44 protein-coding genes and 1 tRNA gene are annotated in these 42493 nt (G+C 57.9%); 30 read left to right on the top strand and 15 right to left on the bottom strand.

From position 1 onward, the window contains the following. Positions 1–137 precede the first annotated feature (137 nt). Both HMPREF2912_RS13430 and HMPREF2912_RS12385 read left to right on the top strand, forming a co-directional pair. Entirely contained in the window at positions 138–365 is a 228-nt protein-coding gene (locus tag HMPREF2912_RS13430; protein ID WP_083304457.1) for an HNH/ENDO VII family nuclease, read from the top strand. Then, positions 362–778, top strand: coding sequence for a hypothetical protein (locus tag HMPREF2912_RS12385; protein ID WP_070524775.1), 417 nt, complete (start codon positions 362–364; stop codon positions 776–778). Before HMPREF2912_RS13430 ends, HMPREF2912_RS12385 begins: the two co-directional genes overlap by 4 nt. 195 nt (positions 779–973) lie before the next feature. Here the strand turns inward: HMPREF2912_RS12385 and HMPREF2912_RS12935 are convergent, their stop codons facing one another. Beyond that, positions 974–1294: a hypothetical protein gene (locus HMPREF2912_RS12935; RefSeq protein WP_141746426.1), complete on the bottom strand. Its 321-nt coding sequence runs from the start codon at positions 1292–1294 to the stop codon at positions 974–976. A gap of 224 nt (positions 1295–1518) precedes the next feature. On the opposite strand from HMPREF2912_RS12935, the gene HMPREF2912_RS12375 reads away from it, so the two are divergent. The 16 genes from HMPREF2912_RS12375 (at position 1519) to der (ending at position 17773) form a co-directional block, all read left to right on the top strand. Beyond that, complete coding sequence (locus tag HMPREF2912_RS12375; protein WP_070524779.1) at positions 1519–2457, top strand: tetratricopeptide repeat protein; 939 nt, start codon at positions 1519–1521, stop codon at positions 2455–2457. Then, positions 2457–3440 carry an HAD-IIA family hydrolase gene (locus tag HMPREF2912_RS12370; RefSeq protein WP_070524845.1) on the top strand — a complete coding sequence of 328 codons (984 nt, stop codon included), beginning with the start codon at positions 2457–2459 and terminating at the stop codon, positions 3438–3440. Before HMPREF2912_RS12375 ends, HMPREF2912_RS12370 begins: the two co-directional genes overlap by 1 nt. Positions 3441–3631: 191 nt before the next feature. Beyond that, complete coding sequence (locus HMPREF2912_RS12365) at positions 3632–4441, top strand: TlyA family RNA methyltransferase (RefSeq protein ID WP_070524781.1); 810 nt, start codon at positions 3632–3634, stop codon at positions 4439–4441. After that, positions 4438–5349, top strand: a complete 912-nt coding sequence (locus tag HMPREF2912_RS12360; protein WP_070524783.1) for an NAD kinase — start codon at positions 4438–4440, stop codon at positions 5347–5349. The genes HMPREF2912_RS12365 and HMPREF2912_RS12360 overlap by 4 nt, the downstream gene beginning before the upstream one ends. A 38-nt stretch (positions 5350–5387) precedes the next feature. After that, positions 5388–7064, top strand: coding sequence for a DNA repair protein RecN (gene recN, locus HMPREF2912_RS12355; protein ID WP_070524786.1), 1677 nt, complete (start codon positions 5388–5390; stop codon positions 7062–7064). Between the two features lie 26 nt (positions 7065–7090). Then, positions 7091–8275, top strand: coding sequence for a putative cytokinetic ring protein SteA (gene steA, locus HMPREF2912_RS12350; protein ID WP_070524788.1), 1185 nt, complete (start codon positions 7091–7093; stop codon positions 8273–8275). Beyond that, positions 8275–9234 (top strand): copper transporter, encoded by a 960-nt coding sequence (locus tag HMPREF2912_RS12345; RefSeq protein WP_070524790.1) that lies wholly within the window; start codon positions 8275–8277, stop codon positions 9232–9234. The genes steA and HMPREF2912_RS12345 overlap by 1 nt, the downstream gene beginning before the upstream one ends. Next, a complete protein-coding gene (locus tag HMPREF2912_RS12340) occupies positions 9235–9873 on the top strand; it encodes an NUDIX domain-containing protein (RefSeq protein WP_070524793.1) in 639 nt (212 codons plus the stop codon). It begins immediately after the preceding gene. Between the two features lie 41 nt (positions 9874–9914). Beyond that, complete coding sequence (xerD, locus tag HMPREF2912_RS12335) at positions 9915–10793, top strand: site-specific tyrosine recombinase XerD (protein ID WP_070524847.1); 879 nt, start codon at positions 9915–9917, stop codon at positions 10791–10793. Positions 10794–10839: 46 nt separating this feature from the next. Further along, positions 10840–11970: a hypothetical protein gene (locus tag HMPREF2912_RS12330; protein WP_070524795.1), complete on the top strand. Its 1131-nt coding sequence runs from the start codon at positions 10840–10842 to the stop codon at positions 11968–11970. A 165-nt stretch (positions 11971–12135) separates the two neighbouring features. Then, on the top strand, positions 12136–13014 hold the full coding sequence (locus tag HMPREF2912_RS12930; RefSeq protein WP_180952111.1) for a ParA family protein: 879 nt from the start codon (positions 12136–12138) through the stop codon (positions 13012–13014). Between the two features lie 9 nt (positions 13015–13023). Next, positions 13024–13821 (top strand): segregation and condensation protein A, encoded by a 798-nt coding sequence (locus HMPREF2912_RS12925; RefSeq protein ID WP_070532543.1) that lies wholly within the window; start codon positions 13024–13026, stop codon positions 13819–13821. Positions 13822–13837: 16 nt separating this feature from the next. Next, a complete protein-coding gene (gene scpB, locus HMPREF2912_RS12315; RefSeq protein WP_070524800.1) occupies positions 13838–14452 on the top strand; it encodes an SMC-Scp complex subunit ScpB in 615 nt (204 codons plus the stop codon). Between the two features lie 87 nt (positions 14453–14539). Next, a complete protein-coding gene (locus HMPREF2912_RS12310) occupies positions 14540–15457 on the top strand; it encodes a pseudouridine synthase (protein ID WP_070524802.1) in 918 nt (305 codons plus the stop codon). After that, positions 15457–16158, top strand: a complete 702-nt coding sequence (gene cmk / locus HMPREF2912_RS12305) for a (d)CMP kinase (RefSeq protein ID WP_070524805.1) — start codon at positions 15457–15459, stop codon at positions 16156–16158. Before HMPREF2912_RS12310 ends, cmk begins: the two co-directional genes overlap by 1 nt. A gap of 1 nt (position 16159) precedes the next feature. Then, entirely contained in the window at positions 16160–17773 is a 1614-nt protein-coding gene (gene der, locus HMPREF2912_RS12300; protein ID WP_070596372.1) for a ribosome biogenesis GTPase Der, read from the top strand. Between the two features lie 38 nt (positions 17774–17811). On the opposite strand, the gene HMPREF2912_RS12295 is transcribed toward der, so the two are convergent. From HMPREF2912_RS12295 to HMPREF2912_RS13295, 6 genes are all read right to left on the bottom strand, one after another. Then, on the bottom strand, positions 17812–18420 hold the full coding sequence (locus HMPREF2912_RS12295) for a response regulator transcription factor (protein WP_070684360.1): 609 nt from the start codon (positions 18418–18420) through the stop codon (positions 17812–17814). After that, complete coding sequence (locus HMPREF2912_RS12290; RefSeq protein WP_070524812.1) at positions 18417–19529, bottom strand: sensor histidine kinase; 1113 nt, start codon at positions 19527–19529, stop codon at positions 18417–18419. The genes HMPREF2912_RS12295 and HMPREF2912_RS12290 overlap by 4 nt, the downstream gene beginning before the upstream one ends. Beyond that, complete coding sequence (locus tag HMPREF2912_RS12285; protein ID WP_070596378.1) at positions 19526–20323, bottom strand: ABC-2 transporter permease; 798 nt, start codon at positions 20321–20323, stop codon at positions 19526–19528. The genes HMPREF2912_RS12290 and HMPREF2912_RS12285 overlap by 4 nt, the downstream gene beginning before the upstream one ends. Before the next feature lie 11 nt (positions 20324–20334). Next, positions 20335–21273: an ABC transporter ATP-binding protein gene (locus HMPREF2912_RS12280; RefSeq protein ID WP_070524816.1), complete on the bottom strand. Its 939-nt coding sequence runs from the start codon at positions 21271–21273 to the stop codon at positions 20335–20337. An 88-nt stretch (positions 21274–21361) separates the two neighbouring features. Next, positions 21362–22204, bottom strand: a complete 843-nt coding sequence (locus tag HMPREF2912_RS12785; protein ID WP_070708408.1) for a class I SAM-dependent methyltransferase — start codon at positions 22202–22204, stop codon at positions 21362–21364. Positions 22205–22217: 13 nt separating this feature from the next. Continuing rightward, positions 22218–22421 carry a hypothetical protein gene (locus tag HMPREF2912_RS13295; RefSeq protein WP_154737134.1) on the bottom strand — a complete coding sequence of 68 codons (204 nt, stop codon included), beginning with the start codon at positions 22419–22421 and terminating at the stop codon, positions 22218–22220. Between the two features lie 94 nt (positions 22422–22515). Between HMPREF2912_RS13295 and HMPREF2912_RS12270 the strand changes: the two genes are divergently transcribed. Beyond that, positions 22516–23298, top strand: a complete 783-nt coding sequence (locus HMPREF2912_RS12270) for a CE1 family esterase (protein ID WP_227486307.1) — start codon at positions 22516–22518, stop codon at positions 23296–23298. An 18-nt stretch (positions 23299–23316) separates the two neighbouring features. Here HMPREF2912_RS12270 and HMPREF2912_RS12265 read toward each other — a convergent pair whose 3' ends face one another. Continuing rightward, positions 23317–24615, bottom strand: coding sequence for a site-specific DNA-methyltransferase (locus HMPREF2912_RS12265; RefSeq protein ID WP_083304458.1), 1299 nt, complete (start codon positions 24613–24615; stop codon positions 23317–23319). Between the two features lie 472 nt (positions 24616–25087). Here HMPREF2912_RS12265 and HMPREF2912_RS12260 point away from each other — a divergent pair, with 472 nt between their 5' ends. The 5 genes from HMPREF2912_RS12260 to HMPREF2912_RS12245 all read left to right on the top strand — a co-directional run bounded on the left by HMPREF2912_RS12260 (position 25088) and on the right by HMPREF2912_RS12245 (position 30421). Further along, on the top strand, positions 25088–25267 hold the full coding sequence (locus HMPREF2912_RS12260) for an antitoxin (protein WP_070524820.1): 180 nt from the start codon (positions 25088–25090) through the stop codon (positions 25265–25267). Positions 25268–25545: 278 nt separating this feature from the next. After that, a complete protein-coding gene (locus tag HMPREF2912_RS12255; RefSeq protein WP_070524822.1) occupies positions 25546–26955 on the top strand; it encodes a TetR/AcrR family transcriptional regulator in 1410 nt (469 codons plus the stop codon). 416 nt (positions 26956–27371) lie between these two features. Then, complete coding sequence (locus tag HMPREF2912_RS12250) at positions 27372–28919, top strand: hypothetical protein (RefSeq protein ID WP_246816555.1); 1548 nt, start codon at positions 27372–27374, stop codon at positions 28917–28919. Between the two features lie 152 nt (positions 28920–29071). Beyond that, positions 29072–29203, top strand: a complete 132-nt coding sequence (locus tag HMPREF2912_RS13340; RefSeq protein ID WP_256374294.1) for a hypothetical protein — start codon at positions 29072–29074, stop codon at positions 29201–29203. 117 nt (positions 29204–29320) lie between these two features. Further along, positions 29321–30421: a hypothetical protein gene (locus tag HMPREF2912_RS12245; protein ID WP_148139426.1), complete on the top strand. Its 1101-nt coding sequence runs from the start codon at positions 29321–29323 to the stop codon at positions 30419–30421. Positions 30422–30499: 78 nt separating this feature from the next. On the opposite strand, the gene HMPREF2912_RS12240 is transcribed toward HMPREF2912_RS12245, so the two are convergent. From HMPREF2912_RS12240 to HMPREF2912_RS12230, 3 genes are all read right to left on the bottom strand, one after another. Next, a tRNA-Pro gene (locus HMPREF2912_RS12240) sits at positions 30500–30573 on the bottom strand. A gap of 87 nt (positions 30574–30660) precedes the next feature. After that, positions 30661–31059 carry a YchJ family protein gene (locus HMPREF2912_RS12235; protein ID WP_070624605.1) on the bottom strand — a complete coding sequence of 133 codons (399 nt, stop codon included), beginning with the start codon at positions 31057–31059 and terminating at the stop codon, positions 30661–30663. Positions 31060–31065: 6 nt separating this feature from the next. Continuing rightward, positions 31066–32244 carry a bifunctional alpha/beta hydrolase/OsmC family protein gene (locus HMPREF2912_RS12230; RefSeq protein WP_154737139.1) on the bottom strand — a complete coding sequence of 393 codons (1179 nt, stop codon included), beginning with the start codon at positions 32242–32244 and terminating at the stop codon, positions 31066–31068. Positions 32245–32340: 96 nt separating this feature from the next. Between HMPREF2912_RS12230 and secA2 the strand changes: the two genes are divergently transcribed. The 5 genes from secA2 to HMPREF2912_RS12205 all read left to right on the top strand — a co-directional run bounded on the left by secA2 (position 32341) and on the right by HMPREF2912_RS12205 (position 37569). After that, the gene (secA2, locus tag HMPREF2912_RS12225) at positions 32341–34632 is read left to right on the top strand and encodes an accessory Sec system translocase SecA2 (protein WP_070596385.1); all 2292 of its coding nucleotides are present in this window, start codon (positions 32341–32343) and stop codon (positions 34630–34632) included. An 87-nt stretch (positions 34633–34719) separates the two neighbouring features. Then, positions 34720–35151, top strand: coding sequence for an oxoglutarate dehydrogenase inhibitor Odhl (odhI, locus tag HMPREF2912_RS12220; protein WP_010186533.1), 432 nt, complete (start codon positions 34720–34722; stop codon positions 35149–35151). A gap of 106 nt (positions 35152–35257) precedes the next feature. After that, entirely contained in the window at positions 35258–36013 is a 756-nt protein-coding gene (locus HMPREF2912_RS12215; protein ID WP_070524832.1) for a transcriptional regulator FtsR, read from the top strand. A gap of 101 nt (positions 36014–36114) precedes the next feature. Beyond that, positions 36115–36708 (top strand): bifunctional nuclease family protein, encoded by a 594-nt coding sequence (locus HMPREF2912_RS12210; protein ID WP_070524859.1) that lies wholly within the window; start codon positions 36115–36117, stop codon positions 36706–36708. A 300-nt stretch (positions 36709–37008) separates the two neighbouring features. Further along, a complete protein-coding gene (locus HMPREF2912_RS12205; RefSeq protein ID WP_198530989.1) occupies positions 37009–37569 on the top strand; it encodes a MerR family transcriptional regulator in 561 nt (186 codons plus the stop codon). Positions 37570–37677: 108 nt separating this feature from the next. Here HMPREF2912_RS12205 and HMPREF2912_RS12200 read toward each other — a convergent pair whose 3' ends face one another. The 3 genes from HMPREF2912_RS12200 to HMPREF2912_RS12190 are packed head-to-tail and all read right to left on the bottom strand — an operon-like array spanning position 37678 to position 40717. Then, a complete protein-coding gene (locus tag HMPREF2912_RS12200) occupies positions 37678–38520 on the bottom strand; it encodes a vWA domain-containing protein (protein WP_070524836.1) in 843 nt (280 codons plus the stop codon). Between the two features lie 56 nt (positions 38521–38576). Further along, the gene (locus tag HMPREF2912_RS12195) at positions 38577–39431 is read right to left on the bottom strand and encodes a 3-methyladenine DNA glycosylase (protein WP_070524839.1); all 855 of its coding nucleotides are present in this window, start codon (positions 39429–39431) and stop codon (positions 38577–38579) included. Next, positions 39428–40717, bottom strand: coding sequence for a DEAD/DEAH box helicase (locus tag HMPREF2912_RS12190; RefSeq protein WP_070524840.1), 1290 nt, complete (start codon positions 40715–40717; stop codon positions 39428–39430). Before HMPREF2912_RS12190 ends, HMPREF2912_RS12195 begins: the two co-directional genes overlap by 4 nt. 115 nt (positions 40718–40832) lie before the next feature. Here HMPREF2912_RS12190 and HMPREF2912_RS12185 point away from each other — a divergent pair, with 115 nt between their 5' ends. Continuing rightward, positions 40833–41627, top strand: coding sequence for a hypothetical protein (locus tag HMPREF2912_RS12185; RefSeq protein ID WP_232755706.1), 795 nt, complete (start codon positions 40833–40835; stop codon positions 41625–41627). A gap of 231 nt (positions 41628–41858) precedes the next feature. Here the strand turns inward: HMPREF2912_RS12185 and HMPREF2912_RS12180 are convergent. Continuing rightward, positions 41859–42493: HNH endonuclease signature motif containing protein (locus HMPREF2912_RS12180; protein WP_148139425.1), on the bottom strand; the 635-nt coding region annotated here is incomplete at its 5' end.

The following is a 42493-nucleotide window of genomic DNA, read 5'->3' as shown; positions in this document are numbered from 1 at the left end:
CCCCCGACGTGTCTACTTTCCGGGGGCCAGGCCCCTGGTAGACAGGTATTCAATCCGCACAAAGAGGTGTGCCTTCCCCGGGAAGTTGGTGGTGGAATTGGCAACAATGTCGATTTAATGAGGCATGGCGCGCCCCTATGGGGATAGATCGAAACCCGGTGAATTTGCACCATATCGGCCAAGATGATCGAACAGCTGTAGTAGAAATTACAAAACAGATGCACACAGAAAACGCTAAAGTTCTCCCTTTATTCCACAGAATGAATGGGAGCGGGTTTCCAACAGATGTAACCCTTGACGCCCGCGCATCCTTTAGGGAGTGGAGACACACATACTGGAAAGAAAAGGCATTGGACTACCTATGACCGGTCAGAAAAAACTCTCAGATAAGCTACTCTCATACTTGTACGGCCACGGACTAAGTAAAAGTGAACTGTCTCAGCTGAAGTCGGTGGCTCCATCTTGGATTCCCGAACAATACTTCCAATTCTGGAAGCATTACACGGCCTTTTCTCCGCCATCGTTAGTTTTCTTCACACCTGCCCCATACGGAGTCTATGAAAACGCCTTCGAAGGGTTTCTAGAAGATTTCCGGTCAGTCGATCTTGTCGATTCAAAACGCTTCTTCCCAGTAGCCTATGATGACGGTTTTGTCTGGGGCGTCTTCGAACAGAAGCCCAATGGGTCGGTTATATGTGGAATGTACGATTTTCAAGAAAAGGACTACGTTGAAGGCCCCTTCAAGACATTCGAGGAGTGGGTTCACAGCTACGGATAAACAGGCTTTGCGAGCCCGGCTCAACTGGATGAATTAACGACGTACTAAATGATCGGAAAGTGGCACAGACGGCACTCCTGGTGCGGCCTTCTAACCGCCAATGACTTCGAAGCACTCACATCAGCTACACCAACCCAAGCAGCATAGCTAACCCCCGACGTGTCTACTTTCCGGGGGTCAGGCCCGTTCACGTGTCTAATTCGCCTCGCCTGGAACAATGGTTGGATTGACTTCTACCCTGTGTTCTTGGGCAGTTTCTTCTGTAGTGAAGGGCACCCCCGAACAGGAAAGAAGCACTACCTGTATGCGACGAAGGGTCTTGTTCTCGCTCCAAATGGCGATTCCCGTTGCATTGAAGTGTGCGTCGAAGGAGTTAGCCCAAACCGGATGGGTATGCAGGGCGTAGCCCTGGCCCGGGATGCCGAAAGGATTCGTCTTAACGCCATGCGCAACAACGGTTGGACCTTTTGGGCAGTCGTCCGTGGTATGCCATTGGAGCACGGAAGCGTAGAGCATGGACTTAGCTCTTCGCAGGTGGCTGCGGGATTAGAGTGCGTGCGTGATGAGTGGCGTTTGGATGAGGTTGCCTGGCCGCCGAATAGTGTGTAGTCGCCAAACTGGGGCCGTAGGTTGTGGGGGACTTCACTAGCAGATGGTTCGTATTGCCGTTTCTGGGGCCGTGACCTGTAGACTGGTTCGGTACATACGGACACGTCTACCGCAGAAAGTGCATGGCTTTAATGTCTGAATCCAACTCCCGTAACCACGGCCGTGGCCGCGAAGGTTCCGCAGAAGGCAACCGTGGGCACTACGGCTCTGGGGGCCGCAAGTTTGAGAAGCACGGCGGCGCAGCGGGGCGTCGAGAAGAGCGTCGCGGTGATCGCCGAGACGACCGCCGAGGTGGCCGCGCAGGCGCTAAACCTCGCCGCAACGACCGCAATGGCCATGGCAGCGGCAAAAACAAGGTCTCGCACCCACAGCGTTCAGGCTACCGTGAGGAGCGCATCAATCGTCGTATGACAGATCCAGACCTGCCATCTGATATCGACATTACGGATCTTGATCCTTCGGTACTTCAGGATCTTTCGTCGCTCTCCAAGGAAAACTCCGAAGCCGTTGCTAAACACCTCATCATGGCGGCAACGTGGCTTGAGGACGACCCCCAACTATCGCTACGCCATGCACGTGCTGCCAAAGACCGTGCCGGACGTGTATCAGTCGTCCGTGAAATGAACGGAATCGCTGCATATAGGGCTGGAGAGTGGAAGGAAGCCCTTGCGGAGCTGCGTGCAGCGCGCCGCATTTCCGGTGGCCCTGGGCTGCTCGCCGTCATGGCTGATTGCGAGCGAGGCCTCGGGCGCCCAGAAAAGGCTGTTGATTTGTGGCGCGGCGAGGAGGCCAAGGAACTCGCGGCGGAGGACGCGATCGAGTTGGCTATCGTTGCTGCAGGGGCGCGATTGGACATGGGGCAGGCAGATTCCGCCGTAGTTACCATCCAACGCGCAAAGCCTTCTAAGGATTCCACGGGATTCTCGGCATGCCGCCTTTCCTACGCCTATGCCAATGCTTTGTTGGAGGCTGGCCGCAAGGAAGAGGCCCGGGAGTGGTTCCAGCACGCGATTGACATCGATGAAGGAGACTGGACCGACGCTGCAGAGCGTCTGGCCGAGTGCAAATAATGAGTATTCTCAAAACCCATGATTCATTGCTCCTCGATCTCGACGGAACAGTATGGGAGGGCGGACAGGCTCTCCAGTGTGTCGTCGACGTGGTGAATTCCTGCGGTATTCCTGCAGTTTATGTCACGAACAATGCATCCCGAAGCCCCCAAACCGTAGCCGGTATGCTCGGCGAGATCGGCTTGGAGACGGATGCGCAACACGTTGTTACCTCTGCGCAAGCCGTAGTCAAGATCGCTCGTGAGGAACTTCCGGCAGGCGCGAAAGTCCTCGTCATCGGCGCGGACTCATTCCGTTCACTGGCGCGTGAGGCGGGTTTCGATGTTGTACACAGTGCCGACGATAAGCCCGCCGCGGTCCTGCAAGGTATGGACAAGTCGGTGGGCTGGGAGCAGCTCTCCGAAGGCGCGTTGGCAATTAATCACGGCGCAAAGTTCTTTGCCTCCAACCTGGATACGTCTCTTCCGACGGAGCGCGGAATGGCTGTGGGCAACGGCTCGCTAGTCGCAGCTATCGTTTCAACTACCGGCGTAGAACCTATTTCGGCAGGTAAGCCGGAACCCGCTATGTTCACTCAAGCAGCTAAGCTCGTGGGCTCGACGAAGCCTCTAGCTGTAGGGGACCGCCTTGACACGGACATTGTTGGCGGCAACAACGCTGCAATGGATACCTTCCACGTCCTTACAGGAGTGTCCCGGGAGCTTGCTCTGATTGAAGCTACTGCGGAGGAACGCCCTGATTTCATTGGTGCAGGATTCCACGAGCTCTCCTTATCGGCCGCACAGGCGCGCCCAGGTTCCCAGGGAGGCTTCCGGGCACGGTTTGACGGCTACGACATTGTTCTTCAAGGCGGGAACGAGAAATCGACGTCGATCGAGGCGCTGCGCACTGTCCTCGAAGTTGCCTGGGCCGGTGCTGAGCCGCCTCGCTACATTCAGCCACGGAGTGAAGCCGCGGAGAGGGTTGTGTCTACATGGCGGTAAAGCCTCATGACCCGCGCGCGGTTTTGGCTCCCGAGAAGCTGGATGCGTCGCTCGCGGAGATTCTCAATGAACCAGCTGAGAGCCTTGAACAAGAACTTGTTCAGCTGGATCGCGCTCATACTGTGCTGCGGGATGCGCTCCAAGACAATTAGCGCTGACCGTCGAGGATTCTAAGGGAAGAGGAGCTTTTCATGCCACCGCAACGCCGCCGTCTCGACGCGGAGCTAGTGCGCCGAAAGATTGCGCGCTCACGGGAACAAGCCGTTGAGATGATCAAGGCCGGCCGCGTGACCGTCGGGGGCTTCAAGGCGATGAAGCCCGCGACGGTGGTTGAGCCCGAGGTATCTATCAAGGTTGAGGCCAGCGAGGGGGATGATTGGGCTTCGCGTGGCGCGCACAAGCTCCTTGGCGCTCTCGAGGCTTTCGACGTCGATCTTAGGGGAAAGCGTGTGTTGGACGCGGGGGCGTCGACTGGCGGCTTTACCGATGTGTGCCTGCGCCGCGGTGCCGCGGAGGTGCTATCTGTCGATGTGGGCTACGGGCAGTTGTTGTGGCGTTTGCAGAATGACGAACGGGTTACGGTGCTCGACCGCACTAACATTCGCCACCTGACACTTGAGCACACGAATGGTCCCTGCGACGCCATGGTTGGTGACCTATCGTTTATTTCCCTGAAGCTTGTACTGCCAGCGATTGCATCGTGCATGGCTGATGGCGCGTGGCTATTGCCCATGGTCAAACCACAGTTTGAGGTGGGCAAAGACCGGATAGGGTCCGGTGGTGTGGTGCGCTCTCCTGAGCTACGGGCGGAAGTAACCAAGGATGTCGCTATCTTCGCTCAGGGGCTCGGGCTCAGCGTGAAAGGCGTGGCAGCATCGCCGTTACCTGGACCAAGCGGCAATGTTGAGTACTTCCTTTGGTTGGTCAAGGATGGATTGTCCACCCCGGAAGATAGGCTTGATGCAATGATCGAGACGGCTATCAAGGAAGGACCCCAGTGAGCAGTAGTGTCGCCGCGGAGGGCACCAACCGCCGCGAAATTCTTCTTGTTCCGCACGCGAGCCGCGCGGATAATCTTGCCGCTACGCATCGCGCGGCGGAGCTGCTCCAGGAGGCAGGCATCAAGGTGCGCGTGTGCGCAGCGGATACCGTCCTTCCGGGCCTGCAGCATGTTCGGCATACGCCAGCTGCTGCCGAAGGTTGTGAATTGGTGCTGGTTCTTGGTGGCGATGGCACATTTTTGCGCGCGGCAGATATGGCGCGCGCCGTCGATGTTCCCGTGCTTGGAATAAACCTGGGCCACGTCGGCTTCCTGGCCGAGTGGGAAGCGGAGTCGCTCGACCGCGCGTTGGTGCGAGTTATCGAGCAATCCTATGAGGTCGAAGATCGGCTTACTATCGACGTCACCGTGTTCGATGCTGACGGGAAACTGCGTGAGCGTAGCTGGGCGCTCAATGAGGCGTCGATTGAGAATCTCAACCGCTCGGGGGTGCTGGACGCCATCCTCGAGGTGGATGGGCGCCCGGTATCTGCTTTTGGTTGCGATGGCGTGCTCATCTCCACTCCGACTGGATCCACGGCCTATGCCTTCTCCGCCGGCGGGCCAGTTCTGTGGCCTTCTCTTGATGCCATCCTGGTTGTGCCAAACAACGCGCATGCCTTGTTTACCAAACCGCTCGTGGTGTCTCCGGATTCGCAAGTCGCGGTGGAATCGGCGTCGGCGACGACTCCGGCTGTGGTTATCCTTGACGGCTTCCGGGAAGTCTCGATGCCTCCAGGTTCGCGCGCGGAGGTCGTTCGTGGTGAAAGGCCGGTGCGCTGGGTACGTCTAGATCAGCAGCCATTCACTGATCGTCTGGTGTCCAAGCTGCGCCTCCCCGTGGAAGGTTGGCGCGGGCCGCGTCACTAGGTTGTTTAGTGCGTATTCAGGAAGGAAGATAGCTCACCGTGCTCGTTGATATCAGCATCTCTGACCTCGGCGTGATTGAAAGCTCCGCAGCGGAACTATCGCCAGGACTCACCGTGCTCACCGGCGAAACCGGCGCTGGTAAGACCATGGTGGTAACCGGCCTACGCCTTCTCGCCGGCGGTCGCGCGGATGCATCACGTGTGCGCGATGGCGCCGCGAAAGCAGCCGTAGAAGGGCATTTTTCTTCCAGTTCTCTTGCCGTAGCGAAGGTAGTCGAAGAATCAGGCGGTGAGCCAGATGAAAACGGCGAGTTCATTGCCTCCCGCACGGTGTCGGCGGCGGGACGCTCACGCGCCTACTTGGGTGGGCGTTCAGTGCCAGCGGCGACATTGGGGGAGTTCGCCTCCCACCTGATTACTGTGCACGGTCAGAACGACCAGCTGCGTTTGCTATCTGCCGATCAACAATTGGCAGCGATCGATCGCTTTGAACCTGCGATTGACAAGGTTCGCACCGCATATACCGATGCGTTTAGCCACTGGCGCGCGTTGGCTAAGGACTATCAGCGTCGTACGGAATCACGGCGCGAGATGGCGCAGGAAGTTGACAGGTTGCAGTTCGCTATTAAGGAAATTTCCGAGCTCGATCCGCAACCAGGCGAAGATGCCGAACTCGTGACCCTTATTAAGCGCTTGCAAGATGTTGATGCTTTGCGTGAGGGCGCAGCCACCGCTCTCAGCGCTCTGGATGGGGGCGAAGGATTTGGGGATGAGGACACCGCCGTCAATCTTGTCGGCGCCGCCGAATCAGCACTCGCTGGGGCAAGTGATACCGAGCTCGCTCGCCTAGGGGAGCGCGTTAGCGAAGTCACCGCGCAATTGACCGATATCGCTGCCGAGCTCACGACGTATTTGAGCGATCTACCCGCCGATCCCAACCTCCTCGAGGAATCCCTACAGCGCCAACAGGAGCTCAAGCGGCTTACCCGCAAATATGCTGCTGATATCGATGGAGTCTTGGCCTGGCGGGATGCCGCTGAGGCCAAACTCGCTACGTTGGATACCTCTACCGAGGCCCTCGAGGCCTTAAAGAAGGAGGTAATGGAGGCCGAAAAGACGATGGTGTCCAAAGCCGAAAAGCTCACTGCCGCTCGCACCAAGGCCGCGAAGAAGCTCGGGGCTCAGGTTACCGAGGAAATTCATGGTCTGGCCATGCCGAACTCCATCTTGACGGCCGTCGTCAAGAAAACGAAGTACTCCAAGTCCGGCGCGGATGAGGTCGAATTTCAACTCAACGGTAAGCCCCTGGCTTCTGCGGCCTCGGGCGGTGAGCTCTCGCGCGTCATGCTGGCCATGGAGGTAGTTTTGGCCAGCGGCGACGGGACCACCTTGGTCTTCGACGAGGTGGATGCCGGCGTCGGTGGCCGCGCGGCGGTGGAGATTGGGCGTCGTCTAGCGCGGCTGTCCACCACCAACCAGGTCATTTGTGTCACCCACCTGCCGCAAGTGGCCGCCTATGCGGACTCACACTTGCACGTGTCGAAGGAGAAATTCACGTCGGGTGTTGCGGATCTGGCCGCCGAGGAGCGCGTTGAGGAGCTCGCGCGTATGCTCGCTGGCCTCGATGACACCGAGACGGGCCGCGCGCATGCACAAGAGCTCTTCGATAGGGCTCAAGCAGAAGTCGAGACTTTCCGCGCGCCTTCCACACCTTGAGCCCCTAACAGGGGAAACTGTCAGACATGAGTCTGTTTTCCCGTAATACCGATCTGCCTGGAGAACACGGCGCGCTGCGTGATTGCACCCCGGGTGGCAAGGGCATGAAGAAGTTTAGCGCTGGTGACTTCGCAGTCATCAACGCCGCCAATATCTCCCGCCAAGAGGCCCAGACCCTCGTGGATATGAAGCCGGCCGCCGTGATCAACGTCGCGGAGTTCTCCACTGGTTCTATCCCGAATTATGGACCCCACATGCTTCTCGACGCCGATGTCACCCTCATCGAGGGCGTAGGCCAAGATTTTGTGGACAATTTCAAGGATGGAAAGAAGGCGCGTCTGACCGAAGACGGCGCCATTTTTGCGGGCGATACCCAGCTTTCTTCGGGAACGGTGGTTACCCGCGACCGGGCGGAGAAGAATTTTGCTTCTGCCCAGCAGGAACTCATCGATCATATGGAGGCATATTTCGGTAACTCCATTGAGTTCATTCATTCTGAAGGTCCGCTGCTCATCGATGGCCTGGGTGTTCCCGATGCAGGGTCCGTCATGGCCGGGCGCAAAGTTCTCGTGGTCTCGCCCACTGAGGAACACCGCAAGAAGCTGACGCTCCTGCGCAACTTTATCCGCGAGTATGAACCCATCATTATCGGCGTGGATGCTGCCGCGGACACCCTGGTCGAGCTGGGGTACCAGCCTCACTTCATCGTGGGTAACCCCTCCGAGGTGAGCTCGGAAACCCTGCGCAGCGGTGCCCAGGTTATTCTCCCCGCCGAACCGGACGGTACTGCTGACGGGCTCGAGCGCATTCAGGATTTGGGGATTGGTGCGATGACCTTCCCTGCCGCTACGGATTCAGCTACCGATCTCGCGCTGTTGCTTGCGGACTACCACGAGGCTCAGATGATTGTTCAGGTTGGCGGATCCCTCGACCTCGACGACATCTTTGCTAACGAGCCGAATGCTACGCCCGCGGCTTTGCTGTGCCACATGAAGGCGGGCACGCGCCTGGTGGATGCGGACGCTGTTATCAACCTTTATTCCGCGCCAAATTCCGGAGCTATGGGATGGCTGTGGGCGCTGCTTGGCATCCTCGTAGCACTTGCCGTCGTTATTTTGATCGTCGGCTTGGGCGGCGATGAATCCTTCCTCCAGAACCTGATCGATACCTGGAATAACTTCGCGTTAAGCGTGCAGGAGTGGTTTAAGTAATGATGTCGCCTAAGTCCCTCATTATCACCGGCCTCGGTTTCGGCGCAGCCCTTGGCATTGCGTTGGGCACGCTGGTGATTGCTCCAAACATGGATTCCGGATCGGGTCCCGGGGGTGAATCGACCAGTGAGGTGCGCGAGAAATACGGAAAGCTGGTTCTTGACAACAACATCGCGGAGGCCCAGCTAGACTCTGCTGATTCCGTTATGGGAGATCTCGGCCGATACGTGGTGGATGGTTCCTTGGCGCAGCGCCCGGTCATGGTTGTGAGTATGCCCGATGCCGACGACGCCGACGTCAAGGCCGTCAAGGATTTGCTGGGTTCTGCAGATTCCACCGATGCAGGAAGCATCAAGCTGACTGAGAAGTTTGTAGCCCAAGAATCCGCGGACAAGCTTTTGTCCCTCGTTACCACCACGTTGCCGGCGGGAGCGAAGCTCGATAAAAAGAAGATTGATGCCGGCACACATGCTGGTCAGGCACTTGCGGCGGGGTTGATGATGGATGCTGAGACCACCGAACCGCTTGCATCAGTTGATGATCGCGCGACCCTTTTGCGGGCTCTGCGCGATGCCGGCTACATCGACTACAAGGATGGCACTATTCTTCCTGCTCAGGCCGTGGTCGTCGTGGGCGGAGGCATGACCCCGGGAGAGGAAGACGACAGTGCTGCTGCGAAGTACGCCATTGATACGACGGTCAACTTCCTAGAAGGTTTTGATTCGGTGGATACCGCGATGGTTTATGCCGGGCGCGTGGAATCCGCCGGTGACGACGGCGTCTTGGATAAACTCCGAGCCGACAAGACGAAGATCAGCACCGTGGACTCCATTGATCACCCGGTGTCCCAGATGGCCAGTGTTTTAGCCGTGAAGGAACAACTCGATGGTGGCCACGGTGTGTATGGTTCTGCGGCGAATGCTGACAGCGCAGCGCCGGCGCTGCCGAAGGATCTCTAGATGTCACACCATTTTCGTACGGTGGGAACCGAGCTGCTTGTCGACGCCCCCATCATCGCCGTCCGCCGCGATGATGTCGTCATGCCGGGGGAGGTTATTGCTCAGCGAGAAGTTGTCGAGCACCTTGGTGCTGTGGCCGTTGTGGCGTTGGATGAGAACAACCGTATCGCCATGGTGGAGCAGTACCGGCATAGCGTCGGTAAGCGTCTGTGGGAGCTGCCGGCCGGCTTGCTCGATGTGAAGGGCGAAGACGAGCTAGGCGGCGCGCAACGCGAGCTCCAGGAAGAGGCCGGCCTGGTCGCCGAGGAATGGGCAGTGTTGACTGATCTGGTGACCTCCCCGGGATTCTGCGAGGAAGCCGTGCGCGTGTTCTTGGCGCGAGGCCTGTCGAGCGTGCCCAAACTCAACGCCGAAGGCGACGAGGAAGCTGACATGGGCTTTGCATGGGTTCCCCTTGCGGAGGCTGTCGAGCGCATCCTGGTGGGGGAGATTGTGAACTCCATTGCGGTGGCAGGAATCCTTGCGGCATTTGTCTGCGTGCGTGGGGATGCCACCCCGCGCTCAGTTGACTCTCCTTTCGAGCTGCGCCCGGAATCGATCGCGCACCGGCGCCCGGGTCCGGATCTTAAGCAGCTGTGACGCCCTCTAACCCCGCCGCAGCCGCCGGACAAGCTTGGTTGATGCACCTCATGGTGGAAAAAGGTGCCTCGAAGAATACGGTAAGTAATTACCGTCGAGACATTAACCGTTACGTTAATTGGCTTGCGGAATCTGGGATCACGGATTTGCGCCACGTAACCCGCTCGCACGTGGAGAACTACCTCGTTTACTTGCGTAAGAATCTTGCGCAGTCCTCTGCTAGTCGCGCTTTGGTTGTCGCTCGAGGGTTGCATAAGTTTGCCCTGGCCGAGGGGATGATTGAGGAAGACGTCGCGGCGGAGGTTTCCCCACCCAAGCGGGCGCAACCGCTGCCGGAGACTCTCAGCGTGGAGGATGTGGAGGCACTCCTCGATGCCATCCCTAGCGGAGATACTGCAACGCCCATTGATATCCGAGATCGCGCTCTATTGGAGATGCTGTATGGTACGGGCGCACGTATCTCCGAAATCATCGCGCTAAATGTGGACGATGTGACGGGTGAGGGGAGTGCTTCAGTTCGTGACATTGTGTTGTTGAGCGGCAAGGGCGATAAGCAACGGCTAGTTCCGCTGGGTTCACATGCGGTGACAGCGGTGGAGAACTACCTCGTGCGTGCCCGCCCTGTGCTGGCTACGGGAGCCTCTCACGCCCTGTTCCTCAATACTCGGGGCAAGTCTTTATCGCGGCAAAGCGCCTGGGCCGTGATCAAGACCGCAGCGCAGCGCGCCCACCTAAGTACTAAAATCTCTCCGCATACACTGCGTCACTCATTTGCCACCCATCTGCTCGAGGGCGGGGCTGATGTGCGTACCGTACAGGAGCTCTTGGGGCATTCTTCCGTGACGACGACACAGATTTATACCCACGTCACTGCGGATTCACTCCGCGAAGTGTGGCGCACTGCCCATCCACGCGCTTAAGAGCGCCTAGAATCGTCACGACTTCAACCTAATGAAAAGGATATTTATGGCTTCAACCACTTCTTTGTCCCAAACCTATCGAGCGGTTGCGCTAGCTTCCGTGCTCTCCGTAGGTTCCCTTTCCGGCGTCGCGTCGGACATCGTGAGCGCAACTGGGGTGCTGCCAGGGTTCGGTACGGCCGCCGCCTCTGCACAAGACGCCACCATTCCGGTGCCGGCTGGTCAGACGACGACCGTTTCGCTGCCAGTTCCTGTCGACGTCAACGTGGCCTCCGATGGTTGGAACGTCACTGCTTCTGGCGGCAGCGCTACGGTGACCGCACCACCCGCGGGAGGACAAATCAGTGTGCCGGTGACCTACCAAGGCGTGACCATGACCATCGTGCTCGTGGCCGACGCCGACGTTACTGCCGATGATCTCAACGACGCAGCTGAGAACGGGGATCCGGGCCAGCTCGGCGGTGAGCAGCAGGACCACGAGAACCCGGACAATCCCGGGGGCAACGGGGGACCGGCGGGGAGCGAGAACTCCGATGACAGCGCAGGTGGTGGTGAGCAGAACGGAGGACAGCATCCCGCCGATGGCTCGGCGTCCGCTGCGGATGGCTCTGCTCAAGGCCACGTGCCTCCTCCGCGAACAGGCCGCGGGTGGGAAGGAATTGATGATTCGAATACTTCCTATGTGAACCTGGAATCCACGATTGACGGCCAAACAATCACTGCCAAGCTTGGGCTCAAACAGGCTCTCGACCTGTACAACCGCTTCAAGCACCTTGAGGATGACGGAGTCACGCTGCGCTACCTCAACGCGGAAGGCGAGTTCGTAGAGGGGGTCAAACGGGAGATCGACAAAGGCTCGCGCACCATGACCCTGACCTACCCAGAGGGGGCGGAGCCGGACAATCCTTTCATCATGCAATTCGTGAACAAGGACACTCAGTCCGCTGAGCTGGTAGTGACGCTTACCGATCCAACCCGTGAGAGCGCGAGTGAGGTGCCTGCGGAGCAGCAGCTGGATTCTGATGCAGCTGACAAGGCCGGGGGAGAGGAACAAGGAGACTCGGGGCTTGGAGTTGGCGCACTTGCAGCAGGTATCGCGGGCCTCGGAGTTATCGCGCTCATCGTGTGGCTCGCGCTTAAGGGACGCCGGTCGAAGGGAGCACAGGAGGACGCCTAATCTAGGCCATGGACTTTATTCACCGGTTTTCCTTAGCTATAATCGCGGCGCAGGCACCCACGGGGTACCCTATAATCACAAGGATGTAAGAATGCGGCGCCGCGTGTTGCTGCAAAGCCGAAGCGGAAAGACCGCAAAGGGGCCGTACAGGTCAAGGAAGCAGGTGTGACTGTGAGCGACGAGGGACTGTTTGAGGCCTCGGAAGCACAGGTCGGGTTAACCGGCCGCCCACTGCGGGAGCTTCCGGAACCGGAGCCATTGGAAAAGCATGGTCCCGCCACGATTATTTCCATGTGTAACCAGAAGGGTGGCGTCGGAAAAACCACGTCCACCATTAACATGGGCGCGTGTTTGGCGGAGCTGGGGCGTAAAGTCCTCCTCGTTGACTTGGACCCGCAGGGTGCTCTTTCGGCCGGCCTAGGCCTGACCCACGACCAGATCCAGGACACCATTTATGACGTCATGCTTGATAGCGAAGTCTCAGTGCATTCCGCTATCGTGCACACCGGTGTGGCCGGGCTCGACCTCGTCCCCGCCAACATCGACCTCTCCGCCGCTGAGATCCAGATGGTCAATGAAGTTGGCCGCGAACATACCCTGGCTCGTGCCCTTCGCCCGGTACGCAAGGACTATGACTTCATCATCATTGACTGCCAGCCTTCACTGGGCTTGCTCACGGTCAATGCTTTGGCCTGCTCGCAGGGAGTTATCATCCCCATGGAGTGCGAGTTCTTTTCCCTGCGCGGCCTCGCGCTGTTGACCGATACCGTGGAGAAAGTAGCGGACCGCATTAACTTCGATCTCGAGGTCATGGGAATTCTGGTTACCATGTTTGATCGCCGCACCCGCCACGCCCGGGAGGTCATGGACCGCGTGGTGGAGTATTTCGGGGACAAGGTCTTTGACACGGTGATTACACGTACTGTTCGTTTCCCAGAGACGTCGGTAGCCGGCGAGCCCATTACTACCTGGGCTCCCAGCTCCCAGGCAGCCAAGCAGTACCGCGACCTGGCTAAAGAGGTCATCGAGCGAGCTAACGGCTAGTCGCTCATTATGACCCAACCGGAGATTACCGGCTTTCGCATCGCCCTGGGCAATTTTGAGGGCCCTTTCGACTTGCTGCTGCAGCTGATTCAGGCGAAGAAGCTGGACGTTACGGAGGTGGCGCTGTCTGAAGTTACCGATGAGTTCGTGGCCTATACGCGTGCTTTAGGGGCAACCGCGGATTTGGATGAAACCACGGAGTTCCTTCTTATCGCCGCAACACTTCTGGATTTGAAGGCCGCTCGATTATTGCCGCGTGGCGAAGTCGATGACTTTGAAGATCTTGAGCTCCTGGAGACTCGCGATCTCCTCTTTGCACGCCTTCTGCAGTACAAGGCTTATAAGCAGGTTGCCGACCAGTTCGCGCAATGGCAGCGCGCGGCCCAGCGGCGTTATCCGCGTGCGGTGGCGATGGAGGAGCGCTTTAGCAACCTTCTTCCGCCAGTCAAGATTGGGCATACTCCAGCCACGTTCGCCGAACTCGCAGCTGGTGTCTTCCGGCCCAAACCCCCGGAAGAGGTTGCCACAGGCCATATTCACCAGGTTGCTGTCTCCGTGCCGGAGCAAGCCGGAAAGATCCTCACGACGCTCAAGATGCTGGGCACAGGGCAATGGATGAGTTTCGAAGCCTTAACCAGGGACTGCACCATCTCTATGGAGGTCGTCGGACGTTTCCTGGCGTTGCTGGAGCTCTACAAGGCCAAAGCGGTTGATGCTTCCCAACCAGAGTCTTTGGGGCCACTTGAATTGTCCTGGACCGGGCTCGACGTGGACCCGGCCGTCGTCGCGGCGGCAAACTGGGATTAGGGTAGGCTACCGAGTCATGGACGATACGTCATCCTTGGCCCCCAGCGACCTCGTAGCCCCGAGCCGACAGGGAGCTTTGCCTCTTATTTCACAGTTGCGCTCACGCCTGGAGTCCATCCTCCTCGTTATTGATTCCCCAGCCAGCGTGGAGGAGCTGGCCCGTGTACTGGATGCGGAGGTCACCGTCGTCAGTGATACTCTGCGTGCACTAGAGCGCGAGCTGAGCGAGCGCGGCTCCGGCATCGATCTGCGTGAGACACCGGAGGGCTGGCGCTTTTATACGCGTAAAGAGAACGCAGATGCCGTCGAGCAGTTTGTTCTCGATGGCACCCAAACCAAGCTTTCCCGCGCGGCATTGGAGACCTTGGCAGTTATCGCATACCGCCAACCGGTCACCCGAGCCCAAGTCGCTGGCGTACGCGGCGTCAACGTCGACGGAGTAGTTCGTACGCTCATGTTGCGGGGGCTCATCCGGGAGATAGAGAGCCCAGAGCCCTCAGCTGGCAACGCACATCACTATGAGACTACTGAGCTTTTCCTAGAGCTACTCGGTATTGATTCCCTCGAGCGCCTCCCGGATCTCGCTCCGCTGCTGCCAGACATCGAGCAGATCGACGAGGACTACTCATAAAGGCGCTGTCTGCGGTAGGATTGCGGCCGGACATCGGCGCGTTTCCGCGCGCCGCAAATTGAAGAACTATTGAGAGGACACATTCCCGTGACTCCACCCGCTCGCCGCGATGGCACACCGGAAAAGAAAAAGCGTGACAGCGACATGATCGTGTCGAACGCTAAGCCGGCCCGCCATCAGCATGTAAAGAAGAAGGCCACCGCAGAATCTATCGCCCGAGACTTGGGCGCGGACTGGCTGGTAGACGGTAAAAATAAGAAGGGCTCCCAGAACCAAGGCGAGCGCCTGCAAAAGGTCTTGGCAAAGGCCGGCGTTGCTTCGCGCCGCCATGCAGAGATCCTCATCGATGAGGGCCGCGTTGAGGTCAACGGCCAGGTCATCATCAAGCAGGGCACTCGTGTTAACCCCAACACGGACGTGATTCGCGTCGATGGCACACGCATCAACGTCAACGAGGAGACCCAATACTTCGTGCTCAACAAACCGCGCGGTATGCAGTCCACGATGTCGGATGACATGGGCCGTCCTTGCGTGGGAGATGTCGTGGCTGATCGCGTGGTAGCAGGCCAGCGCTTGTTCCATGTCGGACGCCTCGATGCGGATACCGAGGGCCTTCTCTTATTGACTAACGACGGCGAACTTGCCAACCGTCTCATGCATCCCAAGTATGAGGTGACCAAAACATACCTCGCGACTGTCCTTGGTGAAGCAGATAAGAAGCTCGTTCGTCAGCTGCGCGAAGGCATCGAATTGGACGATGGTCTTGCGCAGGCGGACTATGTGCAGATTGTGGACAAGAACCAGGGCTATTCGCTGGTGCGCGTCGAGTTGCACGAAGGCCGGAAGCACATCGTGCGCCGCATGCTTAAAGAAGCCGGGTATCCGGTCCAGCGTCTCGTGCGCACCAAACTCCACACGGTGCAGTTGGGTGATATGAAGCCCGGCTCCTTGCGTGCACTGAACTCCAACGAACTGACCAGCCTGTACAAGGCGGTGGGGATGTAATGATTTCAAATATGCCCAATCAAGGCCTCATTCTGGCTGTTGACGGTCCCTCCGGAACCGGTAAGTCCACGACGTGCCGAGCACTGGCCAAGAAGCTTGACGCCAAGTACGTCGATACCGGTGCAATGTACCGCGTGGCAACGCTTGCTGTGCTGCGCGCGGGTGTGGACCCAGCGGATACTGAGGCGGTGATTTCCACGACTGCTGACCTGCCTCTCGAGGTGTCTGATGATCCAGATTCCACCATGGTCGTCTTTGATGGCGAGGATGTCTCCCGCGTCATCCGAGAAGATGAGGTCACCCGCAATGTCTCGGCAGTTTCCGCCATTCCGGAAGTACGCCAAAACCTCGTTGAACTGCAACGTAAGCTTGCCGCCCAGGCTCACCGCGCGATAGTTGAAGGGCGCGATATCGGCACGGTTGTTCTTGCCGATGCCCCCGCGAAGGCTTTCATGACGGCTAGCGCCGAGGTCCGAGCACAGCGCCGTCATGACCAAAACCTGGCTGCCGGCATTGATTCGGATTTTGACTCCGTGCTTGCCGCCGTCGAACGGCGCGACGCCGCCGACTCTTCCCGCGCTACATCGCCGCTGCGCCCGGCGGAGGACGCGGTACTCGTTGATACGTCCGAGATGACCCGAGATGAGGTCCTTGACGCTCTCATTGCCGTCGTCAAAGAATCGGCTGCACAGGAGGCCTGACATGACTAATGAACCGCAGAATCCGGATGTAGATCCGGCGCAGCAGCCGGAAGACTTTGAGACGGAATTTCACTATCCGGCCGGAAAACTTGAAGAAGAGGTCGTACGCGATCCGCACGGCGGCTGGGCTCCGAAGGATTTCGACTCTGAAGACTTTGACTATGAATTCGACGAGTCTGAATTCAGCGAGGCCGATTTTGGTGAGGATGAGACCGAATTCGACGATGAGGCTCCGCTGAGCGAGGAAGAATGGGAAGCCCTATCCCACGCCTTTGGTGTCGGTGAAGGCCATACGGAGGAAAACCTGTGCACGGTGGCCGTAGTGGGCCGCCCGAACGTGGGCAAGTCTTCTCTGGTGAATCGCTTCCTTGGGCGCCGTGAAGCTGTTGTAGAGGACCACCCGGGCGTCACCCGTGACCGCGTGTCTTATGTAGCGGAGTGGAATGGCCAGCGCTTCTTTGTTCAGGACACCGGAGGTTGGGACCCGAACGTCAAGGGAATCCATGCCGCCATCGCCCGCCAGGCAGAGCAGGCGATGGAAACTGCCGACGTCATCGTATTCGTGGTGGACACCAAGGTGGGCATCACTGAGACCGATGCGGTTATGGCTCGGAAATTGCAGCGCTCCGAGGTCCCAGTCATCCTGGTATCCAACAAGTTTGATTCGGAAACCATGTATGCAGACATGGCCGAGTTCTACGCGCTTGGTTTGGGCGATCCGTGGCCAGTATCCGCTCAGCATGGTCGGGGCGGTGCCGACGTCCTCGATGAGATTCTCCGTTTGTTCCCTGCAGAACCGCGTCATTCCTCGATTACCTCCGGTCCTCGCCGCGTGGCGTTGGTGGGCAAGCCGAACGTGGGCAAGTCCTCCTTGCTGAACAAGCTGACGGCGGAGGAGCGCTCCGTGGTAGACAATGCTGCAGGCACCACGGTCGACCCAGTTGATTCCCTGGTGCAGCTAGACCAACGTTTGTGGAAGTTCATTGATACCGCAGGTCTGCGCAAGAAGGTTAAAAACGCGCAGGGCCACGAGTACTACGCCTCCTTGCGCACGCGCGGCGTGATTGATGCGGCCGAGGTGTGCGTCATGCTTATCGACGCTTCCCAAGAAGTCTCGGAGCAAGACCAACGCGTCCTCAACATGATTCTCGAGGCCGGAAAAGCCTTGGTTATTGCCTTTAACAAGTGGGACCTTGTGGATGAGGATCGCCGCTACTACCTAGAGCGCGAAATTGATGAGAACCTGCGCCACCTGCCGTGGGTGACCCGTGTGAATATCTCTGCTGAGACCGGGCGCGCCCTGCAAAAGCTTGAGCCCGCCATGATCGAGGCCCTAGAAAGCTGGGATCAGCGCGTGTCCACCGGTCAGCTCAACAATTGGATGCGTGACGCGATTGCCGCGAATCCACCGCCGATGAATAATAACCGCCTGCCGCGAGTGCTCTTTGCCACTCAGGCGTCGACGCAACCACCGACCATCGTGCTGTTTACAACCGGCTTCTTGGACGCTGGCTATCGTCGCTACCTAGAGCGTAAATTCCGTGAGCGTTTCGGTTTCCACGGCTCGCCCGTGCGCATCGCGGTGCGCGTGCGCGAGCGCCGCCAACGCCGATAGCTCCGCTAGCGGGCTGAAGGCGGAACCACGAAGAGGCCTCAAATCCACCCGTTTGCTTCGGCCCGCCGAGCAGCCTCGAAGCGATTTCCAGCCCGCGTCTTCGCCATGATGGCGGAGACGTGGTTGCGCACGGTCCCGCCGCTGAGGTGAAGTTGCGAAGCGATATCAGCGGAGCCGAGTCCACGGACTAACAGGCGGCATACCTCGATTTCTCGTTCGCTCAGTGGGTTGTCGGGGGCGAAGAGAATGTCCTGAGCAAGCTGCGGATCGATAACGCGCAAACCCGAATGGACACGGCGGATGGCATCAGCGAGTTCATCGGGAGGGGTGTCTTTGACGAGAAAGCCATCTATACCTGCTTCGAGAGCGCGTTTGACGTAACCGGACCGTCCAAATGTGGTGACGATAAGGCTCCGGCAGTCGGTGCTGGCGATACTCTTGGCAGCATCGATGCCGTTCATACCAGGCATCTCAATGTCGAGTAAAGCCACGTCAACGCTGTGCTTAGCGACGAGCTCCGCGACCTCTGTCCCAGAGGCACAGCCTGCAACGACTTCAATGTCCGGCTCGGTATTAAGGAGCGCGGTCAGCGCGCCGCGAACTAGAGACTGGTCCTCGGCAATGAGCACCCGGATGGCGTTCGTCAAAACTGCTTAACCTCCTGCGTATCAGGTCCTTTGAGCGTCACGCGGACTGTGGTCAAACCGCCGGCGCGCTCGATTGTGACCTCACCGCCGGCGGCTTCTGCCCGGCGGCGAAGACCTGCGAGGCCCGTGAGACCGGAAGCAAGTGCACGCGTAGCGTCTTCTGTGAAGCCACAGCCGTTGTCCATAACCTTGAGGGAGTTCTCCGTGAGTAGTACCCAGCATTCGGTAGCCCCAGAATGTCGCACGACGTTGGTGCTAAGCTCCCGTAACGCCCAGGAGAACAGATCTTCATGAGACTGTGGGTGCGTGAGGGTATCCGGAAGGTGAGTTTGTATTCCGGCGGTTTCGAGGATTCGGCGCGCAGCGTGAATCTCGCCGGCAAAGGTGGGGTTCTTCATACGAGTAACAGTCGAGCGGACTTCGGCGAGTGACATCCTTGACAGGGCGCTGATCTCCTCGAGCTCGGCAGCTGCCTTGGCGGGGTCGTGTTCGATGAGCCGACGGGCTACTTCGGATTTGAGGTTGATAGCAGTAAGCGAGTGGCCGAGAAGGTCATGGATATCGGAGGCAATATCTTCGCGTTGATGCGCCAGATCCAAATCATGGCGAAGAGCTGTCTCAGTGTCCTCGCGCTGGGACAACGCTCCGAGGACCAAGATGAGCAGCGGCCAGCCGAAGAGGATGATCGCGAGGTCCATAAAGCGAGGATTCTCGTAGATCCATGCGGGGATACCAGCAAGTATGCCGGTGAGCATAATAACCGTCGCGGCAGTCCTGAACGGTTGTGTATATGCTACGAGCGCTCCGAGATATGGGACGAAGGCGACAGCCCAGGCACCATATCCCGGAATAGATGCTAGGGCGAGTAGCGCGAGGATAACCCACCGAAGGGTGACGCGTTGATCCAAGGTCCAGCCGCGCGGAAAGAAGTCGACAGAACCAAAGGAGAGAAAATAGGCCACACAGAAAAGCACAGTGATGGCCACAGCCCAGGTCCGCTGAGCAGGCGTATAAGTGGGAAGGAACAAGACCTGGAGAAGGACAAGCAGGAGAAAGATCAACCAAATAGCTGCGAAAGCGGCATTGCGAACCTTGAAGCTACTCATCATGCTCGGTTCTTGTCGCGCTTGTGAAGAATCAGGCACAACCCGACGAAAACCATTGTCCATACAGCGATATTAACCCATGCGTACCATAGCGGGTCTTCAATAAAGAGCTGCTCGCTATTGATCATTTGGGCGCCTTCAGACAAAGGCCCACGCGAAAGAGCCTGTGCGCCGTACATCGGAGTGAATCGTCCGACCACGAGTAGCGATTCTTTTAGCGGCATGAAAACATTTCCGGCGAAGGCGAGAATGACAATAGTGGATGTCGTGATAGAGACGGTGTTTTCTGAGGGAAAGAGCATGGCACAGGCCATGCCGTAGAAGCCGAAGGGGATAGCGCAGGCGACGGTAGCAAGAAATGCTAATGCCCACTGGGTCGGTTGCATGCTTGCTGCGGTGAGTGCACCGGTAATGAAGACAGCGGCGATCGGTAAGATCGCGCGGACCGCGATATTGAGGAAATTGGAAATCCCTAGCTGGGAAGAGCGCAGGGGAGTGAGCGCCAATTGCCGGCCCCATCCTGCACGGTTTTCTGCAACCATGGAGCCGGCGGCGCCAACAGCACCTGTAGCACCGGCATAGAGCGCCATGCCGATCATCACCAGGGCAGCAACATTTCCGCCGTTAAACTCGACTTGGCCGTATTCTTGCATGGCGCCGAAGAGAATATAGAAGATGATTGGAAGGCCAACGCTGAAAAAGAGCGTAGGCAGGTCGCGACGTAGCCGCTTTAAGTCGTGGGCAGCGTAGTTGAGGGTGGTGCGAAGAGTAGGGTGCGCAGCGGTGTGGGGGCTCATGTGAAATCTCCTTATCGCGTGGTGTTACTGGATGTAGCGTTGTAGAGCTCGAGGAAGGAATCCTCCAAGCTGTGTCCTGTGATAGTGATGTCGCGAGCAGTGGTTTCGTTAAGCAGGTAGCGTGCCACCGCATCAGAGTCTCGAGCAGTGATGACCAGCCCCGTGTCTGTTTGCTCTTGGTGGATAGCTCCGGGAAGTAGGTTGGCCGTCAGCACATGTGGTACCTCGCCGGGAAAGGTGGCCCGGACGATGCGGGTGGAGTTGGAGTTGCGGATCTCTTCTGTCGAGCCATCGGCTTGAATGTGGCCCTTGTTGAGCATGATGATGCGCTGGGCAAAGGTCTCGGCTTCTTCTAGGTAATGGGTGGTGAGCACGATGGTGCGGCCGGCATCTGCCTCTTCGCGCATAGTTTCCCAGAAGTGGTGTCGGGCACCGGCGTCCATCCCCGTAGTTGGCTCGTCGAGAAGCAGCACTTGCGGATCTCCTAAGAGAGCCAGTCCGAAGCGAAGGCGTTGTTGCTCACCACCGGAACATTTGCTCACGCGGCGCGACAGGATATCTCCTAGATTTGCGCGCTCGATGATGTCGTCAAACGCACGGTGAGATGGGAAGGCCGCGCCGAGGAGCTCGAGGGTTTCCTTGACGGTGATGTTAGGAAGAAGGCCGCCGGATTGCATGACGGCTCCTATGCGTCCGCTTTTAATAGCGGTCTGTGGGCTTTCTCCGAGCACCTGGATAGTGCCGGATGTCGGTGTTGTCAGGCCCAGGATGAGATCAATAAGCGTCGTTTTTCCGGCGCCGTTCGTTCCCAGCAGGCCAACGATTTCGCCCCGATGAATGGAAAGGGAGACGTCGTGAAGCGCTTGTACAGGATTGGGCGAGGCCGCATTAAAAACCTTGCTGACGCCATTGACGTCAATGACTGGTAGGAGAGTGCGTGTTGTGCTCATATCTTCACGCTATGGTGGGCAGATATGTGCAGCGTAGACGTGGTGTCACCAATTAGACGTGACAGTTGTCATGGTTGGGGCGGGCTGGCTACTCGCCAGCGCGGGCCAATAAGAACGCATCCGTCCGATAAGGAATGCGAAGGACTTGGCCGGGGCGAAAGCCCATGTGTTCGAAGAGGTACCAGTTGAGGTTATGTGTCATGCGTTCATGGATCTTTTGGCCATTGCGAAGCCAATATGAGCGAGTATGCATAAGAGCATGAAGGCCTTCGGGGCTCAGCTCGTGTTCCCACGTCAAGCGGAGCTCTTGGCGAAGCGTCCATGGTTCACAAAAAGCGGGATAGAACCCGGGACGGTGGACATCTCCGGAATGCATGATGCGGGAAAGACGCAGGACCCACGGGTCCGCATTGACGTCCAGAGTGTTCCACACCAAGAGGACTTTTCCGTTGGGGCGGAGAACCCGGTCAAATTCTGCACAGGCTCGTTGGACGTCAACCCAATGCCAGGTCTGCGCGCAGGTGAGGGCGTCGAGGGAGGCGTCGGCAAGCGCAGTGTTCTCGGCAGTTGCACGCCAGCACGGCACCCCGAGGCGGTTTAGGACTCGGGTCATGTCAGGGGATGGATCGCTGGCGTAGACAACGGGGTTGCTTAGTGATTCAGTGAGCTTTCCGGTGCCTGCGCCAACATCGAGGACAGTCCGCGCGGAGGCAATGAGCCGTGATACCTCCTGCGGGTAACCAGGACGCACGTCATGATAGGCGTCGGCGCCGTGACTGAATGATTGGGCAGAACGAAGACGCTGCTGAACTGTGTTGAAGCTCGGTGCCTCTTTCCCCGAAGCCGGGCGATAGCTGGGGTAATGCTCGGGAACCGGGAAAGGGGATGAGGCGCTGGGGGAATCAGTTGATTCGGAAGGAGTTGGGCTCATGATGCTCCTAAATCTACCGCGGTGCTGCAGGTTCGTGGATGTCGGTGGGATGTTTTAAGGTGGACGAGGATATTTTCCCGAGGGCGAGCGTGGCGAGGCAAATGATGAGTGAAGATTCTGCAGCATGGCTGCGGTGTTCGCGCACGCTGGCTGGGATCATCTCAACCGCAGCTTGCGTCATGGCGCTGGTCTCGTGCAGCTCGCCTGAAGAAGACACGACTACTTCTCCATCAACAGCAGAGTGGAGAAGTGACCTCGGTTTTCCCGTCGCCCCTATGCTCGTTGGCCCCGACCCCGGGCACACGAAAAAAATGAAGTTGGCCTCCGGACGTAGTTTTCTCCTCCACGTGCCCGAAAACTACACTGCAGATCGATCCTGGCCGGTCCTGTTGTCCTTCCACGGTTATACAGATTCTCCGGAAAACATGGAGCAATACAGCCAGTTTGATGCGGCTGACGCCATAGTCGCCTACCCTGCAGGGGAAAATGCGGCGTGGGCTCCGGCACCTTATGCTGCTACCAGCGCGGAAGAAGACCTAGAATTCGTGCGAGCAATCGTGGACAGCCTGCGCGCGACTTATGAGGTAGACGATAACGCTATCTTCGCTGCGGGCCTGTCCAATGGAGGAGGATTCGCGGCATTCTTAGCCTGCCGTATGCCGGGGACGTTTCGTTCGGTAGCTACTGTATCGGCGGCTTATTACGAAGGCATCCATACGGATTGCTCAGACAAGCCTGTTGGCCGTTTGGATATTCACGGTACAAAAGACCCCGTTGTCAACTATGAGGGCGGCGTGCGGCACGAGACTGCTTATGCTTCGGTCGCAGAAGTGCTCGGGCAGCATCAGCGTCGTAACAAGTGTCGTGGCGACGTTGAGTCCGTACGTCTCACAAACGGTGCCACCAGAGAGACATGGACTGCCTGCCAAGCACCGCTGCAGCACATTCGCATCGAAGGCGGATCCCACGTGTGGCCTGGTGGAAACAACGCTACGAAAACTGAGGTGGGTAAAGGTTTTGCCACCGACGCGGTACTAGACTTCTTCGGTATCCCCGGCCGGCCTGCAGACACCGAGGAACACGGAGTGGCCTAGGATTGATTCCTTCGTGGACTACTCGCTCAGCGTGTAGTGATTAAAGGGGATGCCGAGGGAGCGAACCCGCGCTAAGCAGATATCTGCCACCGTTTTATAACCAGCTTGGTGCGCGGCACTGGTGGTTTCCGTGGGGGCCGGAATCTGTACGAGGTGAAAGGAGCGTTGGCCGCCATCCTCGCGATTGAGCTCGACGACGGCCTGCGCGGTGGTGCCAGAGCCAGCAAAAAAGTCGAGGACTACCGCGTTGGGGCCGCCGGCGATTGCGATGAGGTGCTTGATAAGCCGCACTGGTTTGGGAAAATCGAATACGCCTTTAACACCGAGTGCCTCTTCAGCGTCACGACGGCCTGTACGGGTTACACCGAATCGTTCCCCGTCCAGTATGGAGCGTGGGCGCGCACCCTTCTTTTCATAGTTTTTGGTATAGACAAAGCCGCGTCTGAAAACCAGGTCGTCATAGTGCTTATCAACTTTGTCCCGCCCCCAACGCCAGCGCGCGACCTTCGACTTCCCGTCGGGTTGATGAGGCCAGTATTTATCACCATTCGGACCGACGATGGGAAAGTCGAGGCTTGGTAGATAACCCAAGGTCTTGGAATCTAGGCGAACGAGGGAATAGTTACCCTTCTCATCGCGATGGTTGTAGCGGGTCGATGTCTGCGCCCCTAGATCAACATTGAACCCGGAGTTTTCCGGAGATTTAGCGTAGCAAAGGACATATTCGTGCTCTTGGACGGCATATCTTGAATCATTCTTTCCAGTACCGCCTTTTTTCCAAATGAGCTGGCTTGCAAAGCAATCCTCGCCGAAAACCTCGTTGAGGAGTAGGCGTACATGGGCACATTCTGATTCGCCGATCGAAACCACGATGAATCCTGTGTCTGCGAGTACTTCACGCGCAAGGATCAGTCGCGGAAGCATCATAGAAAGCCATTCGGCATGCCATTGACCAAAGTGCTCTGAGCGCATTTCTCGCCGTTGGCGGAAGTTGTCGCGATAAACAAAATCCTTGCCGGTGTTATACGGCGGGTCGATATAGATGACGTCGGCCTTCATACCGCGGGCAACAAAGCTCTTGAGCGCGGATAGATTATCGGCGACGGTGACTGAATTGGTGGTGGAATCCGAGCCGCTTATCAACGTTTGCCTCCCCGCAGCTTGAGAGGCAGCAAGCGCAGCGGCAGCATTCTTTCCGGGCCACACTAAGCCAAAGGCTGAGTCATCGTTTGTGGGTATTTCTAGCCCATGAGAGGGCGTCGAAGAATCAGGTTGTGTAGCGGGTCGGGGAGTTGGCTCAGAATGAGGGGAAGGCATTGTGGGCAGGTTTGTACTTTGGCGATTGATCTACGGACGAGGGTATGTGCGTTAATTATTGCGCAAAGAACTGAGCGCGGAGCGCAGCCAAAGAAGTGTGTCCTAGAGTGCACAGCAATGCTAACGAAAGCGCGCCTGCTTTTACCAAGTTGTTGAACGAAAAGGGGTAGGTGGAGGGGGTAAACGGATGCGCCGACCCTGAGAATTCTTAGAGTGCTGCTTTGGGTGGGAACGGTACGTCTCATAACTAGGGTGATTAATAACTCGTGTGGCGAAGACTCTGGTGCGTCGGTACGGTGGAGTCTCGTGATGGCTCGCAACGTGAATGCCGCGGTCGATAGTGCACTTGTTCGTAGTGTGCGGAGCCGATCGATGGGGTTCACGCCTACTGATCGGTTGTAGCCGCAGGCGTATTGACACGTTGGTAGCTAGCACGGTTAGAAACAGTAAAAGCAACGAAAGGATTGTAGGAATGGGTATTTTTGACAAGGCAAAGGACGCGCTGAACTCCGATAAGGGCGAGCAGGTTTCGGACAGCGCACTGGACAAGGGCGCTGATCTTGCTAAGGGTAAGCTCGGCGAAGATAAGGCCGATAAGATTGACTCTGCTCGCGACCAGCTCGATGATCGTATCGGTAACGAGGGCGCTTAAGTCCTAAAAATTGAGGGCGGAGGCAGTGTGCCTGGTACCCTGACGTCGCAGGAGTAAGAACCCACTGCCTCTGAAATGCCACGCTAGGCTCGCTCTATAAGTCCTGTCCACGATGTGGGCAGGACTGTATAAGTTTTGTAGCAATGTATATGTTGGTTTCGGCTGGGACATAATATGGGCGAGTTGATAGAGAAAAGGAATCTGAGAGAAACCTTTAAATCCTCCTATGTTGTGTTTATGAATATAAAATCGGTCATTTCCTAGGTAGGCTGAACACTGTGAATACTTCAGTAGGTGTGGAACAAAGTAGCCAGCCCTTTAAGCAGCTTCTGATTGAGCAAGCTGGCCGGGTCATTGCTAAGGCGGGCATCGATGAAGTGCGCCTTCGGGAGGTTGCTGACCAGGTTGATGTGCCTCTTGCGGAAGCTCAGGCACTTTTTGCTTCCGAAGCGGAACTCGTCGAGGCAACTAAGCACTCTCTCAATGATGCACTGACGTCAACTATTGATGTGCACCTACAAGGATTGCCCGAAAATGCGACCGCGGTAGATAAGCTTCGTGCTACCGCGCTGTCCTACTTTTCTTTTGCGGTCGAGGACCCATCCTCTTTTGCGGCTTTTACTGCTGTCTACGCTTCTCCCCGCACGGGATTGACGGCTGAGGACTTTGCTAGCCGTGATGGAGAGGCTGACACCTGCCCCATTATGCGTATTCTTTTTGACCTGACTAAAGACGCTATTAAAGAATCCGGCGGCACGGAGCTCGATGCCTATGGGACGCTGCTCTCCGCTCTGTCGATATTCTCCCACCTACACGGCGTTACACAGCTTGCAGCCGAAGGGATTCTGCGCTACCTCTCGCCAGCGGCGAAAAAGCAAACCTTTAGTGCTGTCATGGATACGCTGAGCGTTGGTCTTTATCCCTTTTTTAGGGGCGAGCGTATCAAGCGCGCCGAACCTTGCGGCCTGGCAGGGGAGCAGCCTGAAACACTCCTAATCAGTGCAGAAAACTTTCCGCGGGGGACTGAAGAAGAGCAGCGGAGAGCTCTGCTCCGAGGTGCCGTTGAGGAGGCTCTAGACCACGGCGTGACTGGCTTGCATATCGGTGGCGCCGCAAAACGAGCAGGACTTAGCGTCCAAGAGGCTGAACACCTTATTGAAAGCGACCAAGAGCTGGCGAGTTTCTTGGAGCGCTATTTGGACAAAATCAACTATGAGTTCATTTACCGTCAGGTAGCCGCGTTGCCGCAGGACGCTAGCGCAGTGTCGAAGATTAAAGCTACGGGCTATGGATATGTCTCGCATGCTTTGCATGACCCGCAAGGATTTGAGGCGCTCATTAAGATCGCATCCGGCCCGATCGTGCCCATGTCGTTTGAGGATGACTTCCTGCCAAACGCGAATAAAGCGGTCGAGCTTCAACGTGATTTCAGCGAGTTCGGCCGAGCCTTTGGGTTCATTATGTCTCTCGTACGCGAGGCTATCGATGAGGTGGACGGGCCGCGCACTCCATGGGTTCTTTTTACATTAGTGATTTCAGTGTGGGCTGGCGCCCACGGTCTTGCCATGCTGAGCACCAACGGGCCATTGCGTGGGTATAATTCCGATTTTATTTTTGGAATTCTGACTCAGTATATGGATATCGAACTCGGCGGCATCATGCGAAGCCTCAATGGCATGGCAGGCTAGTTCAGTGAAATGAGCGTGCGGGATGCTCAACTGAGAGTGATTCGCATCATATTCCTCCCCACTTTCTTAGAGTGAAAGTGGGGATTCTTTTGTCAATATCTGAGGGTGGCTGCACCTTGTCGGGGTGGTGTGGACGTGGGCTTTGGCTGGGCGCATTCATTGCGTGAAGGGGGTAGAAATCGGTCTGGAGCGACTAATGTTTATGGCGTGAACTGCAAAGATGTCGATGGCCGGTGTCTCTGAATGGGGGTAGCAAGTAGTTGCTCAAGTGTAGAAAATATACTCTGCAGGTTGTATGGTGGCCACGTCCGAACTTTAATCGCAAGCCTTATAAGGCTAAGCGGGTTTTCACTTCAGTTTAAGAAAGACTAACTATGCGCCCTACTCGCTCTCGCATTGTCGCCACTGTAGCGGCAGTGGCTACCTTTTCTTCCGTTATCGTTGCTCCTCAGGCAATTGCGGTAGAGGAACCGGCAGAATCTTCCTTCGTTCACGAGGAGAATGGCACTGGCACTCTTGATGTCAACGGCACTGCCTTCGACGAAGACGGCAACCTGGTTGATGAAGACAACGCTGGTGATAACGCGATTGAAGAGCTTGACCGCGACTCTCGCAACAACGACATCAGCTTTTATGACGCGGAAAACAGCAAACCGACGACGCTTGATGAGCTGAAGAGCACTGAAGCATCGACGGCTGACGCTTCGATCAAGGTCGTCGAGAAGGACGGCAAGCTGGTCTGTGAGATTTCTGATGCTCCTGGTAAGGAAGGCGAGATTCTTGAGCGCAAGCTCGACCTAGCTCGTGCATTCTATGATGGCGGCAACAAGCTGCTGCAGACCGTATGGGAAGTTATTCCTGTTGTCGGCGATCTCGTCCCGTCGGACTTCATCAAGAAGATTGGCGCAAGCTCGTGGGAGCGGATCGCTGAAATGGTCCGTGAAGGCGAGAAAGACAAGGATGTCACGTGGGACCTCGCACGTGCGCAGGGCATGGCTATCGCAAAGATCGAGAACTCCGATGCTGATGTCGATTTGAAGAACCCGGATGCGGCGAAGAAGACCGTCTCTGGGCTCATCAAGTTTGCTGATGGTGCTTTCGGTACTGGAGTGGCTACCGTATTGAAGGTTTTTAATGCCGCCGTTACGATTGCTGGCCTTTTCCCGGGCGCTAGTGCCGCTAAGGACTTGAAGCTGAGCGATACTCAGCGCAAGGAAATTGAGTCCACCCTGTCTGGTATCTCGACCGCGGCTTCTGCGTTGGCCGAGGTTAACGCACCGGCTGGACAGAAGTGTGCGGACATGCTCAATGGCAAGCAGGTCAGCGACGAAGCGCCGGATTCCACCTCGACAACCGAGTCCTCTGAGCCTTCTGAGTCCGCCGAGCCTTCTGATTCCGAGAAGCCCTCCGAGTCCACTGAGCCTTCCGAGTCGAGTGAACCCTCCGCATCAGATGAGGCTTCTGAGTCCGCAGAGTCGACTGCGCCTGAATCTACTGAGTCCGAGGCGGCCGAACCTGAGGATCCGACGGAGGAATCCGAGCCTGCTTCCACTACCTCGGCCCCTGTAGATTCCGATGATGAGGATAATAACGGTGAAGACGGGGAGCCTGGCCGTGATGGCAAGGACGGTGCCGACGGCAAGGATGGCCGCGATGGACGCGACGGTGAGGACGGCCGCGATGGGCGTGATGGCAAGGACGGCGCCGACGGCAAGGATGGCCGTGACGGTCGCGACGGCCGCGATGGGCTTGACGGCAAGGATGGCATCAACGGCCGCGATGGCGTCGACGGCAAAGATGGTAAAGATGGTGAAGACGCTGATATGTCCTCCGCTGTTGGTTACTCATTCCTTGGAGCGATTCTCGGTGGCGGTCTAATCGTTTCCATCTTCGGCGCTATTGATTACCTCTACCTGCTGGGCTACCTGCCCAAGGAAGGCATTCCGTGGCGCGCTAACCGCTAAGACCAACTCGTAGTTCCAGCCTGAGCAGAGAAATCTCAGGCAGAGCAATACAGAACAGCCCCATTGCATCCGCAGTGGGGCTGTTTGCATGAGCGATTGAGGGGTAGGCAAGCGCAGCATTGGGCCAAAGCTTGCTGTTTATAGCAGCGTGAGTGCGTATTTCAGAGCTGCCTGTGATGGCGTTTGCCCTTGTGTTGGGCTGGCACAACGAACACAGCGGTGTTGACCAGATGGTTTATCGCAATAAGAGCAGCATTCCTGTGGCGGTTCTAGGCGATGAGTAGGTCGTAAACACCGGACTATAGAGTGGGAAGCGTGACTGCAACAGTCCTTTAAGCACTAATTTCTTTTTCATGCGCCACGCCGTCCGCGGTGCCGCCGACCCATTGGAGGTGAAGTAGGTGGGCAAATCATCTCAGCTCGCAACTATGAAGAGCTCGCGGAGGCGGCCGCGCCGGTGGTGGGAAATCGGCGTAATCCTGCTCGTCGTCGTGATCATCGCCGGCAGCGTACACGTGGCGCGTAATACCGCAGGGATATCCGTGGGAGAGTTGGACCCGATTGATCGGCGCGCCTTAGAGGAGTACTCGGAATACGCCGCTGCCGTCGCAGATCGTCCGGAGTCGGCGGCCTGGCTCAATGCGGCCGCTACCGAGTTCCCCACGCTGCTAATCAGCAGGAAGACCCACTTTTCCTACCTGATCAACCCCTCCCAAGAAGTCTCTTCGCCCTTCGCTGCCCCTGTAGACATGGGCGATAACCCCGCCGGCCTCGAAGTCTATCGGTTGGACCGGATCTACCCGAGGCTGTGGCCGATTAAGATTGCCGGCGGCAACTTCAACACGGTGGGCGAGACCACGACGGTCCAGGGGAGCGATGTCTACTACCTCAAATTCGGCGAGGATAATTTTGACAAACAATTCTCCTCAGAACACTTCATTACCTTCTTCGCGCATGAATCCTTCCACTTCTACGGTCAAGCTCGGTGGGCTTTGGACTCGCGTGTCTTTGGCGAGCTCTCCCCGCATGGGGTGGAGCTGCTCGACGAGAGAATGCGGCTGCTCGATGCAGTCCGCGACGCGGGTGCAGACCAAGCTCGGCTGAGGGAACTGGCCACAGAATTGCTCGCTCTGGAAAAGGAACGCCTAGCTGCAGATCCTGACTACGTCAGCCAAGAACGCTGGATGGAAACCGTGGAAGGCACGGCTACCTACCTCGGGATAATGGCCTCACGTGCGGTGGGGTATGACTTTGGCCCGATGTACTTCGACAACACTAAGGAAGCGCGTTTCACCGACGTTGTTCCGTTCCTAGAGTCCGGGCAGATCGACAATGACTTTCTGCGCAATCGATTGCCATATGAGGCCGGCGCTCAGTTGTGTTTGCTGCTTGCAGCATTAGCGCCGAGCGGGGAATGGCAGGCCTTTCTCAATGAACAATCTCCGGATTCTCACCGCACGCTTATCGACGCCCTGGGCCACGTCCTTAGCCAAGAGAAGTAGATCCGCTAAACAGGGCCGCCAATAAACTGGGCGAAAAAGAAAGGCTGGTCAGAAAAGCTCTGACCAGCCTGGATGCTGTCGGACTAACAGGATTTGAACCTGCGACCCCTACACCCCCAGTGTAGTGCGCTACCAAACTGCGCCATAGTCCGCCGCCGCACCATTTGGTGCAACTGCTACAGATTACACCAGCGGTATTCGCTTCGACAAATCCCAGGTTGACGCGTGTTTTGAAGGCTCTAGAACTCGCCGGTGGAGTAGACCCACTGCCCGTCTTGTCTGCGGAAAAAGGAGCGTTCCCGCTGAGAGCCTTGTGCGGCGCCCTTATAGAAGGCCTCGAACTCAACGACGCCGGTATCGTCCAAGGGGCCGCCGGCGACGGTATCGATAATATCGAGGCGGTAAAAGCGGATGCCGTTATCTGCGAGGTTGAGGCGCTCAGGGCGGGTCTCTGGGTCCCAGGTACGGAGCAAATAGTCCTCATCGCCGGTCACGAAAGCACTGAACCGCGAGCGCATGAGTGCCTCCGCCGAGGGTGCGGGCGTGCCGGCGTGGTAGCGCGAGCAGCACTCGCTAAACGTCAAGCCGGTTCCGCAGGGACAGCGGGCAGCCGGATCAAGAGGGTTGAGAACAATCATGTGAATCTATTGTGCCGCGGTTGTCACGGTGGTGGTCACCTCGACGGTGAGGAGGGAGTCGATGGTGGTGGACGTGGAGGCGTCGCCAAGCGCGCGTTGTTGATCCGCGCTAAGGGAGGCAGGAAGTGTCACCGTACGTGTGAATCGGGATTCGGACTCTTGGGTAATGCTGACGGACACAGCTTCGAGAGCCTTCGCGCCGATCTTCTGTGCCTTGCCCGCCGCCTTGATGGCCTGGGTGCTTGCCACAGCCAGTGCGGACATGAGGAGGCCTTCAGCGGTAAAACCTTGGCCCTTGCCGCCGCTTTTCTTCGTGCGGTCAGCGGTCACAGAACGGTCGTTGTGGCGTACTACGACGCCCATCCTCGTGCCCACCGCAGGGATTGCCACCGCGGAGTCATCTGCGACCGGCGCGGGAAGATTCTCCGGAACGATGAACTGCTCCGCCCACGCGCCAATCAGGTCCGCAGCGCGTGCGGCGGCGCCTTGCTTGGTGACGAGGTGATCAGCCTTGTCCAAGGCGACCAAGGACTTGGGGTAGCGCGTGGTGCGGAAAATGTTCTGCGCATTGTCGATGCCAACGGTCTGATCAATGGGGGAGTGCAGCACCATCAGGGGCTTGCGTAGGCGCGGAAGGTACTCCTCCGGGTTGGTCTCAGCAAGGTCTTCGAGGAAAAGGCGCGAAATGGTTAGCGCGCGGCCGCCCAAGGTGACCTCTACCTCGCCATTGGCGTCGACCTCGCCAATCTTGTCGGCGTAGTGCAGTACAGAGTGCGCGGGATCGAAAGGAGCGCCGATGGTGGCGACGGCCTTAAGGGAACGAATGCCGTTGGCCGCCGCGAGGGCAGCGGCGCCGCCCAGCGAGTGCCCCATGAGGAGCTGCGGTGCGGAGTAGTTCTGGGCCAGCCACTCGGCGGCGGCCTGGATGTCTGCAACGTTTTGGCTGAAACAGGTATCAGCGAAATTTCCCTCGGACTGTCCCAAGCCTGGGAAGTCGAAGCGCAGGGTGGCGATGCCAAAGTTTGTCAGCTGCTTGCTCACGCGGGCGGCGCCGGGGGTATGGCGCGAGCCGGCAAAGCAGTGCGCAAAGATGGCGAAGGCTTGCGGAGGGGAGTCTGGGAAATCGATGGTTCCGGCCATCGTGGTACCGGTGCTGGAGGGGAGCGACACGTTCACGGATTGCATGCCCACAAGGATATAAGGGCAACTGCACGCCTGCGAACCGGGGTTGACTAAAGTCGATAGAAGACCTGTATGACGCACAAGGATGGAGGAGTGCTCATGGGCGCATTCGATTGGTTCTGGAAGGCAATGGGCGCGCAGTCCGAGCGCAACAATAAAAAGTCGAAAGCCGTCGTCACGGCTGCGGATTCCGCGGTGGAAGAAATTGCCAACCTATCGGATGCAGAGGTTGCCACCACCGCACGGGAATGTGTGAAGGATGGCACGATTGCGGATAAGTCGCGTTTCCTCGCTGCTCTGGCCGTGGCCAGCGAACGCAAGCTCGGCATGCGCCCATTTAATGTCCAGTCCCAAGCCGTTCTCCGCTTGCTTGAGGGTGATGTCATCCAGATGGCCACCGGTGAGGGAAAGACCCTGGTGGGCGCAATGGCCGCGACTGGTTTTGCGCTGACCGGAAAACGCGTCCACCTGGTGACGGTCAATAACTATCTAGCGGCGCGCGATGCCGAGTGGATGCGCCCGCTCGTGGAGTTCTTCGGCCTCACGGTGGCCTCGGTCACCGAGAAGCTCGGCCCGGAGGAGCGCCGCGCGGCTTACCTATCTGACATCATCTATGCGCCAGTCAACGAGCTCGGTTTCGACGTGCTACGGGATAACCAGATCACCTCCCGTGAGCAGACGGTGCAGGCGCGCGCAGATGTTGCGTTGGTGGATGAAGCGGACTCCGTGCTTGTCGACGAAGCCCTCGTCCCCCTCGTCCTCGCCGGAAACCGCCCGGGTGAGGAGTCCACAGGCCACATCACCAACGTGGTTTCGCGCCTGCGCGAGGAACAGGACTACGTTATTGCGGAGGACGGGCGCACGGTAGCGCTGACCGACGATGGAGCGGCGCGAGTCGAGCGCGAGTTGGGCATTGATTCGCTCTACTCCGAGGAGAATATCGGCTCCGTACTAGTCAAAGTGAACTTGGCGCTGCACGCGAAGGCGCTGCTCATTCGTGACATTCACTACATCATCACGGACGGAAAGCTGCAGCTTATCGACGCCTCCCGCGGCCGCGTAGCCGAACTGCAGCGCTGGCCCGACGGCCTGCAGGCCGCTGTGGAGGCCAAGGAAGGCTTGGAGGTATCGGAAGGAGGGCGCATCCTCGACACCATTACGCTCCAGGAACTCATGCGCCGTTACCCGTTGGTGTGCGGGATGACCGGTACCGCTGTGGAGGCGACCGATCAGCTACGGCAGTTCTATAACCTCCACGTATCGGTCATCGATAGAAACAAGGAACTGCAGCGCTTCGATGAGGCGGATCGCATCTATGCCTCGGTGGATGAGAAGTCCCGCGCCATCGTGAACGAAATCGTCGCGATCAACAGCACCGGCCAACCAGTTTTGGTGGGCACCCACGACGTCGCCGAATCCGAAGATCTCGCCGCTGCGTTACGCGAACGGGGGATCGAGGTAAACGTCCTTAATGCGAAGAATGACGAGGACGAGGCGCGCATTGTGGCGGAGGCTGGCGACGTCGGCCGTGTCACCGTTTCCACCCAGATGGCGGGCCGCGGCACGGATATTAAGCTGGGCGGCGCTGATGAGTCTGACCGCGATGCCGTCGTCGAGAGGGGTGGTCTGGCGGTGCTCGGCACCTCGCGGCACCGTTCCTCGCGTCTGGATAACCAGTTGCGCGGTCGCGCTGGCCGCCAGGGAGATCCGGGCAAGTCCATCTTCTTCGTTTCCTTAGAAGATGACGTGGTTAAACAGGGTGGGGAAGATGAATCCTTGTCCGCCCGCCCCGATGCCGACGGGCTCATCGAATCCAAAAGGGTTCGTGATTTCATTGCACACTGTCAGCGCGTGACCGAGGGGCAGCTTCTAGAGATTCACGCGCAGACCTGGAAGTACAACCACCTGCTCGCAGATCAGCGCATCATCATTGATGAGCGGCGAGCTAAGCTGCTCGATACCGACCAAGCCTGGCAGGAGCTGGCTGAGCGGGCACCGGAGCGTGCTGCTGAGCTTCGTGACGTCCCCGCTGAAGCGCGCGAGCGGGCGGCCCGTGAGATTATGCTCTTCCACCTCGACCAGGCGTGGGCCGACCACTTGGAGTTGATGGATGATGTGCGGGAATCTATCCACCTACGTGCCATCGCCCGCGAGACGCCAATCGACGAATACCACCGCATCGCGGTGCGCGAGTTTAAAGACCTAGCGCAGCGCGCGGTTAATGACGCCGTTGATACTTTTAAAACCGTGCTTATCGATTCAGATGGCGCCCATCTAGAGGATCACGGCCTGTCCCGCCCGAGCGCAACGTGGACTTATATGGTCTCCGATAACCCACTATCAGGGGGCGGAAACTCCGTGCTCAAGGGCATAGGAAACATTTTCCGTTGATGTAAATTGCGGAGAGGCGACTCGCGCGGGCGGCGGAGTCGCTAATATGGAATGAGTCAACATTGATCCGACCCTTCGGAGGTAAAAATGAGCGAGAATACCGGAACGCCGGAACCGCAGGCAGAAACTACTTCTGTCTTCCGCGCAGATCTTCTCAAGGAGATGGAAAACGGCACCGCGGCGGGTTCTGACGCCTCCGTTGCTGGAGCTGAGAACTTGGCTGAGGGCCAGGCACTGCTCGTCGTCAAGCGCGGTCCCAATGCAGGCGCTCGCTTCCTGCTTGATCAGCCGACCACCACCGCCGGCCGCCATCCAGAGGCTGATATCTTCCTCGATGACGTCACCGTGTCTCGTCGCCACGCGGAGTTCCGCGCGAAGGACGGTCAGTTTGAGGTAGTCGATGTCGGATCGCTCAACGGAACCTACGTGAACCGCGAGCCGCGCAATGCTCAGGTACTCGAAGTGGGCGATGAAATCCAGATTGGTAAATTCCGCTTGGTATTCATTGCCCCGAAATAAGGCAGTGCCTGTCCTAAAGAACTAGGGGAGAAGGCCGGGGGAAGCTTCCACCTGAGCTCCCCTTTTGTCATAGTGAAATCGTGAAGAAAGCAGTAGTAGTCCTATCGTGAGCGCACAGAAGTCCACCGCCGCTGCCGCAGCAGCGTCTTCCGTGGTCAAGAAGACCAAGCCTGCTAAGCAGAAGCCCATGTCTATTGGCGTAACGCTGAAGCACGTGCAGAAGCAATTTCCGGATGTGACGGTGTCGAAGATTCGCTTCTTGGAATCTGAGGGGCTGATTACTCCAGAGCGCACCGCGAAGGGCTACCGCCGCTACTACCAGAAGGACCTTGATCGTCTTCGCTATATTCTGACCGCGCAGCGCGATCACTATACGCCGCTCAAGGTTATTCGGGAACAGCTAGACGCGATGGATTCGGGGCAAGTTACCGCCATCGTGTCCTCCCAGGCCGAGGCCCTCATCAGCGCCGAGCAGCTGCGCGCGCCGGTGGTCACTCGGCTTACCGACGCCGATGTGGCCGACCAAGCAGGCACTACGCAGGAAAACATCGCCAAGCTGGTTTCTGTGGGACTGATTAAGCCGGATCCGGCGGGCTTCTTTGATACGGATGACGTGTCCATCGTGGCCGCGGCCGTGGCGCTGGAATCCTTCGGGTTTGAGGCGCGACAGTTGAAGTCGCTGCGCAATGCTGCCCGCCGCCAGGCGGACATGATTTCGCAGGTGGCAACGCCGGTGGCGCATTCGAAGTCTGATACTGCCCCGCAACAGGCCGAGGAGCTTTCTCAGCAGATGGCGGCCCTTGTTCTGTCGCTTCACGGGACGTTGGTCAAGACCGAGCTTCGTGACGAATTCCGCCCTTAAACCATACGGGCTTTTATTTCCGTAAGTTTGGCGCCGACTTTTCTACGCCACTTAACCGGCCCGACAACCATGTGCAAGGAATGTGTGTAAAAGTGGATTCCATGAACACTGAAGTATTGAAATTTCTAGGTATCCACCCCGTTGGCCCCGAAAATAACCTATGTGCTCTTTTCTATTGGGCGGAGGCGGACCGGCACGTGCCGGTCTGGGTCTCACCCATCGACGGCGCGCGTGTCCTCCAAGTACTTGAGCGGCACTTTAATGCGCGCCCAAGCACGTATGAACTGCTCATCGCCTTTGCGGATCAGCTAGATGGCATCGAGCATATTTGCGTGTCCGAGTACCGTAAGGGCGTTTTCATGGTTGATCTCCTGGATGGTACCGGCGAAGAGCACGATGCCCGCTTGTGCGACGCTCTTGTCCTCGCAGATCACTATGGGTTGCCCATTCATTTTGAGAAGGATGTGCTCGACGAGGTAGCCATTTACATTAGCGATGAGGACCTTAAAGAATATTACGGCCTAGAACGCGAGGCAGAATCCCTGGAGACGTTCCCGGAGAAGCGCATGCGCGAGTTTAAGGAGCGCCATTCCCAGCAAAGCGCGCTGGAGGACGATGACTTCGAGCAGATGATGCGTGATTCCGGAATCTCCGAGGAAGATTTGCTCGGCGGCAAAGATGGTGAAGAGGAGTAAAAGGGGAGTTTAAGCTCCCTTCCACATAATTCAGCCCTAAGCCCTGATCCCAGCTAGACATTAGAAGCGGCGCCCTCTGTGGCGTCGCTTTAGTCGTGCTACCACTGAATTTTTTAATGACACGCGTGTGACTAATGATGACAAAGTGACTCAAAAAGTCTAAAGTTCTACTAGAGGTTCACGGAGGACGACTCTTGACGCGGTCGCTGACGTGCCCTTTAATAGAAAAATAGAACTCCCCTCAAGTATCACTGGAGTAATTACGTGAGCAGTAAGAATAACCGTCCCGAGTCCAGCGCACTGCCGCTCGAAGATTTCGCAGCCAACGACTACGTTCAGGAATCCCTTTTTGATGTCGGGCCCGACGAGGAGCTGGGCTACCGCGTGCCCATCGCTTGTCAGGTAGCCGGCATTACCTACCGCCAGTTGGACTACTGGGCGCGCACGGACCTGGTGAAGCCCTCGATTCGCACTGCTCGCGGCTCTGGTTCCCAGCGCCTGTACTCCTTTAAGGACGTGCTGGTTCTCAAGATTGTCAAGCGCCTTTTGGACACCGGCATTTCTTTGCAGAATATTCGCCTCGCGGTGGAATCCCTGAGGGATCGCGGAGTTAATGATCTTGCTGAGCTCACCCTCGTCTCCGACGGCACCACGGTTTATGAGTGCCGCTCGAACGACGAAGTCATCGACCTTCTTGCCGGTGGACAGGGCGTGTTTGGCATCGCTGTCCCAGGCATCCTGAAGGAGCTTTCCGGAACCATCACTTCCTTCCCGGCCGAGCGCGTTGTGGAGGACGAAGAAGTCGACGTTGTATTTGGCCTCGACGAACTGGCTGCTCGGCGCAAGCTCAAAACCTCCTAAGGAAGCCATCCGCCGCCGCTCCTCTTAGTCACTGCAGCTCACGTCAGTGCTCTAGAGGAAGCGGCGGCTTTTTTGATGTGCGGCGTCGATGCGCCTGAAGTGTCCCGGTTATCGTGCCCCGGCGGCGTTGGCGATGGCCTTTTTGTCCTCTTGGGCATTTGAAGGGTCCGAGATGGTCTTGTAGGAGTCAGCGAGCTTTTCGAGCTCGGCGTCCTTTTCACCTTCACCGATATGCACCACGCTCAAGCTAACGCCCTGACCGCGCGCGGCTTTGACTGCCTCTGTAAAGCTTGCGTCATCCATATCTTGTTGGGTCCCAGTAGTAACGAGCACGACGCGGGCGTCTTTGCCCGTTTCTGCCTTTTGGTCCGTGGCGTTATTCAGTGCCGCGACCACGGCGCTGCGAGTTTGAGGAACGCCACCAGTGCCGAATTGCCGTACTGCGAAGGCCACGTTCTCGGCGTCGCCATAGGCTACATTCTGACGGAAGCCCACAGTGGCCGTGGCTGAAATGGGTGAGGAATAGTTCCAGAGAGCCACCTGGCTTCCCTCCGCGCCGACTGCCGACGCCGCCTCCGCCACGCCCTCGGTTACCTCATCGAAGTACGGCGCAAGGTTGTCGGAGGTATCAAGAAGGAACAACGTATTCGGCGCCACCCCTTGATCTTCCTTGTTTTCAGTGCTGGGCGTGGCTGATACCGATTCGGACGGCTGTACTGACTTCGAGGGCGTGGTCGATGCAGACGTAGTGCTAGCGCTTACACTTGTTGGTTTCTGTACGGCCGATGACTCAGTGGTTTTATCCGCCGCTACTGGCTCGCTCGAATCGGATTCCCCTCCGCGGAAGAGGAAGAATGCGCCGATAACCAACGCCAAAACCGCGAGGACGGCCACGATGATGACCCACGGTGCGATTGCATAGTTATTCTTTCCATCCGAGTGCCGGGCCATCTTTTTCCTTCCGCGCTGGGGTCTCGGGGCAGTAGAGGGCGCCCCGACGGGTCACATCAATGGTCTCTCATTGTAGCGCTCAGTGCTGCTCTAATTTGGGAGACAAGCCGCGCGCGGAGTGGCTCGGAGGCGTCGGCAAGCGCGCGTTGGCGCCGCACATACTCCGACTTTCCCTCTGGCGTTTCGATGGGGACGACCCCAAAGCCCCACTCGCGGCAGTCATATGGCGAGGCCTCCATGTCGAGCGTGCGCGCGGCCACCGCCAACCGGAAGGTATCGAGGAACAAGTCACCTGGCACCAACGGGCCCAATTTCCACGCCCATTTATATAAATCCATAGTCGCATGGACGCAGCCAGCCTGGTCGTTGTCCGGTTGGTCCTCACGGGTCAGCACCGTGAGGTTAAGCGGGCGGGCGGGCTCAGTAAAGAAACGGAAGGCATCGTAGTGCGTGCATTTGATGCGGTGCTTGTCGACGACTGCGTTCGTCCCTTCCGCTCCCAACCGCAACGGCAGGTCATGGCGAGGGGAATCGGTGTGGTACACAATGGCCCATTCATGCAGGCCAAAACAATCAAATTGGGTGGGATTGTGCGCCGTCTTTTCCAGAAGTTCCAGGATGTAGCGCACGGTTCCGCCGCGGCGTTCGAGGAAGGCCTCGGTGTCCATCGTGATGCCCTCGGCAGTGCGGCGGTAGTAGCGCCATTCGCTGTGCGGAGCGTTCCCTTCCAGGGTGACCCCTACGCCTGGGTGCCAACGGCGCAGATGAGAGGGGCGGACGGGGTAGTACTCGAAAAGGAAGTCGTAGACAGGGTGATACGAGCCTGGGTGGCGATAGCGAGCGAGGAACTCATTTGCTTCCTCCTCGTGCTGTCGCATCCGGGCTTGCCAATCCTTGGGCGCGAGAATCATCGTTGTCCAGCACTGCCTCGACGGCGGCGGTTGTTACGGCCGCGGCGGCGGTGCCCCGGTGCTTCCTGCTTAGGCTGCTGTTGGTTCGGTGGCCCGAGCGGCTCGCCCTTCGGCTTGCGCGCACCGGTCATCTGGGCAAGTTCGGGGCTGCTGGCGGGGTTGGCGCGGTCACTGATGTCGAGGTCGGTGTGGTCCACTCCGGCCTTTGCAATGAGCTTGGCCACCTCTCCGCGCTGCTCGTCGGTAACGAGTGTGACGACGGTGCCTGACTCACCGCCGCGGGCGGTGCGGCCGGAACGGTGTAGGTAAGCCTTGTGCTCGGCGGGTGGATCTACGTGGACGACGAGGGAGACATCCGCAATGTCGATACCGCGTGCGGCGATGTCCGTGGCGACGAGCACGGGTACGCTTCCGTCGGCGAAGCCCTCAATTGCCTTGGTACGTGAACCTTGGCCCTTATCGCCGTGAAGCGGCAGTGCGTTAATACCGACTCTGCGCAGCTTCTTCGCCTGCCTGTCGACTCCGTGCTTGGTCCGCATGAACATGATGGTCTTTCCCTTGCGCGCACCGAGCCGCAGGACGACGTCGTTGCGTGCCTCGCGCGTGCCGATGAAAATGAGGTGGTGCTCCATCGTGTCCACGGCGGCCTCGACGGGGGCTGTGGAGTGGGTTACGGGGTCGTGCATGAACTGCTCAACCAACTTGTTGACCTCACCGTCGAGGGTGGCGGAGAAGAGTAAGCGTTGGCCGTCTGGTGGGGTGAGTTTGAGCAGTTTGCGTACCTGGGGAAGGAAGCCCATGTCCGCCATCTGGTCGGCCTCGTCGAGCGCAGTGATGGTGATCTGGTCGAAGAAAAGCTTGCCTTGGTTGATGAGATCCTGTGCGCGGCCCGGCGTAGCAACAAGTAGGTCAACCGGGCGTGCTAATGAGCGAATGTGGTTGTTGATGTTGACACCACCGACAACCGCCAACACCCGCAGCCCCAGCGCGGCTGCGGGTTCTTCCAAGCGTTGTTGGATCTGCGTTGCCAGCTCACGCGTTGGCGCCAACACGAGACCGCGTGGGTGCGCAGGGCGCGAGACACCGGATTCGGCAAGTCGAGTGAGCATGGGAAGGCCGAACGTGAAGGTTTTCCCCGAGCCCGTGGGGCCGCGACCGAGGACGTCCTTGCCGGCGAGGGCGTCGGGAATCGCGGCTTCTTGGATAGGGAAGGGGGTCGTGATGCCCTGTTTGTCAAGGACGCGGACAACATCGCGGGGGAGGCCGAGTTCGGCGAAAGTATTCATCGGGTGGAAGTCTAGTTTGCTTCGCTGCCAGATAGAAAAGCCAGTGCGGGGAATGGGCCTAGCATCCTGCACTGTTGGCAGTAATGTGATGTAGGTCTCTGCTAAATTGATCGGCATGACGAACCCTTTCGGTAGCCCGCAACAGCCGCCCCGTGGATTTGGCCAGAACCCGCAGCACAACCAAGCACCGCCTGGCTTTATCAATCAAAATCAAGGATCTCACGTCGGTGGCCCGGCGATGCCACAGCCGCCCGAAAAGAGGCCCAGCTCGAAGACAGCATTGTGGATCGTTCTGGCGGTAGTTCTTGTATTCGCCATCATCGCAGGCGTCGCTATTTTTGCTGCAGTTTCTTTCTTCAAAGATGTTGCTGCCGATTTTGATGATGCGCCACAAGACGTAAGTGCTTCCGACAATGCCTATTGGAACAGCACATATGACTCCGATGAGGTTGACAGGATCCGCGCCTCCGAGGTTTCTGCCCCGGTGCCCGCTCCGCTCATTGACCTTTCGGACGAGTGCTATGAGGACACGTCATTCTTCGGGCAGGCGGACTATCTGGGCCTAGATGTTCAGTGGGTTCCGACGATTTCTTGCATCTATGGTCCGGACAGAGAATTCGTGGCTCAGTACACAGAGAACAAGGATGCTATACGCGATACTGAAAGCGTTGGGCTCGCCGGCACCGTCGAGGACTTCACCTCGGCCCGCGGCTCCCAGATTGGCGCTTTTAGTGAGGAAGATGAGTACGTGATTGCTGAAGTGCTTGAGGATGGCAATGCGGTTATCGAGTACGTCATGGACGGCTATGATTCCAACGGGGACGAAGCGGACTTGAATGATTTGGCCAACTATCTCGTGGGTGCGGGAATCCTTGACTCGGCTCTGGGTGGTTCGTCGGTGAATGCCTAGCTATCTTCGGCGCCGCACGCGCTTGACGACGCTTCACCCACCCCAAGTGGCCCGTCAACCCTCATCCGGTTGGTGGGTCTCGTTCTTTAAGGGCTTAAATGCACGTTGTTCCTGCCGGTATTTGAAGTGTTATCAAGGATCACCGATCTGCCCGTCAACCATCTTTGGGTTGGCGGGATCGGTGGCTGGCGGTGTCCTTTCTGCTGTTGCTGCGTGTGGTGGTTGTGGGTGTTAGCTGCAGTCGGGTGGTTCCTCTGGTGGTTGTCCTGCTTGTTCGGCGGCGAGTCTGGCTACTGCTTCTTGGTATTCCGGCATTGCTGTTATTGGTGTGCCCCAGGGTGGGATGAAGCTGACCCCGGTGTTGAGCCGGTACATGTAGCCGCGGCCGGTAGGCCTTTGCGGGTCATCATCGTTAATACCGTTGTGGTAGGCGCACAGGAAGGTCAGGTTCTTGATGTTGGTGTAGCCGCCTGCCTGCCAGGGGATGAGGTGATGGACTTGGCAGTAATCAGCGGGCTTGTTACAGCCTGGTCTTGCACATGTGTGGAATTCAGCGTGCAGGGTAAGGCGTTGTTTGAAGTTTGCTCCACGCTCTAGCCGCCAGGTGTTGATGGGTCCTTCAATGGGGTGGACGATGGTGGCATAGCCTATTTCGGCGAATTTGTGGGTGAGGAATTCCGCCCCGGTCATGCGCCCACCGTTAGTCAAGTTGAGCTCTATTTCGTCCCCGTCGCCGTTTATGATCTGGTCGAGCTCGTTCAGGGTGAAGATGACTTGGGTGCGCACCGCGGGTTTGGAACCGCCTGCTTCTTTGAAGAAGACGTCGTTGGCTGCTTGAAGCAGGTCGGTGTTGGTGGATTCTAAGA

The sequence above is a fragment of the Corynebacterium sp. HMSC056E09 genome, assembly GCF_001813425.1.
Taxonomy (GTDB): domain Bacteria; phylum Actinomycetota; class Actinomycetes; order Mycobacteriales; family Mycobacteriaceae; genus Corynebacterium; species Corynebacterium hesseae.
The sequence above is the reverse complement of the archived record's forward strand: the minus strand, read 5'-3'. Positions and strand labels throughout refer to the sequence as shown.

Bases quoted from the DNA above. Each gene is read 5' to 3' on its own strand.
- HMPREF2912_RS12270 (WP_227486307.1), top strand. From the start codon at position 22,516: ATGAAGTTGGCCTCCGGACGTAGTTTTCTCCTCCACGTGCCCGAAAAC.
- HMPREF2912_RS12925 (WP_070532543.1), top strand. From the start codon at position 13,024: ATGACCCAACCGGAGATTACCGGCTTTCGCATCGCCCTGGGCAATTTT.
- xerD (WP_070524847.1), top strand. From the start codon at position 9,915: ATGCACCTCATGGTGGAAAAAGGTGCCTCGAAGAATACGGTAAGTAAT.
- HMPREF2912_RS12385 (WP_070524775.1), top strand. From the start codon at position 362: ATGACCGGTCAGAAAAAACTCTCAGATAAGCTACTCTCATACTTGTAC.
- HMPREF2912_RS12285 (WP_070596378.1), bottom strand. From the start codon at position 20,323: ATGAGCCCCCACACCGCTGCGCACCCTACTCTTCGCACCACCCTCAAC.
- HMPREF2912_RS12280 (WP_070524816.1), bottom strand. From the start codon at position 21,273: ATGAGCACAACACGCACTCTCCTACCAGTCATTGACGTCAATGGCGTC.
- HMPREF2912_RS12370 (WP_070524845.1), top strand. From the start codon at position 2,457: ATGAGTATTCTCAAAACCCATGATTCATTGCTCCTCGATCTCGACGGA.
- HMPREF2912_RS12785 (WP_070708408.1), bottom strand. From the start codon at position 22,204: ATGAGCCCAACTCCTTCCGAATCAACTGATTCCCCCAGCGCCTCATCC.
- HMPREF2912_RS12185 (WP_232755706.1), top strand. From the start codon at position 40,833: ATGACGAACCCTTTCGGTAGCCCGCAACAGCCGCCCCGTGGATTTGGC.
- steA (WP_070524788.1), top strand. From the start codon at position 7,091: ATGAGTCTGTTTTCCCGTAATACCGATCTGCCTGGAGAACACGGCGCG.
- HMPREF2912_RS12345 (WP_070524790.1), top strand. From the start codon at position 8,275: ATGATGTCGCCTAAGTCCCTCATTATCACCGGCCTCGGTTTCGGCGCA.
- HMPREF2912_RS13430 (WP_083304457.1), top strand. From the start codon at position 138: ATGGGGATAGATCGAAACCCGGTGAATTTGCACCATATCGGCCAAGAT.
- HMPREF2912_RS12340 (WP_070524793.1), top strand. From the start codon at position 9,235: ATGTCACACCATTTTCGTACGGTGGGAACCGAGCTGCTTGTCGACGCC.
- scpB (WP_070524800.1), top strand. From the start codon at position 13,838: ATGGACGATACGTCATCCTTGGCCCCCAGCGACCTCGTAGCCCCGAGC.
- HMPREF2912_RS12230 (WP_154737139.1), bottom strand. From the start codon at position 32,244: ATGCAATCCGTGAACGTGTCGCTCCCCTCCAGCACCGGTACCACGATG.
- HMPREF2912_RS12935 (WP_141746426.1), bottom strand. From the start codon at position 1,294: ATGCTCTACGCTTCCGTGCTCCAATGGCATACCACGGACGACTGCCCA.
- HMPREF2912_RS12365 (WP_070524781.1), top strand. From the start codon at position 3,632: ATGCCACCGCAACGCCGCCGTCTCGACGCGGAGCTAGTGCGCCGAAAG.
- HMPREF2912_RS12290 (WP_070524812.1), bottom strand. From the start codon at position 19,529: ATGATGAGTAGCTTCAAGGTTCGCAATGCCGCTTTCGCAGCTATTTGG.
- HMPREF2912_RS12195 (WP_070524839.1), bottom strand. From the start codon at position 39,431: ATGATTCTCGCGCCCAAGGATTGGCAAGCCCGGATGCGACAGCACGAG.
- HMPREF2912_RS12200 (WP_070524836.1), bottom strand. From the start codon at position 38,520: ATGGCCCGGCACTCGGATGGAAAGAATAACTATGCAATCGCACCGTGG.
- HMPREF2912_RS12375 (WP_070524779.1), top strand. From the start codon at position 1,519: ATGTCTGAATCCAACTCCCGTAACCACGGCCGTGGCCGCGAAGGTTCC.
- HMPREF2912_RS12190 (WP_070524840.1), bottom strand. From the start codon at position 40,717: ATGAATACTTTCGCCGAACTCGGCCTCCCCCGCGATGTTGTCCGCGTC.
- odhI (WP_010186533.1), top strand. From the start codon at position 34,720: ATGAGCGAGAATACCGGAACGCCGGAACCGCAGGCAGAAACTACTTCT.
- der (WP_070596372.1), top strand. From the start codon at position 16,160: ATGACTAATGAACCGCAGAATCCGGATGTAGATCCGGCGCAGCAGCCG.
- HMPREF2912_RS12235 (WP_070624605.1), bottom strand. From the start codon at position 31,059: ATGATTGTTCTCAACCCTCTTGATCCGGCTGCCCGCTGTCCCTGCGGA.
- secA2 (WP_070596385.1), top strand. From the start codon at position 32,341: ATGGGCGCATTCGATTGGTTCTGGAAGGCAATGGGCGCGCAGTCCGAG.
- HMPREF2912_RS12265 (WP_083304458.1), bottom strand. From the start codon at position 24,615: ATGCCTTCCCCTCATTCTGAGCCAACTCCCCGACCCGCTACACAACCT.
- HMPREF2912_RS12260 (WP_070524820.1), top strand. From the start codon at position 25,088: ATGGGTATTTTTGACAAGGCAAAGGACGCGCTGAACTCCGATAAGGGC.
- cmk (WP_070524805.1), top strand. From the start codon at position 15,457: ATGATTTCAAATATGCCCAATCAAGGCCTCATTCTGGCTGTTGACGGT.
- HMPREF2912_RS12210 (WP_070524859.1), top strand. From the start codon at position 36,115: ATGAACACTGAAGTATTGAAATTTCTAGGTATCCACCCCGTTGGCCCC.
- HMPREF2912_RS12330 (WP_070524795.1), top strand. From the start codon at position 10,840: ATGGCTTCAACCACTTCTTTGTCCCAAACCTATCGAGCGGTTGCGCTA.